Source organism: Streptomyces sp. PA03-6a (genome assembly GCF_033792765.1).
Taxonomy (GTDB): Bacteria; Actinomycetota; Actinomycetes; order Streptomycetales; family Streptomycetaceae; genus Actinacidiphila.
In genome coordinates this window covers 1-43,957 of sequence record NZ_JARAVK010000056.1, presented here as the reverse complement: position 1 = coordinate 43,957, position 43,957 = coordinate 1, and the positions used below count along the sequence as shown (strand labels likewise).

Here is a 43,957-nt window from a genome sequence, read left to right as displayed (position 1 = left end):
TAGCCGGTGAGGACCTGCTTGGGCAGCGAGCCGACGCCCACCGGCGGCGGCTCGCTGCCCAAGCACGTCCTCACCGGCTACTGGCAGAACTTCAACAACGGCGCGACCGTCCAGACCATCGCCCAGGTCCCGGGCCAGTACGACATCATCGCGGTGTCGTTCGCCGACGCCACGACCACGCCCGGCGCGGTCTCCTTCACCCTCGACCCGGCACTGAACTACTCCGTCGGCCAGTTCAAGACCGACATCGCGGCGAAGAAGGCGGCCGGCAAGAAGGTCATCGTCTCCGTCGGCGGCCAGAACGGCACGATCAGCGTCACCGACTCCGCCTCGGCGAACAACTTCGCCAACAGCGTCTTCTCGCTGATGCAGACCTACGGTTTCGACGGCGTCGACATCGACCTGGAGAACGGGATCAACGCGACCTACATGACGCAGGCGCTGCGCTCCCTGTCGGCCAAGGCCGGCTCCGGGCTGGTCATCACGATGGCCCCGCAGACCATCGACATGCAGTCGACGTCCTTCGGCTACTTCCAGACCGCCCTGAACATCAAGGACATCCTGACCGTCGTCAACACCCAGTACTACAACAGCGGTTCAATGAACGGCTGCGACGGCAAGGTGTACTCGCAGGGCACGGTCGACTTCATCACCGCCCTGGCCTGCATCCAGCTGCAGAGCGGTCTGGCGCCCTCGCAGGTGGGTCTCGGCCTGCCGGCGTCGACCCGGGCGGCGGGCAGCGGCTACGTCTCGCCGACCGTGGTGAACAACGCCCTGGACTGCCTGACCAAGGGCACCAACTGCGGTTCCTTCAAACCCTCCACCACCTGGCCGGGGCTGCGCGGCGCGATGACCTGGTCCACCAACTGGGACGCGACCAACGGCAACGCCTTCTCGGGCACCGTCGGCCCGCACGTGCACGGGCTGCCGTAACCGGCGGGACCGTCACCGACGCACCGCGCCCCCGGGAGAGGTCCCGTCCCCCGGGGGCGCGGTGTCACATCGGACCACCGGACCCACCGCGCCGAAGACGCCGCCCGGTCAGTCCAGGACCGCGAGGGCGTCGATCTCGACGAGCAGTCCGGCGGGCAGGCCGACGTAGACCGTCGTACGGGCGGCGGGGGCGCCCTTCAGGCCCGCGAAGAACTCGTCGAAAAGGGCGTTGAACTCGGGGAAGTGCGCGGTGTCGGTGAGGTAGACCCGGATCATGACGACGTCCTCCCAGGACGAGCCGCCCTCCTCCAGCACCGCCTGCACGTTGGCGAGGGTCTGCAGGGTCTGCTCCCGCAGCCCCGGGCCCACGGGCGCGGGCGCCTGACCCGGCACGGCGGGGCCGAAGCCGACCTGACCGGCCACCTGCAGGACGTTGCCCTTGCGGACACCGTGGGAGAACCTGGCCGGCGGGGTGGTGTGGCCGGCCGGGGTGATCGCGGTCTTCTCGCTCATCTGGTTCCTTCGCTCGGTCTTCCGGAGTACTCGCGGCTGATCGCCTCCGCGGTGCGCCGGACCTGCGGGCGCAGCTTCAGCAATTCCTCCGCGCTGACGACCACATTGGGGGCGGAGAGGGAGCAGGCGGCCATGACGCGCCCGTCGGCGCCGCGGATCGGCGCGGCCACGCAGTTGATGGACTCCTCGTGACCGCCCAGGTCGCTCGCCCAGCCCTGCTCGCGGACCCGGGCGAGTTCGGCGAGGTAGGCGGCGGCGTCGGTGGTCGAACGCGCGGTGTAACGCGGGTACTCCAGGCCCTGCGCGACCGCGCGCCGCTCCGCCTCGGGCAGGTCGGCCAGGAGCAGCTTCGCCACGGCGGCCACGGTGATGGCGACGGGCTTGCCGATCCGCGAGTACATGCGGACCGGGTAGCGGCTCTCCACCTTGTCGATGTAGACGACCTCGCCCTCCTCGTACACCGCGAGGTGGACGGTGTGCCCGGTCAGTTCGCCCAGGGCGGCGAGGTGGGGGTGGGCGATGCCGCGGACGTCCAGGTTCTCCATCGCCTCCTGGGCGAGGGCGAACAGCCGGGTGCCGAGGCGGTAGCGCTGGTCGTCCTGGCGGTAGACCATGCCGTGCTCGTGCAGGGTGCGCAGCAGCCGCAGTGCGGTGGACTTGTGCACGTCCAGGCGGGTGGCGACCTGTTCGAGGTTGGCGGGCCCCTCCGCGAGCAGGGGCAGGATGCGCAGCGCGCGGTCCACGGTCTGGCTCATGCGCGCAGTCTCCCCCATGCCCCGTCACCGAGGGTGGCGAGGGAGTCGCCCCGTACCCCGATCACCGCGGCGGCCAGGGCGTGGCCCCGGGCGAGCCGCTCCCGCAGCGGGAGCGTGCGCAGCGTCGCCGACAGGAACCCCGCGGCGAAGGCGTCTCCGGCCCCGACGAGGTCGACGACGGGCGTGTCCGGCGCGGGCACGAAGACCCCGTCGGCGCCGTCCTCGTACGCGGTGGCACCGTGCGCGCCCTGCTTGACGACGAGGACGGCGGGACCGGGCAGGGCCTCGCGCACGGCGTCGGCGTCCGGCAGGCCCCAGGCGGCCTCGGCCTCGTCCTCGCCGACCAGGACGAGGTCGCAGCGGGCGGCGAGCCGGGCCAGCCGTACCGGGTCGGCCGAACGCCACAGGGCGGGGCGGTGGTTGACGTCGAAGGAGACCAGCGGACGGCCCGGAGCGGTAGCGGTGAGCTCGTGGACGAGGTCCGCGCACCCCTCGGAGAGCGCGGGCGTGATGCCGGACAGGTGCAGGACCCGGCCGGCCCAGGCCTCGTGGCGGGCCACGTTGCCCGGGCCCATGGCGGAGGCGGCGGAACCCGCCCGGTAGTAGGCGACCTCGCCGTCGCCGGTGCGGAAGTAGACCCCGGTGGGGCGGTCCCGGTCGCGGCGCACCCCCGAGACGTCCACGCCGGCCGCGGCGATCGTCGCCACCAGGTGGTCACCGAACGGGTCGGCGCCCACCCGGCTGATCCAGCGCACGGCATGGCCGAGACGGGCCAGCGCGCAGGCCACGTTGGACTCCGCGCCACCCGTCCCCCGGTCGAAGGCGGCCGCGTCGGCGAGGCGCTGCCCGGGCACGGAGGGGACGAAGGTGACCATGGACTCGCCCACGCACACGACGTCCACGGTCCCGGTCACTTCCGCTCCTCTCCGCGCACCGTTGACCCGGTGCTGGCCGGGATGTTAGACAGCGGGAAACACGGTACGCAACGGTCGTTGCACATATTGCAACGGCGGTGGACGGAGGCGGGATGGACCAGGTCACGGGCATCGGCGAGCTGCACCGGGAGCGGGTGGACCACCGCTTCAAGGGACTGCCGCCGGACGCCGACGGCCTGACCGTCGGCGAACTCGCCGCCGAGCGCCGCACCGTCTTCGACGGCGGCTTCACGACCCCGCTGCTCACGCTCTCCGAGCCCGCCCTGGAGCACAACCTCGCCCAGCTCGCCGACTGGACCGGCAAGCACGGCCTCGCCTTCGCGCCGCACGGCAAGACCTCCATGGCGCCGCAGCTCTTCGCCCGCCAGCTCGCCCACGGCGCGTGGGGCATCACCGCCGCCACCCCGCACCAGGTGCGGGTCTACCGGGCGTTCGGCGTGCGGCGCGTCTTCCTCGCCAACGAGCTCGTCGACGCGGCCGCGCTGCGCTGGCTGTCCCGCGAGCTCGCCGGCGACCCGGAGTTCCGCTTCGTCTGCTACGTGGACTCCGTGCGCGGGGTGGAGCTGATGGACGCGGCCCTGACGGCGGTCGTGGACGTCGTCGTCGAGCTCGGCGCGGAGGGAGGACGCACCGGCGTGCGCGGCCCGGAGGAGGCGGCGCGCGTCGCCGACGCGGTCGCCGCGGCGCGGCACCTGCGGCTCGTCGGCATCGCGGGTCCGGGGCCGGGGAGATCGTGGTGAGCGCGGGCGGCAGCGAGTGGTTCGACGCCGTGGCGGACGCGTTCGGCACGCTCGGGGACCTGTCCCTGCCGGTGCTCGGGCTCCTGCGGTCCGGGGCGTACGTCACGCACGACGACGTCCACTACCGCGATCTGACGCCGTTCCACGACCGCATCCCCGCGGAGGGGTCGCTCGAACCCGCCTTCCGCCTCTGGACGCAGGTGCTCTCCCGGCCCGAGCCCGGCCTCGCCCTCCTCAACGCGGGCAAGCGCGACGCGCCGTACGACCTCGACCTCCCGGTGCCGCAGCTCGTGCGCCGCGCCGACGGTTCCGCCGTCCCGGCGGCCGGGCTCACGGTCACGAAGCTCGCCGACCAGCACGCGTTCGTGGACGTCGCCCCCGGGGCGCGGGACCTGGCGGTCGGCGACTGGGTGGGGCTGGGGGTGTCGCATCCGTGCACGGCGTTCGACAAGTGGCAGCTCATCCCTGTCGTGGACGCGGGTGGGGTCGTCACGGATTTCGTCCGCACGTTCTTCTGACGGCCCGGTTGTTTGTGTGCGGGTTGTTTGCGCCTGCGGCGGGCATCCCCCACCCTGCCGCGCCGGCGCACGCCCCCAGCCTTCGGCCGGGGGGACCCCCATGGGGGCACCCCGCCACACCCCCTCCTGCCGTTGGGGCGACTAGCGGCCAGTGGGGGGTAAGAAGGCGGTCCGGGGCTGCCGCAAGTGCCTTACACCCCCCACCGGCCGTCATGCGCCCATACGACGGGAGGGGGTGTGGCGGGGTGCGCCCGGAAACGACGAGCGGCGAACCCGGTACGCAACGATGTGGGGGTAAACCGCGAGCGTTGAGGACGTGCGCCGGCGCGGCACCGACCCAGGCACACGGTGCGAGGCCCGCACTGACCGCGCCGGGCAATCGGGCGGGCGGCGGGGAAACCGTCAACCCCGACCACAACGGTGCCGCAGACGAAGAACCCGCACAAAGGAGACGCACGGATGGAGTTGGCGATTCGCGGCGCGACCGTCGTGGACGGGTCCGGGGGGACCCCGGCGTACCGGGCGGACGTGCGCGTCGTGAACGGCCGGATCACGGAGATCGGGACGGTGCGCGGCGCACGCCACACGCTGGACGCCCGCGGGCTCGTGCTCGCCCCCGGGTTCATCGACATGCACGCGCACAGCGACCTGGCCCTGCTCACGGACCCCGCGCACGAGGCGAAGGCGGCGCAGGGCGTGACCCTGGAGGTGCTGGGCCAGGACGGGTTGTCGTACGCCCCCGTGGACGACCGCACCCTGGCCGGGCTGCGCCGCCAGCTCGCGGGGTGGAACGGCGACCCCGAGGGCCTGGAGTACGACTGGCGCAGCGTCGGCGAGTACCTGGACCGCCTGGACCGGGGCATCGCCGTGAACGCCGCGTACCTGGTCCCGCAGGGCACCGTGCGGATGCTGGCCGTCGGGTGGGAGGACCGTCCGGCGACCACGGCGGAGCTGGACCGGATGAAGGAACTGGTCGCCGAGGGGCTGGCGCAGGGGGCCGTGGGGATGTCGTCCGGGCTGACGTACACCCCGGGGATGTACGCCTCGGGCGCCGAGCTGACCGAGCTGTGCCGGGTCGTGGCCGCCCACGGCGGCTACTACTGCCCGCACCAGCGCAGTTACGGCGCCGGCGCGCTCGAGGCCTACGCCGAGATGATCGCCGTGACCCGGGAGGCGGGCTGCGCCCTGCACCTGGCGCACGCCACGATGAACTTCGGCGTGAACGCGGGCCGTGCGCCGGAGCTGCTCGCGCTGCTGGACGAGGCGCTCGCCGCGGGGGCGGACGTCACCCTGGACACGTACCCCTACCTGCCGGGCTGCACGACGCTCGCGGCGACCCTGCCGAGCTGGGCGACGGAGGGTGGTCCCGAGGCGACCCTCGCCCGGCTCCGGGACGACGCGCAGGCGGAACGCATCCGGCACGCGATGGAGGTGGAGGGGTCGGACGGCTGCCACGGCGTGCCCGTGGAGTGGCGGACGCTGGAGGTCTCCGGGGTGCGCGAGCCTGCCCTGGCGGGCCATGTGGGGCGCCGGCTGCCGGACTTCGCTACGGCGCGCCGGCTGCTGCTGGAGGACCGGCTGGGCACGACGGTCCTCCAGCACGTGGGCCACGAGGAGAACGTCCGGGCGATCATGCGCCACCGCGTCCACACCGGCGGCAGCGACGGCCTGCTCGTCGGCGACAAACCGCATCCCCGCGCGTACGGCACGTTCCCGCACTACCTCGGCCACTACGTGCGCGAGCTCGGGGTGCTCGGCCTGGAGGAGTGCGTCGCGCACCTCACCGGACGCCCCGCGGCCCGGCTGGGGCTGCCGGACCGCGGCCTGGTCCGCGAGGGCCACCGTGCGGACCTGGTGCTGTTCGACCCGGGGACGGTCGCCGCGGGCGCGACGTACGAGGCGCCGCGCACGCTGCCCACCGGCATCCCGTACGTGCTCGTCGACGGGCGGTTCGTCATCGAGGACGGCCGCCGTACGGACGTCCTGGCGGGACGCTCGGTGCGGAGTCGGGCTGCCGCAGGACGTGGTCGATGAGGTCGCGCAGCGCGGCGGGTTCGCAGACGAGGCCGAGGGCGCCGGCCCGGCGGGCGCGCTCCTCGCGCTCCGGGGCGACCCAGCCCGCGTAGAAGAGCGCGGGGCCGGTGTAGCGGCCGGTGCCGCGCAGGTGCTCCAGGTCGGTGAAGCCCGCCTCCGGGTCGCCGTGGCGCTCGATGTCGGAGATCAGCAGGTCCGGGACGGCGAGCGGCAACCGCTCCTCCGCACCGGCGCGGTCCTCCACGACCTCGACCTCGGCGCCCTTGTGCCGCAGGGCCCGGACCTCGGTGGCGACGGTCCCGGGGTTGTCGTCGATCCACAGCACGCGCAACCCGGTGTACGGGCCGTCCTCCGGGGCCCGGGGAGGCTCGGGTGCGGCCTGCGGGACGGCCTGGTCCAGGTCGACCGTCGTGATCACGGCGGCCAGGGGGGAGCGTCGCAGGCGGTGGACCAGGTCGGCGGCCTCGGGCATGCGGACGAGGTCGTCGACGAGGGAGGTGAACGCGCGGTCCGCGACCAGCGCCGGGAAGGACGGGGGGAGCTGCCGTTCCAGTTCGGCCAGGGCCCGGGCGCGCTCCTCCGGTCCGGGGTCGGCGGCGAGCGGCACCTCGTGCTCGGCGAGGAGGCGGCGCACCAGTGCGTCGCCCTGGCCGGTGGGGACCGCGGGCGAGCGCAGCAGGCGCCGCACCGCCCGGTAGTCCAGGAACTCCTGGATCGCGTCGTTGCCGCGTCCGCCGACCAGCACGCCGTGGAAGTCGCCGTACAGGTACTGCAGCAGGAGCATGCGGAGCATGACCTCGGGGCCGAAGTCCTGCCAGACGGGGTTGAGTCCGGCCTCCAGGACGAATCCGTTGAGCAGCCTCTTGACGCGGCGTGGATTGCCCCCGGTGCGTTCGGCGAGCAGGTTGACGTGGGTGTCGTCGAGGAGCGCGCCGATGCCGGCCCGTTCGGCGCATCCGCGCACGTATCCCTCGATGTCCTCGGGGGGCGGTACGCGGTAGTTGGTCTGGAAGACCTTCTCCATGAAGGCGGAGCCCGCCGGGGACAGGTCGCCGAGCAGGCCGCCCGGGGACAGCGCGGAGCGGTCGCAGCCGATGACGAAGGCCACCCCGGGAACGTCGAGGTAGACCTTGACGGCCTCGCAGACGGCGAGCACGGTCTCCTCGGCGCAGCGGTCGAGGTCGTCGATGAAGACGACGAGCAGCCGGCGCGGCGCGTGCTCGCCGGTGTCGGCCCACTGCGTCGCCAGGTCCCGCAGGGCGTCGCGCATCTCGTTGCGGGCCTGGGCGTTGACGGAGAGGCTGCGCCACAGCTCGTCGACCAGGCCCGCCGCACCGAGCGGTCCGGCGAGCAGCGTGGCCGCGGCCCGCAGGGTCCGCAGCAGGGCACGGTGCTCGGTCGCGCGGTGCAGGGCGCGGCGCAGCAGCCGGCGGTCGAACTGCGTCAGGACGGACTTGATCAGGCCTTCCAGGGCGTCGGCACCGCGTGAGGTCCAGGCGTTGTACCAGACGGTGTGGACGTCGGCGGTGTCCCGGAGCTCGGCGTCGAGCAGGCGCATCAGGCTGCTCTTGCCCGTCCCCCATCCGGCGTCGACGGCGAGGGTGAACGGGGTGGATCCGCGCGAGTCGAGGAGCAGCCGGGCGAGTTGCCGCGCGGCGCGCCCCGCTCCGAGGAGGTCGTCGTCGGCACTGGCGACAGGTTCGTCGTTGAGTAACGAGAACATGCGGCGAGAGTAGCGGCATGTCACCATTCGGCGCATACGTGGCCAAGAACACGGGGCGGTCCCCGGTACCTGCCCGTAAGCTCACGGACATGCAGGTGATCCAGTCCACGAAGCTCTCCAACGTCTGCTACGACATCCGCGGCCCGGTGCTGGAGGAGGCCATGCGGCTGGAGGCGGCGGGTCATCGCATCCTGAAGCTGAACACCGGCAATCCCGCCGCCTTCGGTTTCGCGTGCCCCCCGGAGATCCTCGAGGACATGCTGCGCAGCCTGGGCGGCGCGCACGGCTACGGCGACTCCAAGGGCATCCTGCCGGCGCGGCGGGCGGTCATGCAGCACTACCAGACCAAGGGCGTCGAGCTGGACGTCGAGGACATCTACCTCGGCAACGGCGTCTCCGAGCTGATCCAGATGTCGATGCAGGCGTTGCTGGACGACGGCGACGAGGTGCTGATCCCGGCCCCCGACTACCCGCTGTGGACGGCCGCGGTCTCGCTGTCGGGCGGCACCCCGGTGCACTACCGCTGCGACGAGCAGGCGGACTGGTTCCCCGACCTCGCCGACATCGAGCGCAAGATCACCGACCGCACCAAGGCGCTGGTGATCATCAACCCGAACAACCCGACGGGCGCGGTCTACGACGACGAGCTGCTGCGGCAGCTCACCGACATCGCCCGCCGCCACAACCTGATCGTCTGCTCGGACGAGATCTACGACAAGATCCTCTACGACGGGGTGACCCACACCCCGACCGCGGTGGTCGCCCCCGACCTGCTGACGCTGACCTTCAACGGCCTGTCGAAGGCCTACCGGGTGGCCGGCTACCGCAGCGGCTGGCTCGCGGTGTGCGGCCCGAAGGAGCACGCGACCAGCTACCTCGAGGGCCTGACCATCCTGGCGAACATGCGCCTGTGCGCGAACGTCCCCGCCCAGCACGCGGTGGCCACCGCCCTCGGCGGCCGCCAGTCGATCAAGGACCTGGTGCTGCCGGGCGGCCGGCTGGCCGAGCAGCGGGACGTGGCGTACGAGCTGCTGACGCAGATCCCCGGGGTGACCTGCGTGCGGCCGAAGGGGGCGCTGTACGCGTTCCCGCGGCTCGACCCGAAGGTCTACAAGGTCAAGGACGACCAGCAGATGGTGCTGGACCTGCTGCGGGCCGAGCGGATCCTGGTGGTGCAGGGCACCGGCTTCAACTGGCCGGAGCCGGACCACTTCCGCCTGGTCACGCTGCCGGCGAAGGAGGACCTGGCGGACGCGGTGGGCCGGATCGCGCGCTTCCTGGACGGCTACGGGCAGCCGTAGCCCGGGCCGATACCTCGAAAAGCTCCCTCCTTGGACTGAGTCCAAGGTAGGATGTACTCCTGATTGCAGGAGGAGTGCACCCATGTACGAACCGATCCGCACCAAATCGGTCCATACGACGGCGGCGCCCACCTCTCCGCGACGCAGTCGTGACGAGGAGCTGGACCTCCAGCTCGCCGGACACCTCGCCGCCCTGCTCACCGTCACCGACGAGCTGCGGGCGCTGGAGTGCAGCCCGGACCTCGACCGTGCCGCGGAGCAGCTCGCCGAGGCCGTGGCGGGCCTGCACCACGGACGTCCGCCGCTGCGGCTCTCCCCGGCTCCGGCCGGACGGGGGCGGGCGGAAGCGGCCCGTGTGGCGGCCCTGCACCGGAGAGCCCGCGCGCTCGCCGGCCGGGCCCTGGTGGTCGCCGAGTCACGCCAGAACGCGGAGGCCGCGGCGCTCGCCGAGCGCCACATCGCGGTCCACACCGCAGCCGCCTAGGAACCGCCCGAGGGCCGGGACCGGAGTTCGCGCTTCCGGTCCCGGCCCCCGGTGTGAGGGTCGGCGCGGCCCGCCCGTGGGGCGATGGTCAGGGTCGGGGATCCCACGACCGGGCCATGCCCACCACCGGGCCGCCCGCCCGCGCCGCACGCACGGGGAGGGTCGGGCCGCCCGGATTCCGGTGGGGCCTAGTCCAGACGCTTGACCAGGGCCCGGTACTCGTCCCACAGCTCCTTCGGCGTGTGGTCGCCGAAGGTCTCCAGGTGGGACGGGATGAGGGAGGCCTCGTGCCGCCAGGTGTCGACGTCGACCGAGAGCAGCAGGTCGAGGTCCGCCTGGGAGATGTCCAGACCGCTGGTGTCGAGGGAGCCCTCGGCCGGCAGGACGCCGATCGGGGTCTCGACGCCCTCGGCCTGGCCGTTGAGGCGCTCGACGATCCACTTCAGCACGCGGCTGTTCTCGCCGAAGCCCGGCCACACGAACCGGCCGTCCGCGTCCTTGCGGAACCAGTTCACGTAGTAGATCTTCGGGAGCTTGCCGGCCTCGTGCTTCTGGCCGAGCTTGACCCAGTGACCGAAGTAGTCGCCCATGTTGTAACCGCAGAACGGGAGCATCGCGAACGGGTCGCGGCGCAGCTCGCCGACCTTGCCCTCGGCGGCGGCGGTCTTCTCGGAGGCGACGTTGGCACCGAGGAAGACACCGTGCTGCCAGTCGAAGGACTCGGTGACCAGCGGTACGGCCGAGGCACGGCGGCCGCCGAAGAGGATCGCCGAGATCGGCACGCCCTTGGGGTCCTCCCACTCGGGCGCGATGGTCGGGCACTGGCTGGCCGGGACGGTGAAGCGGGCGTTGGGGTGGGCGGCCGGGGTCCCGGACTCCGGCGTCCAGGAGTTGCCCTTCCAGTCCGTGAGGTGGGCCGGGAGCTCCTCGGTCATGCCCTCCCACCAGACGTCGTTGTCGTCGGTGAGGGCGACGTTGGTGAAGACCGAGTTGCCCCACAGGGTCTTCATCGCGTTGGCGTTGGTGTGCTCGCCGGTGCCCGGCGCGACGCCGAAGAAGCCCGCCTCGGGGTTGATCGCGTAGAGGCGGCCGTCCTCGCCGAAGCGCATCCAGGCGATGTCGTCGCCGATGGTCTCCACGGTCCAGCCGGGGATGGTCGGCTCCAGCATGGCGAGGTTGGTCTTGCCGCAGGCGCTCGGGAAGGCGGCGGCCACGTACTTGGCCTCGCCCCGCGGCGGCGTGAGCTTGAGGACGAGCATGTGCTCGGCCAGCCAACCCTCGTCCCGGGCCATGACCGAGGCTATGCGCAGGGCGTAGCACTTCTTGCCGAGCAGGGCGTTGCCGCCGTAGCCGGAGCCGTAGGACCAGATCTCACGGCTCTCGGGGAAGTGCGAGATGTACTTGGTGGAGTTGCACGGCCACGGGACGTCGTCCTGGCCGGGCTCCAGCGGGGCACCGACGGAGTGCACGGCCTTGACGAAGAAGCCGTCCTCGCCGAGCGCGTCCAGCACGTCCTGGCCCATGCGCGTCATGGTCCGCATGGCGGTGGCGACGTACGCGGAGTCGGTGATCTCCACGCCGATCGCGGACAGCTCAGAGCCGAGCGGGCCCATGCAGAACGGGACGACGTACATGGTGCGGCCGCGCATGGCACCGCGGAAAAGACCCTGCTCCCCCGTGAAGATCTCCCGCATCTCGGCGGGGGCCTTCCAGTGGTTGGTCGGGCCGGCGTCCTGCTCCCGCTCGGAGCAGATGAAGGTGCGGTCCTCCACACGAGCGACGTCGGTCGGGTCGGAGGCGGCGTAGTACGAGTTGGGGCGCTTGATCGGGTCGAGCTTCTTGAAGGTGCCCTTCGAGACGAGCTCGTCCGCGAGGCGCTGGTACTCCTCCTCGGAGCCGTCGCACCACACGATCTCGTCCGGCTGGGCCAGCTCGGCTATCTCGCCGACCCATGCGATCAGGTCCTGGTGATTGGTGGGAGCCGCATTGACGCGCGCCACGATCGCTCCGTTCCGCCCGGTGTGCACTCACCTGGCGTCAGATTCCGAGGGTGTGTTGTCGGCCCCTTGGGGGCTGCGACCCGGATGCTGCTGTCGTGGGATGCTCATCCGGTGCCGTCCGCACTCATATGAGTATCAGGACAGGAAACGCGATCTGTCCAGGGCGCGTGGGGTGAGCATCGCCACTCCCAACGTCCGGCGACACCCCCGTACTACGGATCGGTAACCTACGCAACCGTAGCTAGCATTGCTTTCATGAGCTCCGTGGACGAGACTCCCGTTGTGCCCGCCGCCCTTGAAGAACTCGCATCCGCTGCCGCCCCCTTGAAGCCCAAGCTGAGGGGGTGGCTCCATGCCGGGATGTTCCCCGCCGCCCTTGTCGCCGGGGTCGCCCTGACCGCCTTCGCCGAGAGCACCCGCGGGCGGATCGCCTGCGCCGTCTTCACGCTCACCGCCTGCGCGCTGTTCGGCGTGAGCGCCCTCTACCACCGCGGCGACTGGGGTCCCCGGGCCTCGGCAGTGCTGCGCCGGCTGGACCACGCGAACATCTTCCTGATCATCGCGGGGACCTACACGCCGTTCACGCTCCTGCTGCTGCCGGACGGCAAGCAGGAGGTCCTGCTCTGGCTCGTCTGGGCCGGGGCCCTGGCGGGCATCGCGTTCCGGGTCTTCTGGGTGGGCGCGCCGCGCTGGCTCTACACGCCCTGCTACATCGCCCTCGGCTGGGCGGCGGTCTTCTTCCTGCCCGACTTCATGCGGAAGGGCGGCATCGCGGTGCTCGTCCTGATCGTCGTGGGCGGCCTGCTGTACAGCGTCGGAGCGGTGATCTACGGGACCAAGCGGCCCAACCCCTCGCCCCGCTTCTTCGGCTTCCACGAGGTCTTCCACTCGTTCACGCTGGCCGCGTTCATCGTGCACTACGTCGGCATCTCGCTGGTGGCCTACAACCACGCCTAGGCCGTGTCGTCAAAGGAGCGCCGGCCGCCCGGAGGGCGGGCCCAGCGGCGTCTGGTGCGGTGCATCGTAAGGCGGAGAGTCGTCCTCGTAGTGGGCTACTCGGACGATTCGACAACGCAGCGAGGTGCCGTGCCAGGCACCGCTGGGCAGGCGGGACTTTGACGACACGGCCTAGCTCCCCCGCCCGCCGAACGCCGGGGCCCCGACGCGAACGCCCCCCACCCGACTGCGGGTGGGGGGCGTCCGGCATCCCGGGGCGGCCGTCAGACCCTGCGGCGCCAGCGCTCGGGGATCCAGCGGGTCAGCAGGCGGTTGGCGGGCTCCTCGACGAAACGGTGGAGGGCCCAGGACATCGCGAACACGACGACGGCCATGCCGATCATGCTGAAGAGCGCCGAGTTCTCGTCCGGGATCCTGCCCCACCTGTAGGTGGAGAACCGGCTCACCGCGTGGTGCAGGAGGTAGAAGCTGTACGACCACATGCCCAGCGAGATCAGCAGCGGGTTGTGGAGCACGCTGCGGTGCCCCGCGATGTCCCGCTGGACGAACGCGACCATGATCAGGACGGCGAGAACGGCGATGACCGGGCGCAGCGTGTAGTCCAGCTGCGCGTCGTACCCGCTCGACAGGTGCGCACGCAGCTGCACGTAGGCGTAGACGTAGGCGAGCAGCAGCGCCACGGGCACGAAGGGCCGCAACGGGATCCGCCACCCGCGGCGGATCAGCAGGGCCATCGTCATGCCCAGCAGGAACTCGGGCAGGTACACCGCCGGGTGCCGCATAATCCAGCGCGCCATGGGCCCGTCCAGCGTCGCGGAGGCCCACCAGTCCACCGCCCACATCCCGACGAGGCCGGCGACCGTCACGGCGACCAGCAGGGGCGTGCGCAGCCGGACGACGACGCGGGCGAGCAGCGGGAACAGGGCGTAGAAGAGGACCTCGACGCCCAGGGTCCAGGTCACCGGGTTGCCGGGCAGCGTGGGCGTGGCGTGCGGGAACCAGTTCTGGACGAAGAACAGCGAGGCGATGACGTACTTCCAGTCGATGGGCACGTGTGCCTTGACGTAGAAGACGTAGATGGCCGGCACGGCGGCGACCAGGGCCGCCGGCCAGATGCGCGCCACACGCCGCCAGTAGAACGCGACCGGATGCTCCTGCGGCTTGAACACCCAGGTCAGCAGGAAGCCCGAGAGGACGAAGAAGAAGGTCACGCCGTGGGCGCCCATCTCCGAGTACGGGAAGATCGCGGGGGCGCGTCCGTAGCCCGTCGCTCCGCCCAGCCCCGTGAAGTGGTGCGCGAACACGGCGAAGGCGGCGAAGAACCGCAGACTCGTCAGCGAGTCGAGCCGTGACGGAAGTACGGATGCGCGCGGCGCGGACGACGTGGGCTTGGCTTCCCGGTCGCTCCGGGAGGCATCTACGACTGGCACTTGATCTTCTCTGATTCTTCCGAAGGACACCCTGGCGTCACCGGGCACAAGGGTCGCATTTTCCTATCACCCCAGCGGGCCGTGTCAAGGCGACGCCGGGCTTCCGCACGCCTGAGGGTGACAGTTACTCTTTTTTGAGAGTCACTGTCATTTGACGGTGACTTTCCGATGCTGCCCCGGTACCCGGTCAGCCGGTACCCCTGCCCGCAGGAGGAGATCCCCATGACGACGACGGCCGATCCACGGCGCTGGTGGGCCCTGGGGGCCCTGGTGGCGAGCATGCTGGTGCTCGGCTTCGACATGACGATCCTCAACGTCGCACTGCCGACCATGGCCGCGGAGCTGGGTGCGGACACCGGCGACCAGCAGTGGATCGTCGACGGCTACACGGTGGTCTTCGCCGCCGCCATGCTCCCCGCGGGCCTGCTGGGCGACCGCTGGGGACGGCGGCGGATGCTCGTCGCCGGACTCGGGATCTTCCTCGCCGGTTCGGTGCTCGGCGCCCTGGTGGACAGCCCGGGACCGGTCGTCGCCGCCCGCACGGTGATGGGCCTGGGCGCAGCACTCGTCATGCCGCTGGCCCTGTCCGTCCTGCCCTCGCTGTTCGGGCCCGAGGAGCGCTCCAGGGCGGTCGGCGCGGTCACCGCCGCCATGGCGCTGGGGTTGCCGCTCGGGCCGGTCATCGGCGGCACCCTGCTCGACCACTTCTGGTGGGGCTCGATCTTCGTGGTCAACATCCCGCTCGTCGTCCTCGGCATCGCCGCCTGCCTGTTCCTGCTGCCCGAGACCAGCGACCCCGCCACGCCCCGCGTCGACCCGCCCGGCACCGTCCTCGCGGTGGCCGGGCTCGGCGCGCTGGTCTTCGGCATCATCGAGGGGCCGCGCCGGGGATGGGGCGACCCGCTGGTGCTGCTGACGCTGTTCTCGTCCGTCGCGCTGCTGACCGGGCTGGTGCTCCGCGGACGCCGGCTGGAGCGGCCCGTGCTCGACCTCGGTCTCCTGCGGCAGCGGGGCTTCCTGTGGAACGCGGTCGCCGCGACGCTGGTGACCTTCATCCTCACCGGCCTGCTCTTCGTCCTGCCCCAGTACCTGCAGGCCGTGCTCGGCAACGACGCCCTCGGCACCGGCGTACGGCTGCTGCCGATGATGGGCGGCCTGCTCGTCGCCGCCCGGGGCAGCGCGCCGCTGGTCGCGCGGTTCGGGCCGCGGCCGGTCGTCACGGCGGGGCTGCTCCTGCTCACCGCGGCCGCGGCGCTCGGCAGCCGCACGGACGTCCACGACGGCTACGGGGCGACCGCGCTGTGGCTGTCCGTCACCGGTTTCGCCTTCGGCTTCGCGATGATCCCCGCCATGGACGCGGCGCTGGGCGCGCTGCCCGGCGACCGCGCGGGCAGCGGCTCCGGACTGCTGATGACCCTGCGCCAGACCGGCGGCGCCATCGGTGTCGCCCTCCTGGGCAGCCTGCTGGCGGGCGCCTACACCGACCGTCTCGCCACCACGGGCCTGCCCGCGGCGGCCGCCGACGCCGCCTCGGGTTCCGTGGGGGCCGCGCACGCGGTCGCGGCCGCCCTCGGCGACCCGGCGCTCGCCGCCTCGGCGGACGCGGCGTACGTGCACGGGATGGACCTCGCCCTGCTGGCCTGCGCCGCCGCCTCGCTCGTGGCGGCCGTGCTGACCGCGCTCTTCCTCCCCGACGCCCGCACCGGCCAGGAGGTGCCCGGCACCGCGCGGATGGCCCCGCCCGCCGTCGATGCACGACAATGACGAGCGTGACCGTACCGACCAGACCGAGCCTGCGCGAACGCAAGAAGATCCGGACCCGGCGGGCCATCCGCCGCGCGGCCTACCGGCTCTTCGAGGCGCAGGGGTACGACGGCACCACCGTCGAGCAGATCGCGGCCACGGCCGAGGTCTCGGCCAGCACGGTCTTCCGGTACTTCCCCACCAAGGAGGACATCGTCCTCTCCGACGAGTACGACCCCGTCATGGTGGCCGAACTGCGCGCCCGCCCGGCGCAGGAGCCCATCGTCGCCTCGCTGCGGCACGCCCTGCTGGGCCCGCTGCGCGAGATGCTCGCCGACGAGGGCGAGTTCGAGGAGATGCGGCAGCGGCTGCGGCTGGTGCGCTCGGTGCCCGCCATCCGCGCCCGCATGGGCGAGAACATCCAGGAGTCCAGCCGCCTGCTGGCCTCCGTCACCGCCGAGCGCCTCGGGCGCCCCGCGGACGACTTCGAGATCCGGGTCGTCGTCGCAGCGCTGATCGGGGCCTGGTCCGAGGCCGTCTTCCACTGGCTCGACTCGGACGGCACCGCCGACCTCGCCGCCGTCCTCGACCGCTCGCTGGACCTCCTCGCGGCCAACCTCTGCCGCTGACGATCGGGATGCCGCTCAACGACGTTCCGCGCAAGGCCGGTTCACCGACCGGCCTTGCGCGCGCGGGAGGTGCCGGCGAACTCCGCGCGGCCGCACGACGCGACGCGCCTCAGCGGGCGCCCAGTTGCTCCGCCAGGGCCTGCGGGTCCGCGGTCGGCGCCGCGCACACGAAGTGCCGGCAGACGTAGGCCGCGGGGCGGCCGTCGAGCAGCGGGCGGTCGGCCAGGAGGACGTACTCGTCCGTGGCGGGCTCCCCCACCGCGACCACCGCGCCCGGGGCGGTGCCCAGCAGCGCGGTGCGGTGCAGCGCCGCCGTGCCGGCGTCGCCCGCGGGGCCGACCACGGCGACCTCGCGCGGGCCGTCGAGCGCCGCCTCGGCGACCGCCAGCCCCCAGCCGATGAACCGCGGCACCCGTCCGGCGAGGGCGCCCACGACGCCCAGCGCCCGTTCGGCGGCCTCGCGGTGGCGGGACGAGCCGGTGTACGCGGCGTACGACAGCAGCGCACCGGCCGCGGCCGTCCAGCCCGAGGGGGCGGCGTTGTCGGTCGGGTCCTGCGGGCGGCGGATCAGCGTCTCGGCGTCGTCGGCGGTGTCGTAGAGCGTGCCGTCCTCCCCGGTGAAGTGCCTCAGCACGGAGTCGAGAAGGAGGCCGGCGAGGTCCAGCCACACGCCCTCGCCGGTCACCGCGGCGAGCGCGAGGAAGCCCTCCGCGACGTCGGCGTAGTCCTCCAGCACGCCGGCGTTGCCGCCCACCGTGCCGTCCCGCGAGGTCCGGGCGAGCCGGCCGCGGGCGTCCATGTGGACCCGCACCAGCAGGTCCGCGGCCTCGACGGCGGCCGCGACCAGGTCCGGGCGCTCGAAGTACGCGCCGGTCTCGGCGAGCGCGGCGACCGCCAGCCCGTTCCAGGCGGCGACGACCTTGTCGTCGCGGCCGGGGCGGGGCCGTCCCTCCCGGGCGGTGAACAGCCGCCGGCGCACCGATGCGATCCGCCCGGCGTCCACGAAGCCGCCGTCGGCGGGGAGTTGGAGCACGGACGCGCCCTCCTCGAAGGTGCCGTCCTCCGTGACGCCGAAGTACTCGGCGGCCAGCGCCGCGTCCTCCTTGCCGAGGACCTCCTCCAGCTCCGCCGGCGTCCAGACGTAGAAGGCGCCCTCGCCGTGGCCGCCGCCCGGCTTGTCGCTGTCCGCGTCGAGCGCGGAGGCGAAGCCGCCCTCGTGGGTGCGCAGCTCCCGGACGAGGAAGTCGGCGGTCTCCAGGGCGACCCGGCGGGCCAGGTCGGAGCCGGTGGCGCGCCACAGGTGGGCGTAGAGCCGGCAGAGCAGGGCGTTGTCGTAGAGCATCTTCTCGAAGTGCGGCACGACCCACTTGCGGTCCACGGAGTAGCGCGCGAAGCCGCCGCCGAGCTGGTCGTAGATGCCGCCGCGGGCCATCGCCTCGCAGGTGTCCCGCGCCATCTGCAGGGCGCCCTCGGAGCCGGTGCGGGCGTGGTGCCGCAACAGGAACTCCAGGGCCATCGACGGCGGGAACTTCGGCGCGCCGCCGAACCCGCCGTACGAGGGGTCGTAGTCCCGGGTGAGCCCCAGCAGTGCCGCCGCGAGCTGCTCCTCCCCAGGGGCGGCCGTCCCGCCGAGGGTCAGCGAACGTCCGCCCAGGTCCTTCACGATGCTCGCCGCGACCGCCCCGACCTCCTCGCGCCGCTCGCGCCAGGCGGCCTCGACGCCCTCCAGCACCTGCCGGAAGGAGGGCGAGCCGTGCCGCGGGGCGGGCGGGAAGTAGGTGCCGAAGTAGAACGGCTCGCCCTCCGGCGTCAGGAAGACCGTCATCGGCCAGCCGCCGTGCCCGGTCGCCGCCTGCACGGCCTCCATGTAGACGGCGTCGACGTCGGGGCGTTCCTCGCGGTCGACCTTCACCGACACGAAGTGCTCGTTGAGGTACGCGGCGGTCGCCTCGTCCTCGAACGACTCCCTGGCCATGACGTGGCACCAGTGGCAGCTGCTGTACCCCACGCTGAGCAGCACCGGCACCCCGCGGTCCCGGGCCTCCGCGAAGGCCCCCTCGCCCCACGGCCACCAGTGCACCGGGTTGTCGGCGTGCTGCAGCAGGTACGGGGACGTGGAACCGCTCAGTCGATTGACCATGCCCCCAGCCTCACACATCGCGCCGTCCGGCGTCCCGTCCCCGCGCGGCGAGCCCGGTTGCCCGCGGCAACGGACGTTGTCCGCAGCCGTTCGTGCTGATGGAATCGACCGGCGGACGGTGCTGCGAGAGGGGCCGACATGCTGGAGACGGTGGGCCTCACGGCCGCCGAGGCCGAGGTGTACCGGCTGCTGCTCGTCACCGAGTCGGCGTCCGCCGAGGAGATCTGCGGACGTACCGACCTCGGCCCCCCGGCGGTCGGGCGGCTGCTGCTCGCGCTGGAGGCCAAGGGACTGGCGTACGCGCTGGAGGAGAGCCCCGGCGCGTACGCGGTGATCCCGCCGGAGGTCGCCCTCGTACCCCGGCTGCAGCGCCACGCGGAGGCACTGGAGCAGGACCGGGCGGTCGTGCTCGGGCTGGTGGAGACCTACCGCCGCAGCGCGCGCTCCTGGGGGGCGGGGGAGGCGATCGAGGTCATCAGCGGCGCGGCGGCGCTGCGGCAGCGTCTGCGGCAGCTCCAGGACGGCGTCCGCCACGAGATGCTGTGGTTCTGCAAGGCCCGCCACGTGGCGATGCCCGCGGGGAGCAACCGCGAGGAGTACGACGCGCTGGGCCGGGGCGTGCTGTACCGGGTCCTGTACGAGCAGGCCTACTTCGACGACCCCGGTGCGGTGGACAACGTCGTCAAGGGGGTGCGCGCCGGCGAGGTCGCCCGGGCGGTGCCCAGGCTGCCCCTGCGGATGGCGGTGGCCGACCGGTCGCTGGCCGTCCTCCCGCTGTCCTCCGCCGGTACGCCGGCCGGTCCGCGGGAGCTCAAGACGGCGCTGGTGCGCGAGAGCAGCCTGCTGGAGGCGCTGATCGACCTGTTCCAGCACTACTGGGAGGTCGGCGCGCCGCTGCGGGTGACCGAGGAGGGGCAGATCGGCGGTGCGGGCCCGGAGGATCCGGCGGCGCCGGTCGCGGAGGACCGGCACCTGCTCTCCCTGATGGTCGCCGGCATGACCGACGAGGCGATCGCCGGGCAGTTGCGCGTGAGCAAGCGCACCGTCCAGCGGCGCATCCAGGGGCTGATGAGCCTCGCGGGCGTCGCCACCCGCATGCAACTGGGCTGGCACGCGGCCCGCCGCAACTGGCTCTGAGCGGAAGGCGGTGCGGGCCCGCCGGAGGGGTCCGGCGGGCCCTGCCGTGCCGTTCGGCGGCTACTTCAGCAGGTAGGCCTTGATCACGGTCTGCTTGAAGGAGTTGCCCGCGGCGTCCTCGACGTAGGTGCGGAGGCTGACCGAACCGCCCGAGGAGCGGCGCGGGTGGTCCACGGTCACGGTGCGCTTCGTCCCGGAGCCCTTGACCTTGGCGGTGTGCCAGGTCCTGCCCTCGTCGTAGGAGACCTCGACGGTGAAGGTGCGGACCGGGGACTCGGGTGCGCCGACCGCACGCTGGACCAGGGCCGGGATCTCGAACCGGCGGCCGGCCCCGGCGCGGTTCCACTCGTCCAGCCGGGGCGACATGAGCACGGCCATCATCGGCAGTGCCTGCCGGGTCGCCGTCGTCTGCGACCGGAACCGCCACTCGGACTTCAGACGCGTGGAGATGGTGCTGGGGACGAGGTCGCGCTCCTGCTCGAACGTCGCGACGTAGTCGGCGGGGGTGACGTCGGCCGGCACCGTGGCGAACCCGCGGTTCGTCGAGACGACTTCACCGTTGCGTCGCAGCTCCCACTCGGGCCGGCTGCTGGACGTCGTCCCGGCCACCACGTCGAGGTTGCCGTTGGCGGCGTCCTGGATCGCGAACGTCATGGCGTCGCCCTCGCGGGAGGTGATCATCACCTCGGGCGAGAAGCCCGAGCCCTGGACGCCCTGGTTCCAGCGCTCCTCGAAGGTTCCGGCCTTGTAGCTGTGCAGGCGGCTGAGGAAGCTCTGCCCGTGGGCGTCCGGCCTGGTGAAGAAGTTCTGCTCGAAGACGCTCTGCCAACGCAGGTCCCCGGACGGCGAGAAGTAGTCCACCCGCCGGTTCGGGAGCGGGAGTCCGTCCATCCCGTGGACCCAGCGGAGCTTGCCGAGGGACAGCCAGACACTGCGGTACGCGGTGGTGTCCGGCGCGGTGGCGGCGAGGGTGCTGTTGACCGTGGCCAGCTGCGACGTGCGGGGGCGGTAGCCGGGATCGGCCGGGATCGCCCCGCGCACCGGACGGGTGAGGTAGTAGACCGAGGAGGGGTTACCGTCGGCGCCCGCGGGATCGACCCAGATGGTGCTGACCAGGTAGGTGAACGCCGAATCCTTGGACGTCGCCGTCGGGACGGCGTACACGTTCGTGATGCGGTCGCCGCCGATCGCGTCGTTCACGGGGACGGAGAACAGGTTGCCGTCCAGGGCTATGGTGCCGACCTCGGCGTACTTGATGCGGGCCGAGCGGCTCGGGGCCGAGACCGTGACGGGCTTCGCCTTCCGGGCGTCGATGGCAACGTCCCGGTCGGCGCTCATCACGACCTTCGGCGCGCCCACCACGGTGGCCTCGGTGTACTCCGCGTCGAAGAGGAAGCCGTTCACGGAGTAGGTCCTGCCGTCGCGCGGCACCCTCAGCTCGGTGCCGGACGTGCCGTGCAGCTCCACCTCGCGGACCTCGCCGTCGGCCGCGGTGACGAGCAGGTAGGCGTGGGCGGGGGCCTTGCCCGCGCGGTCCTTGACGGTGAGGCGGAGGCTGTGCGAGGGCTGCTCGACGTCCATGCCGACCGGGACGCGCACCGAGACGGCCTGGTCGGCGGTGGCCGCGATGACCACGCCGCTGTACGCCGCGTAGGTCGTGGCGGTCTCCGGGGTCGCGGTGACGGTGACGTCGGCGGTGCCGTGGGCGGGCACGGTGACCTGGTCGGCGCCGAGCCGGAACAGGCCCTGCGGCGCGGGCTTGCCCGCGTCGTGGGAGACGTTGAGCGACAGGCCGAGGGTGACGGGCGCGCTGCCCGGGTTGCGGTAGGTGATCGTCTTCGTCACCGGCGGCCGCGGGCCGTCGGTCCAGCGGATCTGCCCGAAGTCCACCGCGGTGGTCCCGGCGGTGACCTGCTGGCCGACCGCGCGGGCGACGTCGACCCGGCCCGCGCCCTGGAAGTAGGCGCCGCGCTCCTTGCCGGCCGCCGTCGACTGCATCAGCTGGCGCTTGACCTGCTCGGGCGTCCAGTCGGGGTGCTGCTGGAAGAGGATGGCCGCGGCACCGGCGACGTGCGGGGTCGCCATCGAGGTGCCGTCCATCGCGGTGTAGCCGTCCTCGGCGGTCGTACCGCCCGCCCGTGCGGCGACGACGCCGACGCCGGGGGCGACGAGGTCGGGCTTGAGGCCGAAGTCGCCCACCCGCGGGCCGACCGAGCTGAAGTGGGCGAGCTCGTCGTCGAGGTCGGTGGCGCCGACGGCGAGCGCGCGGTCGGCGGAGGCGGGGGAACCGACCTTGCCGGGACCGCTGTTGCCGGCCGCGGCCACGACCAGGACGCCGTGGTCACGGGTGACGCTCTCGACCATGGCCTCGAGGGCGTCGGTCTCCGGGGTGTCGGTGTCGCCCAGGCTGAGGCTGATCACCTTGGCGCCGCGCTCGGCGGCCCAGGCCATGCCTTCGAGGACGTCGGAGTCGTCGCAGGAGCCGCCCGCGTTGCAGACCTTGCCCGACAGGATCCGCGCGCCGGGCGCGACGCCCTTGTACAGGCCGTCGGAGGCCGCGCCGGAACCGGCGACGGTCGAGGTGACGTGGGTGCCGTGGCCGTTCAGGTCGTCGGTGCCGGCCTCGGCGGTGAAGTTGGCGGACTCCTCGATGAGGCCACCCAGGTCCGGGTGGTTCGGGTCGTACCCGGTGTCGAGCACCGCGACCTTGACGCCGTCGCCCCGGTAACCCTTCGCCCAGGCCTGGGGTGCCCCGATGTGCGGCACCGTCCGGTCGAGCTGGACCTTGGAGCGGCCGTCGAGCCAGACCCGGCGGATGCCCGCGCCGAAGGACGTGGCGGCCGCCTTGGCGGGGGCGATGTCCTTCCAGAACTCCGCGGCACCCGCCCGGTCCTGGCCGAGGGTCGCGAAGGAGGTCCCGGCGATGGTGCGGACCCCGTCGGCACCGGCCGCGGTGAGCCGGCGTCCGGCGGTGCCCGCGTCACCCGCGTACTCGACGATGAGCGGCAGCCTCGACCGCTCGGCGTACTTCCCCCTGGCCAGGGCCGAGACGTTGAACAGCGCCTTGTCGAGGCGGTCCGCCGCGAGCAGGGGCAGCGCGTCGGCGGGTATGACCGACCAGTCGCCGCCGTTCTGGCGCTTGACGAAGGTGATGTGCTCCCGGCCCGCGGCCGGTTGGACCGAGACGCTCTGCCCGCCCGACGGGGCCGTCTCCAGCGTGACGCGGTCGCCGGTGATCAGGGTGATCTGGTGCCGGGCGGATCCGGTGGACCCGGCCGCCTCGCCCTGCACTGCCGCATCGGCCCGCTCGGTGCCCTGGGCCGCGCCGGGGGTGGCGGTCAGACCCGCCAGCAGCGCGGCGAGGGCAGCGGCCGCCACATACTGCGGCCGAGGGGTTCCGACCCTGGGCCGCCACCTGTAGTTCATCTGTCTCATGGGGCGACAGCGTGGCCCCGCCACCGGCGGCGGTCAGCACTTTCACCTGTCGGTCAGAGGACAAGTCACCTTTGCGCCACGGCGCATGAGCCGCAAAGGCGCCCAAAAGGCGTTCCTGCCGCCGCCCGGGCCGGGCCGTCCGGGCACGTCCGGGCGTGTTCGCCCGCGTACGCGGTGTCGCGATGTGACGTGTTCGGCAGGACACTTGGGGACGGGCGGCTACCGAGGGGGCCATGGGTGACGAAGCAGACGCCGCGACGGCAGACGCAACTGAGCACGTCCGACCGGGCCGAGGTGTTACGGCTGCTGGAACGCGCCGTCGCCGGTGAGCCGCAGGGCGGGCGCTCCGGCGAGGCGGAGGAGGCGCTGCGGCAGGCCCGGGCGGCGGCCGACGAGATAGCGGCCGCGGCGGCGGACGAGTACGGGGTGTACACCGCCGCGCTGGCCGCGGAACGCTCGGGCCGCCGGTCGTCGCTGGTCACCCCCGCGCTGGTGACCGCGGTCGCCGCCGTCGCGGCATGCGTGGCGGACCTCGGCTGGGGCACGCCGACCTCCACCGCGCTGGGCGTCGGCGGCGTGGTGGCGGTCGCCGGCGCTGCGGTGACGGCCGCGCTGGCGACGGGCGGTGGCGGCACCCGGCCGCAGGACCTGCGGCAGGCCTGGCTGGAGGCCGTCGAACAGCGCGGTGTACGGCCGTTCCTGGAACGCCGGCGCGCCGCGCCGGCCCCCGCGAAGGTGCCGGCGCAGCGCCGCACCGACCGCAGCGCCGCCGCGCGGGGACGCAGCGTCCTGGAGCAGTCCTTCGCCCAGCTTCCCGCCACCGAGGGGCCGTTCGCCGGCCGCCGGGACCCGCTGCGGCAGATCGCCCAGTGGGTGCACCAGGCGCGGGTCTCCCCGGCCTCGGAGCCCGTCGTGGTCGTCCTGCACGGACAGGCCGGTTCCGGGCGCACCACGCTCGCCGTGCGCGCCGCCCAGCAGCTCAAGGACCAGTTCCGCGGCGCCTGCGTCGTCGACCTGCGCGGCGCCGCGCCCGGGGAGCGCCCGCTGCCCGTACGGGACGCGCTGCTGCACCTGCTCAACCGGCTCGGGGCGCCCCGCGAACAGCTGCTGTTCCGCGAGCGCACCTCCCAGGAGCAGCATCTGCGGCGCCTGGCCGACCAGTACCAGAAGCACCTCACCGACGTGCCCGTCGTCATCGTCCTCGACGACGCCGCCGGACCCGAGCAGATCCGCGCCCTGGTACCGGAGCGCTCCGACAGCCTCGTCCTGGTCACGTCGGCCGAACCGCTCTCCCTCGACGTACCGGCGGCCCGCGTCTACGCCCTGCCGGTCGAACCGCTCGGGGCGGAGGCGTCACGGGAGCTGCTGGCCGGCCTGTCGTCCGGCGCCCTCACGGCGGCGGACGGCGCCGGTGCCACCGACGCCGTACGGCGGCTGTGCGGCGGGCTGCCGCTGGCGCTGCGCATCGCGGGCAGTTCGCTGCCCGACCGGGGCGCGGAGCGGCTGGCGGCCGACCTGGCGGCGTACGGCCCGGTGGGCCCGGTCGACCGGGCGCTGGCCCTGCGCTACCACGACCAGCCCGAGCCGGCCCGCCGGCTGCTGCGGCGGCTGGCGCTCGCCGGGCGGACGAGCCTCGGCGCGGCGGCCGCCGCGGCCCTGCTGGGGGCGGAGGAGCAGGAGGCGGCCCGGCGGCTGGGCGAACTGGCTTCGGCCGGTCTCATCGAGCACGTGCGCGGCAGCCGCTACCGGCTGCACGACCTCGTACGGCGCTTCGCGCACGCGCGCCTGCTGGACGAGGAGGACCCGGCCGAGCGGGCGGCCGCCCAGGAGCGCCTGATCCGCAGCTACGCCGAGCTGGCGGACGCGGTCATCCGGCTCGTGGACGGCCGCACCTCGACCCGCGCCGACCGCTTCGGGCCGCAGGGCTTCCCCTCGCTGGACCAGGCGCTGCGCTGGCTGGACGAGGAGTCGAGTTTCATCACCGCGGCGCTGCGGCACTCCGACGGCGTCGACCAGCGGGTGGTGCAGCACCTGCTCGGCGCGCTGTGCGACTACTGCCTGCTCCGCGGCGACCTGTACCGGCTGGGCGAGATCAGCGAGCTGGCCCAGGCGCACCAGCGGGAGGCCGACCAGTCGGTGCTGGTCCGCTCGGTGCAGTGGCGCACCGGCATCGCCGCGCGGCAGCTCGGCGAGCTGGACAAGGCCCGCTCCACGCTGTCGTCGGTGGTCGACCTGTACTTCGAGGCGCAGCACCCGGCGGGCGCCGCCCGCGCCTTGTGCAGCCTCGGCATCACGCTGCACCAGCAGGGCGGCCTGCGGGAGGCGGAGGCCAAGTTGCGGGAGGCCCTGGAACTGCAGGCCGGCGACGAGCTGCGGGCCGACCGGGCCTGGACGCAGCACGCGCTGGCGGCGGTGCTGCGCGACGCCGGCCGGCTGGCGGAGGCGCACGGGCTGCTGGCCGAGTCGCTGGCCCTGCACCGGGAGAGCGAGAGCGTGCACGGCGAGGCCTGGGCCCACCTGCAGCTGGGGCAGCTGCTGCTGCGGCTCGGCGACGCCGGGCGCGGCGAGAGCGAGCTGCGTGCGGCAGGCGAGTGCTACGCCGCGACCCGCGACCCCCGCGGTGAGGCCTGGACCGTCACCCAGCTCGGCCGTGCGCGCCTGCTGCGCGGGGACGCCGGCGCCGCCCAGCACCTGCTGGGCGACGCCCTGGCCCGCCACCGCGCGAACGAGGACGCCCGCGGCGAGGCGTGGTCGCTGTACTACCTCGGCCAGGCGCTGGAGGAGGGCGGCGAACTGGACGCGGCCCTGCGGGCCCTGGAGCGCGCCCGCACCATGTTCAGCCGGATGCGGGACGTCTACGGGCTGGCCTGCGCCCGCCACCACTCCGGCCGGGTCACCCGTGACCAGCGGGCGGCGCTCACCGGCAACCTGCGCAACAGCGGTTTCGCCCGCCAGCTCCTGCAGGACGCCCGCGCCGACTTCCACCGCGTGGGGGTGCCGCACGGCGAGGGCTGGTCCTGTGTGGAGCTCGCCGTCGTCGACGCAGGCAACGGGCGGGTCCCGGCGGCCCTGGAGCTGGTGCGGGAGGCGGAGCGGCTCTTCGCCGGCATGGACGACAGGCGCGGCCTGGCGTGGGCGCGCTTCCTGCAGTGCACGCTGCTGCCGCTGCTCTCGCGCGAGGGCGCCGCCGAGGCCCGCGGACGGCTCGCCCGGCTGACGGACGACCCGGACGAGGGCCGTGACCTGGACCTGCAGGAGTACGCGGAGGCCTACGCCCTGCTGCTGGAGCGCGGCGTGGAGCCGGGCACGCCGTGGGAGGCCTGGCGGCTGGGCATGGTGCCGTCGCGCGGCGCCCGCATGGTGATGGCCGTGCCGGTGGACCGGGCGGTGGAGGGCTGAGGGCCCGGCCCAGCGTGTCACCCGCTCCGGGACGTCCCACGGGCGACAATCGCGACGGGGACCGACCGCGAGAGGACAAACCATGGACCGGCTGCCCGCTGCGCTCCAGCCCATCCGCGACCGGGAGCAGGCGCTGCCGCGCGAGGCCAGCATCTACCACGAGAGTCCGGTGCGGCACACGATCACCTTCGCCTGGGAGGCGCCGGAGGGCGTCGACGACGGCCTCGCCGTGATCGTCTCCAGCGGCGCCCTCCCCGTACCGGCCGTCGGCGGGCACGCCGCCGTGCACGATCACGACGTGCGGGTGGTCGCGGTGCGGACCTCGTACACCCGCTCCGACGACGAGGGCGTCCCGCTGCTCTTCACACGGGTCACGGTCGCCGCGCCGGAGTGAGCGCGCCGCCGCACCCCCTCCCGTGCCGGGAGGGGGTGTCCGGCGTGGCTCAGCCCTTGCGGCCGGGGCCTTCGGCGCCGGAGGCGGCGGAGGCCTTGGCCGGCTCCGAGGGCTGCCCGGCCTGCTCCGGCTGCTCCTCGAAGTCGATCTTCTTGAACTGCTTGTTCATGTTCTTCATCAGCCACCACAAGGAGAGGCCGATGAGGGCGAAGATGACGAAGCCGATGAGGCCGGGCGTCACCTTGTTCTCGTCCAGGTCCTTGACGGCGAGGGGGACGAGCTGGGCTGCGGCCGTGCCGAATGTCGCGTTCACGCGCTCAATTCTCCCGGATGCCCGCGAAGAGGTCGTCCTCGGGGAGGGAGGTGTCCACCCGGGACTTCGCGAGCTCGTAGTCCTCGGTGGGCCAGACCTCCTTCTGGAGCTCCATCGGGACGTGGAACCAGGCGCCGTCGGGGTCGATCTGGGTGGCGTGGGCGAGCAGCGCCTTGTCCCGGATCTCGAAGAAGTCCGCGCACGGCACGTGCGTGGTGATGTTGCGTTCCGGCCGGTCGGCGGTCTGCCAGCGCTCCAGCCACTCCCCGTACGGGGACTCCAGGCCGCGGGCGAGCAGGGCCTCGTGCAGGGCGACGGTGCGCTGCCGGTTGAAGCCCTGGTTGTAGTAGAGCTTCAGCGGCGTCCACGGCTCGCCGGCCTCGGGGTAGCGCTCGGGGTCGCCCGCGGCATCGAAGGCGACCATCGAGATCTTGTGGGTCATGATGTGGTCGGGGTGCGGGTAGCCGCCGTTCTCGTCGTACGTGGTGATCACGTGCGGGCGGAACTCGCGGATGAGCTTCACCAGGGTGCCCGCGGCCTCGTCCACGTCCTGGAGGGCGAAGCACCCCTCGGGCAGCGGGGGCAGCGGATCGCCCTCGGGGAGCCCGGAGTCGACGTAGCCGAGCCAGGACTGCTGGACGCCGAGGATCTCGCGCGCCTCGTCCATCTCCTTGGCGCGGACCTCGTGGATGTGCTCCTCGATGTAGGTGTCGCCCTGCAGTTTGGGGTTGAGCACGGAACCGCGCTCGCCACCGGTGCAGGTGGCGACCAGGACGTCGACGCCCTCGGAGACGTACCTGGCCATGGTGGCCGCGCCCTTGCTGGACTCGTCGTCGGGGTGTGCGTGCACGGCCATCAGTCGCAGCTGCTCGGTCAAGGTCGGATCCTCAGTCATGGGTCGTAAGTAGCGGCTTCTATAGTGACCGAAGCGAGGGGCTGTTTGATTCCAAGGCGGGATTCCCCGGGCCCCGGGAGGACTGAACGATGAGCGCGGTGCGCGACGGACTGCCCCAGGGACGGTACGGGCGGGAGGCCGGGGCCGACGCGCGTGCGGACCGCAGGCTGCGGCTCGTCGGCTCGGTGCTCGGTGTGGTGCTGCTGCTGTTCGTCGGCTGGATCGGCTGGGACAAGCTCACCGGTACCGAGGTCAGCGCCGAACTGATCAAGTTCCAGGTCGTCTCCGACCAGGAGGTCCAGGTCCACATCGAGGTGCGCAAGGACACAGGGGTCACCGCGGTGTGCACCCTGCGTTCGCTCGCCGAGGACCACGGCGAAGTCGGCCGCAAGGACGTTCGCCTCAATCAGCACACCGGTCGCATCGACACCGTCGTCACCATTCGCACCACCAGTCGCGGCACTACCGCGGAACTGGTCGGCTGCGAGCCCGCCCGATGATCCGACCTGCCCGGTCATTCGCCCCCTGACCTGCGTTTATCGCTTCTTGATGATTTCCCTCTCGCCGATTGTCGGGGGGAATTGTTACGCTCGTGGTTTCGCCCTCCCGCGAAGACGCATCTTTTTGGGTAGGGCGTTCATTTGTAAGCAAGCGAGTTCGAGTACGACGAGGAGCACCTGTGACCCAGACCAGCGAGAACGTCACCTGGCTGACCCAGGAGGCGTACGACCAGCTCAAGGCAGAGCTGGAGCACCTGTCGGGTCCCGCACGCACCGAGATCGTCGCCAAGATCGAGGAAGCCCGTCAGGAAGGCGATCTCAAGGAGAACGCCGGTTACCACGCGGCGCGTGAGGACCAGGGCAAGCTGGAGCTCCGGATCCGCCAGCTGACGCAGCTCCTGCAGCACGCCAAGGTGGGCGAGGCACCGGCGGACAACGGCGTGGTCGCGCCCGGCATGGTCGTGACGATCGCCTTCGACGGCGACCCCGACGACACCCTGACGTTCCTGCTCGGCTCGCGTGAGTACGTCTCCTCCGACCTGGAGACCTACTCGCCGCAGTCCCCGCTCGGCTCGGGCGTGAACGGCAAGAAGATCGGCGAGGACGCGACGTACGAGCTCCCGAACGGCAAGAAGGCCTCGGTGAGGATCATCGAGGCCAAGCCGCACAGCGGCTGACGCCGCGGACGAGCCCCCGGCCGGAAGGCCGGGGGCTCGTCGTGTGCCGCGGGCGTGCGCCTGCGGGCCGGGGTCAGGCGGTCGCCGAGCGGTACTTGCGCACCGCGAGGGTGCGGAAGACCAGGATGATGACGATCGACCACAGCACCGAGGCGAGCGCCGGGTGCTGCATCGGCCAGACGTCCGGGGTCTGGTAGTTCGGCGGCAGGTTGCCGAACAGCTCCCGGCAGGCCAGCACGGTGGCGCTGAACGGGTTCCACTCGGCGATGTGCCGCAGCCAGGGGGTCATCTGGTTGGAGTCCACGAAGGCGTTCGAGATGAACGTCAGCGGGAACAGCCAGATCAGACCGCCGGAGGTGGCCGCCTCCGGGGTACGGACGGACAGGCCGATCAGGGCGCCGATCCACGAGAAGGCGTAGCCGAGCAGGAGCAGCAGGCCGAACGCCGCGAGCGCCTTGGGCAGGCCCTCGTGGACGCGCCAGCCGACGAGCACGGCGACGATGGCGAGCACCACGACGGTCAGGGCGGTCTGCACCAGGTCCGCCAGGGTGCGGCCGGTGAGCACCGCGCCGCGGGCCATGGGCAGCGACCGGAAGCGGTCGATGAGGCCCTTGTGCATGTCGTCGGCGATGCCCGCGCCGGCGCCCGCCGTGGCGAAGGTCACGGTCTGGGCGAAGATGCCGGCCATCAGGAACTCGCGGTAGAGCGCGGGGCTGGTGGAGCCGCCGACGTTCATGGAGCCGCCGAAGACGTAGCTGAACAGCACCACGAACATGATCGGCTGCACGAGGCCGAAGATCACGACCTCGGGGATGCGCAGCATGCGGATCAGGTTGCGCCGGGCGACCACCAGCGAGTCGCGGACGGACTGCACGATCGGGTTGGAGGTGCGCGGCGCGCTGGTGGGGACCGCGTCGGTCACCGTGGTCACTGGGACTCCTCTTCCTTCTCCTCGGCGGCGTGGCCGGTGAGGGACATGAACACGTCGTCGAGCGTGGGCCGGCGCAGACCGATGTCGTCGATCTCGATGCCGCGGGTGTCGAGCTCGCGGATGACCTCGGCGAGCAGCTTGGCGCCGCCCGTGACCGGCACGGTGATCCGCCGGGTGTGGTTGTCCACGGCGGTCTCGCCCTTGCCGAAGCCGTTCAGCACCTCGGTGGCGGTCACCAGGTGCTCGCGGTCGTGGACGACGACCTCGACGCGCTCGCCGCCGGTCCGCGCCTTGAGCTCGTCGGAGGTGCCGCGGGCGATGACCTTGCCGTGGTCGATCACGCAGATGTCGTGGGCGAGGTGGTCGGCCTCCTCCAGGTACTGCGTGGTGAGCAGCAGCGTGGTGCCGCCGGCGACCAGGTCCTGGATGACCTCCCACAGCGCGAGGCGGTTGCGGGGGTCGAGGCCGGTGGTCGGCTCGTCCATGAACATCACCGGCGGCCTGACGACCAGCGCGGCCGCCAGGTCGAGCCGGCGCCGCATGCCGCCGGAGTAGGTCTTGGCCGTACGGTCGGCCGCCTCGGCGAGGTTGAAGCGCTCGAGCAGCTCCGCCGCACGTGCCTTCGCGTCCCGGGCGCTCATCTGGTAGAGCTGGCCGACCATCTGCAGGTTCTCGCGGCCGGTGAGGTACTCGTCGACCGCCGCGAACTGACCGGACAGGCCGATCTGCCGGCGCACCTCGTTGGGGTGCTTCAGCACGTCTATGCCGGCCACGACGGCCTTGCCGCTGTCGGGCTGCAGCAGGGTGGTCAGGACGCGTACGGCGGTCGTCTTCCCGGCCCCGTTGGGGCCGAGGAGGCCCAGGACGGTCCCCTCAGGGACGTCGAGGTCCACTCCGTCCAGTGCCCGTACGTCACCGAAGGTCTTCACCAGACCTTCGGCATGGATGGCGCCTGGCATGCGATGTCTCCGATTCGGGGCTTGGGGTGCATGGGGACTGTGGAGGCACGCGGCCGCACGGCAGCGCACCACGATGTGTCGCGAGCATCCCAGACGCGATATATCGCGTCAAGCGGATTTATCCGTGCTCCGCCCGCACGCGCCGTCCCGCGTCCACGACACCCTGACTCCACCATGCCCCACGCCACTGACAATCCGGACCGAACGGCTTCAGAGCAGCACGTACCCGGCCGTCCGCAGGGCCGCCGCCACGGCGGCCCGGTGCTCGGGGCCGCGGGTCTCCAGCTGCAGCTCGACCTCCGCCTCGGTCAGCCCCAACCGAGGATCCGTGCGCACGTGCGCGATGTCCAGCACGTTTGCGTCACTCGCCGAAAGGATCTCCAGCAGCGCCGCCAGCGCTCCCGGCCGGTCCGTGAGCCGCAGCCGGAAGGACATGTAGCGCCCCGCGGCCGCCATGCCGTGCCGCAGGGTGCGCTCCATCAGCAGCGGGTCGACGTTGCCGCCGGACAGCACGGCGACGACCGGCCCGTCGAAGGCCTCCGGCCGCGACAGCAGGGCCGCCACCGGGCTCGCCCCGGCCGGCTCGACCACCAGCTTCGCCCGCTCCAGGCACAGCAGCAGCGCACTGGACAGCTCGTCCTCGGTGACCGTGCACACCTCGTCCACCAGGTCCCGGACGATGGCGAACGGCACCTCTCCCGGGCAGCCCACCTTGATCCCGTCCGCCATGGTCGCCACCGCGTCCAGCGCCACCGGCCGCCCCGCCGCCAGCGACGGCGGATAGGCGGCCGCGCCCGCCGCCTGCACGCCGACGACCCGCACCTCGGGACGCACCGCCTTCACCGCCACCGCCACACCGGCCGCGAGCCCGCCGCCGCCCATCCCCACGACGATCGTGCGCACCTCCGGGCACTGGTCGAGGATCTCCAGGCCCACCGTGCCCTGCCCGGCGACGATGTCCGGGTGGTCGAAGGGATGGATGAAGACCGCGCCCGTCTCCTGCGCGTACTCCTGGGCGGCGCGCAGCGTCTCGTCCACCACGTGCCCGTGCAACCGCACCTCCGCCCCGTAGTCGCGGGTCGCCGCGACCTTCGGCAGCGGGGCGCCGGACGGCATGAAGACGGTGGAGCGCACCCCGAGCAGCGACGCGGCCAGCGCCACGCCCTGCGCGTGGTTGCCGGCGCTCGCCGCGACCACGCCCGCCGCACGCTCCTCCGGCCGCAGACCGGCGATCCTCACATAGGCGCCGCGCACCTTGAAGGAGCCCGTGCGCTGCAGGTTCTCGCACTTCAGGTGCACCGGGGCGGCCACCAGACGGGACAGGTACCGGCTGCCCTCCATGGGGGTCACGCGGGCCACGCCCGACAGCATCTTGTGCGCGCCGCGCACATCGTCGATGGTGACCGGAGACGGCCGCGCGGCCACCACCGCGCGACTGGTGCGACGTGCCGGACGTGCGGGGCTTTCCATGGTCCCCAGTCTTGCAGCAGCGGCCACCGCCCGGACGGACCGAGCAGTTTTCCGCGGCGGGGTCCCGGGGTGACGCTCTCCGCGTACTCTTCTCCCAACCTTCGCAGGACCGACAGAACGCGAGCTTCCGGCCATGCCCATTCCCCCCTCGGAGATCACGACCGACCTCCTGGAGCGCCTGCAGCACGAGGTGGCGCTCTTCGCCCGCCGCGCGGAACAGACGCGCCTCGGTGGCGTCGGCAAGGCCCGCAACTCCATGGACCGGGCCGCGTACCTGCTGCTCCACCGCCTCGACAACGAGGGCCCGATGGGCGTGAAGGCGCTCGCGGAGGGCATGGGCATCGACTCCTCCACCGTCACGCGCCAGGTCGCCCCGCTCGTGGACAGCGGACTGGTCAAGCGCACCTCCCACCCCGAGGACGGACGGGCGGTCGTGCTCGCGCTCTCCCCCCGCGGACGTTCCCGCCTGGAGGAGGTCCGCAGCTCGCGGCAGCAGCTCATGGCGGTCGTGACGGAGGACTGGACGCCGCAGGAGCGCGAGTCCTTCACCGACCTCCTCGGCCGGTTCAACGGCGCGCTCGCGCAGTACCACTCCTCCGTCACGCAAGGGGACGAGCAGAACTCTTGACCTGAGGTCGTCGTCTGCCGTCCCATGTCGCTGTGGGAGAGCGCCGGGAGGCAGCGGAGCGCCTGCGCGAGGCCGAGTTCGAGGCGTTCGCGGCGGGCGCGGCAGGGCGGTTGCTGCACGTCGCCGTCCTGCTCACGGGGGACCGGGCGGAAGGGACCGAGCTGCTGTGCGCCGCCCTGGCGCGCAGCTACGCCGACTGGTTCCGGATGCGCGGCGAGGACCCGTACGCCTGCACCCGCGCCGAGATCGTCCGCCGCTTCGCCCACCGGCCCTGGTGGCGCCGTCCGCGCGGCGGGGTGCTCGGGCCGCTCGACGTGCGGGAGCGGCTGGTGATCGTGCTGCGGCTGTACGAGGGCATCGCCGAGGAACAGGCCGCCGCGCAGCTCGGCATGCCGTCGGAACGGGTGCGGGCGATCACCCTGCGGGCCAGCGCGGCCCTGCGCAGCCGGCCCGCCCGCGGCGGGGCGGCGGCCCGGGTGCGGGAGGTCGCGTCGTGAGCCCGTACGACCGCAAGCAGGAAGAGGTCCGCCGGCTGCTCGACGGGCCTCACCCCCCGGTGCCGGTGGACCTCGCCCCGCGCGCCGCCGAGCGCGGCCGCCGCGTCCTGGCCCGCCGCCGCGTGCTGCACGCCGTCCTGTGGACGCTGCTCGTCGTGGCGGTCGTCGTCGCGCTCGTCCTCGCGGTGCTGTGGTGGCCGGCGGCGGAGCCGCTCGACACGACGCCCGGCGACTGGTGACCGGCTCCGCCGGATGGCCGGGGGTGCCCCGTGCGGCCCGTCGTCGTGTGCGCCTCCGTTGCGCCGGCGGCGGGCGTCCCCCACCCTCCCGCGGGGGGAGAAACCCCAACCGCAACCACAACCGCGCCGCACCCGGCAACGGGGCGCTACGCGCCCAGGGCCTGGCGGAGGTCTTCGAGGAGGTCGTCGACGGACTCGATGCCCACCGAGAGCCGCACCAGGTCCGCCGGGACCTCCAGCGCGGAGCCCGCGACCGAGGCGTGCGTCATCCGGCCCGGGTGCTCGATGAGGGACTCGACGCCGCCCAGGGACTCGCCCAGCGTGAACAACCGCGCCCGGTTGCACACCTCGACGGCCGCCTCCTCGCCGCCCGCGACGCGGAAGGAGACCATCCCGCCGAACCGCTTCATCTGCTTGGCCGCGACGTCGTGCCCCGCGTGCTCGGGCAGCCCGGGGTAGAAGACCTGGGTGACCTTCGGGTGCAGCGAGAGCAGTTCCGCGACCCGGGCCGCGTTCTCGCTGTGCCGGTCCATGCGCACCGCGAGCGTCTTGATGCCCCGCATCACCAGCCACGCGTCGAAGGGGCCGGCGACGGCGCCCATCGCGTTCTGGTGGTAGGCCAGTTCCTCGCCGAGCCCCGCGTCGGCCGCGACCAGCGCGCCGCCGACCACGTCCGAGTGCCCGCCCATGTACTTGGTGGTGGAGTGCACGACCACGTCGGCGCCGAGCGCCAGCGGCTGCTGCAGGTAGGGGCTGGCGAAGGTGTTGTCGACGACGAGCCGGGCGTCCGCGCCGCGCGCGATGTCCGCCAGCGCCGCGATGTCGGTGATCCCGAGCAGCGGATTGCTGGGCGTCTCCACCCAGATCACCTTGGTCTCCGGCCGGAGCGCGGCCCGGACCGCCGCCGGGTCGGAGGTGTCGGCGACCGACCACTGCACGCCCCAGCGCTCGACGACCTTGGCGAAGAGCCGGAAGGTGCCGCCGTACGCGTCGTTGGGGATGACCACGTGGTCGCCGGGCTTCAGGACCGTGCGCAGCAGGCAGTCCTCGGCGGCCAGGCCGGACGCGAACGCCAGGCCGCGGCGGCCGCCCTCGAGCGCCGCGAGGTTCTCCTCCAGCGCGGTGCGCGTGGGGTTGGCGGACCGGCTGTACTCGTAGCCGCCGCGCAGGCCCCCGACCCCGTCCTGCTTGTACGTGGAGACCTGGTAGATCGGCGTGACCACGGCCCCGGTCTGGGCGTCGGCCGGCTGACCCGCGTGGATCGCGAGGGTCTCGAAGTTCTGGTGCTGCTGCTCGCTCATACCGCCGAGCGTAGTGCGAGCCGCGGGCCGGGACGTGCCGGCCGGGCCCGCGTAGGCTTGCTCATCATGGAATTCCTGTGGGTGCTGTACGGCGTTCTGCTGATCTCGGCGATCGTGCTGGTGCCCCGCATGCTGCGCGGCCGCGGCGTGCGGGCCGTGGCCGCGGTCGATCCCGCCCGGTACGGCTTCGTGCCCCGGGAGGAGATCGACATCCGGCTGCCGGGTCCGGACGACGAGCTGACGCAGGCGCTGACCGTGACCCAGCGCACCCAGGACTGGCGCGCGGTCGCCGCCCTCCTCAAGGGCACCCCGGCCGCGGGCGAGCTGCGCTGGCAGCGGGTCCAGACCCTGGCCGGCGCCGCGGCGGTCGAGCTGACGCAGTCCCCCGGCACGGGCGCGGCGTGGCTGCGCACCTGGCGGGTCGAGGACCCTAAGGACGCCGGCGGGGCGGCCGTCCACGCGGCGTTCCTGGTGCAGCGGGCCCGGCGTGAGCCGGCCGGGTCCCCGGACGTGCCGATGATCCTGGAGGAGGCCCGCACGGTCGCCGACGAGGCCGCGCTGCTCGCGCCGGGCGACCCCGTCCCGTACGTCGTCGCGCTCGCCGCGGACGCGGACTTCGCCACGGTCTGGGAGAAGGTCGCCTCCCGCGCCCCGCACCACATGGGCGCCCACCTGGCCGCCCTCGCCCGCCTCCCGGAGGACGCCGCACGCGACTTCGCCGAGCGGGCCGCCTCCTCCGCGCCCGAGGGCAGCCTGCTGCCGGCCCTGCCCCTCTTCGAGGTCTTCGCGCACCTGCCGGACGTCATCCTCGTCCGCAGCTTCTACGAGAGCGAGGTCGTCTCCCGTGCCATCGGCGGCGCGCTCTACGCCACCGAGCACGCCTCCCCCTCCGACCCGGTGCTGCCCGTGGTGCGGCACCTGCTGGCGGCCTTCCTGCTGCGCGCGGAGCGCTTCGCCGAGGCGGTCGAGCAGTTCCGCGCCGTCGACGGCTACGCGGGCGCGGCCCCCTGGGCCTACGAGGCCGACCCGGCCGCGGCGTACGCCGCCGGCCGGGCGCAGGCGCTCGCGGGGCTGGAGTGGAACTCCGAGCGCGGGCGCACCCGTTGACGCCGCGCCTGCCCTCCCGTGAGGAGGCGATACCGGGCCGTCCCGCCCCGCTCCACACGGTGCCCGACCGCCACACCGTGCTCGGCAAGCCCCTCACCGGCCCCTACCCGGCCGACCTGGAGGTCGCCGACTTCGCGCTGGGCTGCTTCTGGGGCGCCGAGCGCGTCTTCTGGCGGACACCCGGCGTGTGGACGACGCTCGTCGGCTACGCGGGCGGGTACACGGAGAACCCGACGTACGAGGAGGTCTGCAGCGGCCTCACCGGCCACGCCGAGGTCGTGCGGGTCGTCTTCGACCCGGCGCTGCTCACGTACGGGGAGCTGCTGAAGGTGTTCTGGGAGGCCCACGACCCCACCCAGGGCCACCGCCAGGGCAACGACGTCGGCACCCAGTACCGCTCCGCGGTGTACACCCACTCCCCCGGGCAGCTCGCGACGGCCCTCGCCTCCCGCGAGGCCTACCAGTCCGCCCTGCGCGCCAAGGGGCACGGCACCATCACTACGGCGGTCGTCCCCGCGGGCCCCTTCCACGCCGCCGAGCCGTACCACCAGCAGTACCTGGACAAGAACCCCGGCGGCTACTGCGGCATCGAGGGGACGGGGGTCTCCTGCCCGGTCGGCATCGCGAAGGCCGGTGGCTGAGCCCCTCCCGCCGGTCCCGGCCGGGAAATTCGATTGCCTGCGCCCGGCCGGTACGCGCTAATACGGCGCATGGCCGATATCCAGGGCACGTACGACGACCTGTTCACCGCGGTGCCGGGCGCGCTGGCCGGATTGCTGGACGACGGGGACGCGGGGGGCTCCGTCGCGGTCTTCGTGGACGGCGAGCCGGTGGTGGACGTCTGGGGCGGGTTCGCCGACGCGGGCCGCACGGTCCCGTGGCAGCGGGACACGATCACCAACGTCTGGTCCGTCACCAAGACGATGACGGCACTGTGCGCGCTGGTCCTGGCCGACCGCGGCGCGCTCGATCCGGACGCGCCGGTCGCCCGGTACTGGCCGGAGTTCGCCGCGGCGGGCAAGGAGAAGGTGCTGGTGCGGCACCTGCTCGCGCACACCGCGGGCCTGCCCGACTGGGACGGGCCGATCGACGGGCTCTACGACTGGCCGTCCGCCACCGCGCGACTGGCGGCGCTGGCGCCGCAGTGGGAACCGGGCAGCGCGGCCGGGTACCACTCGCTCACCCAGGGGTACCTGGTGGGCGAGGTCGTACGCCGGATCACCGGCCGGAGCGTGGGCGGCTTCTTCGCACAGGAGGTGGCCGGACCGCTGGGCGCCGACTTCCACATCGGACTGCCCGCCGAGCACGACCCCCGCGTGGCGCCCGCCGTCCCGCCGCCGTCCCGGGACGAGGACTACGCCGCGAGCGCGCCCGGCGGCAGCGCGTCGCCCGGCTCCGGCACCGCGGTGCGGCTCCGTGACGGGAACGGCGTGGCGTGGCGTCGCGCGCAGATCCCGGCGGCGAGCGGCTTCGGCAACGCCCGCTCGGTCGCCCTCGTGCAGTCGGTGCTGGCCTGCGGCGGAACGGTGCGCGGGGTGCGGCTGCTGTCGCCGGCGGGCTGCGACCGTGCGCGGGAGGAGCAGTTCAGCGGAGAGGACCGCCGCCTGGGCATGCCGGTCCGCTGGGGGCTGGGCTACGGGCTGTTCGGCAACAGCTTCGGGTGGGGCGGTTGGGGTGGCTCGCTCGTGATGATCGACCCCGAGGCCCGTATGACGGTGGCGTACGTGCCCAACCAGATGCGCGAACCCGCGGACGACACCCGCGGGATGGAACTCGTCATGGCCGCCTACGACGGGCTCCAGGGGCTGCGGGCCTGAGCGCCCGCCCCGCGGTCGTCAGGCGGACGGCGCCGGGCCGCTGCTCGCGCGCACGGTGAGTTCGGGGCCGAGCAGGCGGACCTCCTCCGTCGGGCTGCCGCCCAGCTTGGCGATGACGAGTTCGACCGCGTGCCGGCCCATCTGCTGCGCGGGGATGGCGACCGAGGTGAGCTGGGGGGCGGCCTGCGTGGCCACCTGGTCGGGGCAGACGGCGACGACGGAGACGTCCTCGGGCACGGCGCGGCCCTGCTGGCGCAGGAGCGCGAGGAGGGGGGCGATGGCGGACTCGTTCTGGACGACGAGCGCGGTGGTGTCCGGCCGTTCCTCGAAGATGCGGGAGAGGGTGCCCGCGGTGGACTCGTAACTGCCTTCGCAGGGGCGGTGGATGAGCCGGAGCCCGCGTGCGGCGGCGCGGGAGCGCAGGCCCTGCAGGGTGCGCTCGGCGAAGCCCGTGTGGCGCCGGTAGACCGCCGCGGCCTCGCCGACGACGGCGACCGAGCGGTGGCCGAGGTCGGCGAGGTGGTCGGCGCAGAGCGCGCCGGTGGCGGCGAAGTCGAGGTCGACGCAGGTGAGTCCGGCGGTGTCGGCGGGCAGGCCGATGAGCACGCCGGGACGGTTCCCGGCCCGCAGCAGCGGGATGCGCTCGTCCTCCAGCTCGACGTCCATGAGGATCATCGCGTCCGCGAGTCCGCTGGCCGCGACCCGCCGGACCGCGGTGGGGCCCTCCTCGCCGGTGAGCAGGAGTACGTCGTGGCCGTGCTGACGGGCCGTCGTGGCGACGGCTATCGCGATCTCCATCATGACGGGGACGTACATGTCTGTACGGAGCGGCACCATCAGGGCGATGATGTTCGAGCGGCTGCTGGCCAGCGCCCGCGCGCCCGCGTGCGGGTGGTAGCCGAGTTCCTGGATGCTCCGCTCGACCCGGCGGCGCGTGCCCTCGGAGATCGACCGCTTGCCGCTCAGGACGTACGAGACGGTGCTGGCGGAGACTCCGGCGTGGCGGGCTACCTCAGCGAGTGTGGCCATGTCGTTCTCCGTCCCCCCGGGAAGTGTCGAAACCTTTCGAAGCGCTTCGACTCAGACGCTACCGGGGACCCGACATCCCTGTCCAGACAGGTGTCGAAGCGCTTCGACAACACTGAGGCCGGATCCGGCAATCCGTTCACGAAGTGACTCTTGAGATGTCCGCGACAGACGGTACATACTGCGTCGGCAAGGCGGGGGCTTCGCCGGGGGGAACGCCGTGGGGGAACATCGCGTGCGCGCGCCCGGGGACGAGCGCTCCCGCGTGTCATGACGCAGACACAAGGGGATACGTTGCACCGACGATGGAAAAAGGCGCGCGCGGCAGCGCTCGCAACGGGGGTCGCGGCGGCACTGACCGCCGGCACCGTCGCACCGGCCTCGGCGGCCGGGCCGGCGGCCACGGGGCCGGCCGGCTCCGCGTCCGCCACGGCGGTCAAGGACCGCGTGTGGATCACGCTGATCACCGGCGACCGGGTCGCCGTGGACTCGCAGGGCAGGCCCGTCGCCCTGAAACGCGCCAAGGGGCGCGAGGACGTACCGGTGCAGATACGCCGGCAGCACGGGCACGTCTACGTCGTCCCGCAGGACGCGGTGCAGCTGATCGCGAAGGGCCGGGTCGACCGCCGGCTCTTCGACGTGACCACGCTGAGCCGGGCCGAGTACCGCAAGGCGGCCCAGCGCCGCGGCATCGGACTGATCGTCACCTACCGGGGCAGCCGCCCCGAGGCGCGGGCCGAACTGCACCGGGCCGAGGGCGCCGAGGTGACCCACACCTTCACGGCGCTGGGCGGCGAGTCCGTCACCGCGCCCGAGGACGCCGCGGCCGGAGTCTGGACGGCGCTGACCGACGCCGCGCCGGGCTCCCCGTACGCCACCGCCGAGTCCGGCCTGCGCACGGTCTGGCTGAACGCGATCCAGAAGGCCGCGGCCGAACCGAGCTGGAACACCCGGCAGATCCACGCGCCGGAGGCCTGGAACGCGGGATACGACGGAACCGGCGTCACGATCGCGGTGCTGGACACCGGCGTCGACAAGAGCCACCCGGACCTGACCAGCCGGGTCGTCGCCGAGAAGAACTTCTCCACCGCCGACAACCTGCTCGACCACTTCGGCCACGGCACCCACGTCGCCTCCATCGCCGCCGGCACCGGCGAGAAGTCGGCCGGTGCCTACAAGGGCGTGGCGTCGGGCGCGCGGATCATCAGCGGCAAGGTGCTGGACGACGACGGCTTCGGGGACGACGCCGGGATCATCGCGGGCCTGGAGTGGGCCGCCGCCTCCGGGGCCAAGGTGGCCAACCTGAGCCTCGGCGGGGGCGACACCCCGGGGGTCGACCCGATCGAGGAGACGGTCAACCGCCTGTCCGCGGACACCGGCACGCTGTTCGTCATCGCCGCGGGCAACGAGGGCGACGGCGCCTCGACCGTCGGCTCCCCCGGCAGCGCGGACGCCGCGCTGACCGTCGGCGCGGTCGACCAGGACTCCAAGCTCGCCGGCTTCTCCTCGCGCGGCCCGCGCGTGGGCGACGGCGCGGTCAAGCCCGACGTCACCGCCCCCGGCGTGGACATCACCGCGGCCGCGGCCAAGGGCAGTGTCATCGACACCGACCCCGAGGTCCCGCACACCGAGGACCGGAGCTACCTGACCATCTCCGGTACCTCGATGGCCACCCCGCACGTGGCGGGCGCCGCGGCGATCCTCGCGCAGGAGCACCCGGACTGGACGGGCCGGCAGATCAAGGCCGCGCTCACCGGCTCCACGACGGACGGCGGCTACACCGCCTTCCAGCAGGGTTCCGGCCAGATCGACCTGGCCCGGGCGATCCACCAGGAGGTGGTCGCCGACCCGGTCTCGCTGAGCTTCGGCGTCGCCCGCTGGCCGCACGCCGACGACGTGCAGCAGTCCAGGACGATCACCTACCGCAACTCCGGTGGCACCAGCGTCACCTTGGACCTGTCGGTCACCGGCAAGGACCCCGACGGCGCCGCGGCGCCGGCCGGGTTCTTCACCCTCGACAAGCAGCAGGTGACCGTGCCGGCCGGCGGCACCGCGGAGGCGACGCTGACCGCCGACACCACCCTCGGCACCGCCGACGGCGCCTACAGCGCGGCCGTGGTGGCGGGCGACGGCACGCGGTCGGTGCGCACCGCCGCGGGCGTGGTGCGCGAGGCCGAGTCGTACGACCTGCGGATCACCAACCTGGACCGCGACGGACGGCCGGCGGTGGCCTACGACACGCTCGTCGTAGGACTGGACGGCGACGCGTTCGAGGAGGTCACCAACGACAGCGGCAGCACGGCGCTGCGCCTGCCCAAGGGCAGCTACGCCGTGGACAGCCTCATCGTGAAGCTCGCGGCCGACGGCCGGACGTTCAAGAGCGCGAACTGGGTGAGCCGCCCGCTGGTCGAGCTCACCGGGGACACCGAGGTGACGCTCGACGCGAGCAAGGCCAAGCCGTTCGCGTTCACGCTGCCGGACCGGGCCGTACGGCAGTCGGACCTGATGGTCGGCTACAACCTGAACCACGGCGCCGCCGGCACCGGCCTCAGCTTCAACACCGGCACGCTGCGGGACTTCCGCACCGCGCACTCCGGTCCCGCGCTGACCGCCGCCGAGTACCAGGCGACCGTCGCCGGCCTGTTCGAGCACGGCTCGAAGGTCTACACGGTGGCGTACGGCCGCACGAAGTCGTTCTACACGGGCTACACCAAGACCGTGCGGAGCACCGACCTGGCGAAGATCACCACCACCGGCGGCTCCTCGGTGAAGCGCAAGCTCGGCGCGGTCTTCACCACCCCGTTCGTGAACGCGGCCATGGTGACGCCGAGCGGCTTCCTCACCGGGCTGCCGTTCACCAGGACCGTGTACGTCAACGGCTCCGGCGTCAGGTGGGCCCAGGACTTCCTGCAGACCGACTCCTCCGGCGAGGTCCCCGAGGGCTACTACGAGGCCCCGGCCCGGTCCTTCACCAAGGGCAGGAGCTACAGCCGCAGCTTCAACGTCGGCGTCTTCGGGCCGAAGCTGGACAAGTACTCCGGCATCGTGCGCTCCGGTGACGAGATCTGGGGCACCGTCGGCCTGTTCACCGACGGCCAGGGCCACAGCGGCTTCGCGTCGTACGACAAGGCCACCACGACCCTCTACCGCAACGGGACGAAGGTCGGGAGCCACGACGTCGCGCTCGACGACGGCGCCTCCTTCACCGTCGACGGCCGCAAGGCCGGTTACCGGCTGACCACCTCGGTGACCCGCGCCACGACCGCGGCGGTCAGCACCCGCGTCACCGCGTCCTGGACGTTCTCCTCCCAGCACGTCGGCGGCGACGTCCCGGCCACGCTGCCGGTCTCCGTGGTGCGCTTCACCCCGTCCCTGTCCGCCACGAGCACCTCCAAGGCGAAGGCCACGGTCAAGGTGCCGGTGACGGTCCAGGGTGCGGCCGCGGGCCGCAACCTGAAGTCGCTGAAGGTGTACGTCTCCACCGACGGCGGGGCGCACTGGTCGAAGCTGACGGTCAAGGGCGGCAAGGTGACGCTGAAGAACCCCAAGGCGGGCAAGGGCGTCTCCTTCAAGGCCCTGGTCAGCGACAAGAAGGGCAACACCCTGTCCCAGGTGATCTACAACGCGTACCTCGCGAAGTAGCAGGACCAGGCGGGTATCAGGGCGGCCCGCGCGGAACGGAGCTCCGTTCCGCGCGGGTCGCCCGCCTGCGCACGCTGCCGGCCGGCGCTCGGCGCGACCGGCCGGCTCCCCACGCCCGGGAGGGCGGGATAGGAAGCGGACCATGAATGCCACGCTCGGTGCGATGATCACCGCCGTCGTCGGGGTGCTCGGCACCCTGTTCGCGCCCGTGCTCGCCCAGCGGGGCACCGACCGGCGCCGCCTGGCGGAGGCAGCCGAGGCGGAACGGCTGCGCCGGTTCGAGGAACGGCGGGCGGCGTACACGGCGGTGAACCGGGCCTCGCGGCAGTTCCACACGCTGCTGAAGGACGCCCTGCACCGGATCAGGGACGGCGTCTACGCCGCCGAGGAGCGGGACCAGGTCGAGGAGTCCCGGCGGGAGTACCGGGACCGGTACGCCGAGGCGCAGATGATCGTCCCGGAGCGCGTCCTGGAGGCCTCGCGGGACGTCAACCGCGTCCTGGCGGCGGCGGACGCCGCGGCCAAGCGGCTCGACCGCGGCCTCGCCCGGGACGGCGAGAGCCCGCAGGGCGCGCTGGAGGACCTGAAGGACGCCGAACCGCTGCTGCGGACGCTGCAGCGGTTGATGCGCGAGGACCTGGGCGTCACGGACTGACACGCCGCTCGGCCCCCGGCGACGGGCGCCGGGGGCCGAGCGGCGTGTCAGTCCGTGACGCCCCATTCCTTCCCCCACAACCTTTCTCCTACTCCCATTC

General features: G+C 72.9%; 34 protein-coding genes and 2 pseudogenes. 21 read left to right on the top strand and 15 right to left on the bottom strand.

Going from position 1 to position 43,957, the window contains the following annotated elements:
• Positions 1 to 36: 36 nt before the first annotated feature.
• Positions 37 to 933 (top strand): annotated as a pseudogene (locus PV350_RS16105) (chitinase); the annotation flags it as partial.
• A 108-nt stretch (positions 934 to 1,041) separates the two neighbouring features.
• On the opposite strand, the gene PV350_RS16100 reads toward PV350_RS16105, so the two are convergent.
• From PV350_RS16100 to PV350_RS16090, 3 genes are read right to left on the bottom strand one after another with little or no spacing between them, the layout of a single operon-like run.
• Positions 1,042 to 1,446 (bottom strand): RidA family protein, encoded by a 405-nt coding sequence (locus tag PV350_RS16100; RefSeq protein WP_499513687.1) that lies wholly within the window; start codon positions 1,444 to 1,446, stop codon positions 1,042 to 1,044.
• Positions 1,443 to 2,201 (bottom strand): IclR family transcriptional regulator, encoded by a 759-nt coding sequence (locus tag PV350_RS16095; RefSeq protein ID WP_499513686.1) that lies wholly within the window; start codon positions 2,199 to 2,201, stop codon positions 1,443 to 1,445. Before PV350_RS16095 ends, PV350_RS16100 begins: the two co-directional genes overlap by 4 nt.
• Positions 2,198 to 3,115, bottom strand: coding sequence for a sugar kinase (locus PV350_RS16090; protein WP_499513685.1), 918 nt, complete (start codon positions 3,113 to 3,115; stop codon positions 2,198 to 2,200). The genes PV350_RS16095 and PV350_RS16090 overlap by 4 nt, the downstream gene beginning before the upstream one ends.
• 113 nt (positions 3,116 to 3,228) lie before the next feature.
• On the opposite strand from PV350_RS16090, the pseudogene PV350_RS16085 reads away from it, so the two are divergent.
• Positions 3,229 to 4,394, top strand: a pseudogene (locus tag PV350_RS16085) (alanine racemase).
• A gap of 459 nt (positions 4,395 to 4,853) precedes the next feature.
• Positions 4,854 to 6,428, top strand: a complete 1,575-nt coding sequence (locus PV350_RS16080; protein WP_500334445.1) for an N-acyl-D-amino-acid deacylase family protein — start codon at positions 4,854 to 4,856, stop codon at positions 6,426 to 6,428.
• Here the strand turns inward: PV350_RS16080 and PV350_RS16075 are convergent.
• Entirely contained in the window at positions 6,349 to 8,151 is a 1,803-nt protein-coding gene (locus tag PV350_RS16075; protein ID WP_500334443.1) for a P-loop NTPase fold protein, read from the bottom strand. The genes PV350_RS16080 and PV350_RS16075 overlap by 80 nt on opposite strands.
• Positions 8,152 to 8,240: 89 nt before the next feature.
• Between PV350_RS16075 and PV350_RS16070 the strand changes: the two genes are divergently transcribed.
• Positions 8,241 to 9,452, top strand: a complete 1,212-nt coding sequence (locus PV350_RS16070) for a pyridoxal phosphate-dependent aminotransferase (RefSeq protein ID WP_500334441.1) — start codon at positions 8,241 to 8,243, stop codon at positions 9,450 to 9,452.
• A gap of 82 nt (positions 9,453 to 9,534) precedes the next feature.
• Positions 9,535 to 9,936 carry an SCO4983 family protein gene (locus tag PV350_RS16065; protein WP_499513680.1) on the top strand — a complete coding sequence of 134 codons (402 nt, stop codon included), beginning with the start codon at positions 9,535 to 9,537 and terminating at the stop codon, positions 9,934 to 9,936.
• A gap of 188 nt (positions 9,937 to 10,124) precedes the next feature.
• Here the strand turns inward: PV350_RS16065 and PV350_RS16060 are convergent, their stop codons facing one another.
• On the bottom strand, positions 10,125 to 11,936 hold the full coding sequence (locus PV350_RS16060; RefSeq protein WP_500334439.1) for a phosphoenolpyruvate carboxykinase (GTP): 1,812 nt from the start codon (positions 11,934 to 11,936) through the stop codon (positions 10,125 to 10,127).
• A gap of 255 nt (positions 11,937 to 12,191) precedes the next feature.
• On the opposite strand from PV350_RS16060, the gene trhA reads away from it, so the two are divergent.
• Entirely contained in the window at positions 12,192 to 12,893 is a 702-nt protein-coding gene (gene trhA, locus PV350_RS16055; RefSeq protein WP_499513678.1) for a PAQR family membrane homeostasis protein TrhA, read from the top strand.
• Positions 12,894 to 13,156: 263 nt separating this feature from the next.
• On the opposite strand, the gene PV350_RS16050 is transcribed toward trhA, so the two are convergent.
• Positions 13,157 to 14,323 carry an acyltransferase family protein gene (locus PV350_RS16050; RefSeq protein WP_500334437.1) on the bottom strand — a complete coding sequence of 389 codons (1,167 nt, stop codon included), beginning with the start codon at positions 14,321 to 14,323 and terminating at the stop codon, positions 13,157 to 13,159.
• Positions 14,324 to 14,545: 222 nt separating this feature from the next.
• On the opposite strand from PV350_RS16050, the gene PV350_RS16045 reads away from it, so the two are divergent.
• Positions 14,546 to 16,087, top strand: coding sequence for an MFS transporter (locus PV350_RS16045; RefSeq protein ID WP_499513677.1), 1,542 nt, complete (start codon positions 14,546 to 14,548; stop codon positions 16,085 to 16,087).
• Complete coding sequence (locus tag PV350_RS16040; RefSeq protein ID WP_500334435.1) at positions 16,084 to 16,695, top strand: acyl-CoA-like ligand-binding transcription factor; 612 nt, start codon at positions 16,084 to 16,086, stop codon at positions 16,693 to 16,695. Before PV350_RS16045 ends, PV350_RS16040 begins: the two co-directional genes overlap by 4 nt.
• Positions 16,696 to 16,804: 109 nt before the next feature.
• On the opposite strand, the gene PV350_RS16035 is transcribed toward PV350_RS16040, so the two are convergent.
• Positions 16,805 to 18,835, bottom strand: coding sequence for a thioredoxin domain-containing protein (locus tag PV350_RS16035; protein WP_499513675.1), 2,031 nt, complete (start codon positions 18,833 to 18,835; stop codon positions 16,805 to 16,807).
• A 138-nt stretch (positions 18,836 to 18,973) separates the two neighbouring features.
• On the opposite strand from PV350_RS16035, the gene PV350_RS16030 reads away from it, so the two are divergent.
• The gene (locus PV350_RS16030; RefSeq protein ID WP_499513674.1) at positions 18,974 to 19,972 is read left to right on the top strand and encodes a helix-turn-helix domain-containing protein; all 999 of its coding nucleotides are present in this window, start codon (positions 18,974 to 18,976) and stop codon (positions 19,970 to 19,972) included.
• Positions 19,973 to 20,032: 60 nt separating this feature from the next.
• On the opposite strand, the gene PV350_RS16025 is transcribed toward PV350_RS16030, so the two are convergent.
• The gene (locus PV350_RS16025) at positions 20,033 to 23,350 is read right to left on the bottom strand and encodes a S8 family serine peptidase (RefSeq protein ID WP_500334433.1); all 3,318 of its coding nucleotides are present in this window, start codon (positions 23,348 to 23,350) and stop codon (positions 20,033 to 20,035) included.
• Positions 23,351 to 23,644: 294 nt separating this feature from the next.
• Here PV350_RS16025 and PV350_RS16020 point away from each other — a divergent pair, with 294 nt between their 5' ends.
• On the top strand, positions 23,645 to 26,806 hold the full coding sequence (locus tag PV350_RS16020) for an AAA family ATPase (RefSeq protein ID WP_500334431.1): 3,162 nt from the start codon (positions 23,645 to 23,647) through the stop codon (positions 26,804 to 26,806).
• Positions 26,807 to 26,888: 82 nt separating this feature from the next.
• Complete coding sequence (locus PV350_RS16015) at positions 26,889 to 27,200, top strand: hypothetical protein (RefSeq protein ID WP_499513671.1); 312 nt, start codon at positions 26,889 to 26,891, stop codon at positions 27,198 to 27,200.
• Between the two features lie 49 nt (positions 27,201 to 27,249).
• On the opposite strand, the gene PV350_RS16010 is transcribed toward PV350_RS16015, so the two are convergent.
• Together PV350_RS16010 and mca are read right to left on the bottom strand one after the other, a co-directional pair.
• Positions 27,250 to 27,513, bottom strand: coding sequence for a hypothetical protein (locus tag PV350_RS16010; RefSeq protein ID WP_499513670.1), 264 nt, complete (start codon positions 27,511 to 27,513; stop codon positions 27,250 to 27,252).
• A gap of 4 nt (positions 27,514 to 27,517) precedes the next feature.
• On the bottom strand, positions 27,518 to 28,390 hold the full coding sequence (gene mca, locus PV350_RS16005) for a mycothiol conjugate amidase Mca (RefSeq protein WP_499513669.1): 873 nt from the start codon (positions 28,388 to 28,390) through the stop codon (positions 27,518 to 27,520).
• A 107-nt stretch (positions 28,391 to 28,497) separates the two neighbouring features.
• On the opposite strand from mca, the gene PV350_RS16000 reads away from it, so the two are divergent.
• The gene (locus tag PV350_RS16000) at positions 28,498 to 28,908 is read left to right on the top strand and encodes a DUF4307 domain-containing protein (protein WP_499513668.1); all 411 of its coding nucleotides are present in this window, start codon (positions 28,498 to 28,500) and stop codon (positions 28,906 to 28,908) included.
• A gap of 179 nt (positions 28,909 to 29,087) precedes the next feature.
• Positions 29,088 to 29,585, top strand: coding sequence for a transcription elongation factor GreA (gene greA, locus PV350_RS15995; protein ID WP_499513667.1), 498 nt, complete (start codon positions 29,088 to 29,090; stop codon positions 29,583 to 29,585).
• Positions 29,586 to 29,658: 73 nt separating this feature from the next.
• On the opposite strand, the gene PV350_RS15990 is transcribed toward greA, so the two are convergent.
• The 3 genes from PV350_RS15990 to ilvA form a co-directional block, all read right to left on the bottom strand.
• On the bottom strand, positions 29,659 to 30,516 hold the full coding sequence (locus PV350_RS15990) for an ABC transporter permease (RefSeq protein ID WP_499513666.1): 858 nt from the start codon (positions 30,514 to 30,516) through the stop codon (positions 29,659 to 29,661).
• On the bottom strand, positions 30,513 to 31,475 hold the full coding sequence (locus PV350_RS15985; RefSeq protein WP_499513665.1) for a DrrA family ABC transporter ATP-binding protein: 963 nt from the start codon (positions 31,473 to 31,475) through the stop codon (positions 30,513 to 30,515). The genes PV350_RS15990 and PV350_RS15985 overlap by 4 nt, the downstream gene beginning before the upstream one ends.
• 210 nt (positions 31,476 to 31,685) lie before the next feature.
• Positions 31,686 to 32,846 carry a threonine ammonia-lyase gene (ilvA, locus tag PV350_RS15980; protein ID WP_499516927.1) on the bottom strand — a complete coding sequence of 387 codons (1,161 nt, stop codon included), beginning with the start codon at positions 32,844 to 32,846 and terminating at the stop codon, positions 31,686 to 31,688.
• Between the two features lie 232 nt (positions 32,847 to 33,078).
• Between ilvA and PV350_RS15975 the strand changes: the two genes are divergently transcribed.
• The 3 genes from PV350_RS15975 to PV350_RS15965 are packed head-to-tail and all read left to right on the top strand — an operon-like array spanning position 33,079 to position 34,309.
• Positions 33,079 to 33,573, top strand: coding sequence for a MarR family winged helix-turn-helix transcriptional regulator (locus tag PV350_RS15975; RefSeq protein ID WP_500326745.1), 495 nt, complete (start codon positions 33,079 to 33,081; stop codon positions 33,571 to 33,573).
• A gap of 32 nt (positions 33,574 to 33,605) precedes the next feature.
• A complete protein-coding gene (locus PV350_RS15970) occupies positions 33,606 to 34,070 on the top strand; it encodes a sigma factor-like helix-turn-helix DNA-binding protein (RefSeq protein ID WP_499513663.1) in 465 nt (154 codons plus the stop codon).
• Positions 34,067 to 34,309 carry a hypothetical protein gene (locus PV350_RS15965; protein ID WP_500334427.1) on the top strand — a complete coding sequence of 81 codons (243 nt, stop codon included), beginning with the start codon at positions 34,067 to 34,069 and terminating at the stop codon, positions 34,307 to 34,309. Before PV350_RS15970 ends, PV350_RS15965 begins: the two co-directional genes overlap by 4 nt.
• 146 nt (positions 34,310 to 34,455) lie before the next feature.
• Here PV350_RS15965 and PV350_RS15960 read toward each other — a convergent pair whose 3' ends face one another.
• Positions 34,456 to 35,610 (bottom strand): cystathionine gamma-synthase, encoded by a 1,155-nt coding sequence (locus PV350_RS15960; RefSeq protein ID WP_450388435.1) that lies wholly within the window; start codon positions 35,608 to 35,610, stop codon positions 34,456 to 34,458.
• Positions 35,611 to 35,676: 66 nt separating this feature from the next.
• Between PV350_RS15960 and PV350_RS15955 the strand changes: the two genes are divergently transcribed.
• The 3 genes from PV350_RS15955 (at position 35,677) to PV350_RS15945 (ending at position 38,534) form a co-directional block, all read left to right on the top strand.
• Positions 35,677 to 36,717, top strand: coding sequence for a hypothetical protein (locus tag PV350_RS15955; RefSeq protein ID WP_499513661.1), 1,041 nt, complete (start codon positions 35,677 to 35,679; stop codon positions 36,715 to 36,717).
• Complete coding sequence (gene msrA / locus PV350_RS15950) at positions 36,714 to 37,358, top strand: peptide-methionine (S)-S-oxide reductase MsrA (protein WP_500334425.1); 645 nt, start codon at positions 36,714 to 36,716, stop codon at positions 37,356 to 37,358. The genes PV350_RS15955 and msrA overlap by 4 nt, the downstream gene beginning before the upstream one ends.
• A gap of 69 nt (positions 37,359 to 37,427) precedes the next feature.
• On the top strand, positions 37,428 to 38,534 hold the full coding sequence (locus tag PV350_RS15945) for a serine hydrolase domain-containing protein (RefSeq protein ID WP_499513659.1): 1,107 nt from the start codon (positions 37,428 to 37,430) through the stop codon (positions 38,532 to 38,534).
• A gap of 18 nt (positions 38,535 to 38,552) precedes the next feature.
• Here PV350_RS15945 and PV350_RS15940 read toward each other — a convergent pair whose 3' ends face one another.
• Positions 38,553 to 39,563, bottom strand: coding sequence for a LacI family DNA-binding transcriptional regulator (locus PV350_RS15940; RefSeq protein WP_499513658.1), 1,011 nt, complete (start codon positions 39,561 to 39,563; stop codon positions 38,553 to 38,555).
• A 291-nt stretch (positions 39,564 to 39,854) separates the two neighbouring features.
• On the opposite strand from PV350_RS15940, the gene PV350_RS15935 reads away from it, so the two are divergent.
• Both PV350_RS15935 and PV350_RS15930 read left to right on the top strand, forming a co-directional pair.
• Complete coding sequence (locus PV350_RS15935; RefSeq protein ID WP_500334424.1) at positions 39,855 to 43,202, top strand: S8 family peptidase; 3,348 nt, start codon at positions 39,855 to 39,857, stop codon at positions 43,200 to 43,202.
• 142 nt (positions 43,203 to 43,344) lie between these two features.
• Entirely contained in the window at positions 43,345 to 43,857 is a 513-nt protein-coding gene (locus tag PV350_RS15930) for a hypothetical protein (protein WP_499513656.1), read from the top strand.
• Positions 43,858 to 43,957 lie beyond the last annotated feature (100 nt).

Bases quoted from the DNA above. Each gene is read 5' to 3' on its own strand.
- PV350_RS15975 (WP_500326745.1), top strand. From the start codon at position 33,079: ATGCCCATTCCCCCCTCGGAGATCACGACCGACCTCCTGGAGCGCCTG.
- PV350_RS16075 (WP_500334443.1), bottom strand. From the start codon at position 8,151: ATGTTCTCGTTACTCAACGACGAACCTGTCGCCAGTGCCGACGACGAC.
- PV350_RS15930 (WP_499513656.1), top strand. From the start codon at position 43,345: ATGAATGCCACGCTCGGTGCGATGATCACCGCCGTCGTCGGGGTGCTC.
- PV350_RS15940 (WP_499513658.1), bottom strand. From the start codon at position 39,563: ATGGCCACACTCGCTGAGGTAGCCCGCCACGCCGGAGTCTCCGCCAGC.
- PV350_RS16015 (WP_499513671.1), top strand. From the start codon at position 26,889: ATGGACCGGCTGCCCGCTGCGCTCCAGCCCATCCGCGACCGGGAGCAG.
- PV350_RS15960 (WP_450388435.1), bottom strand. From the start codon at position 35,610: ATGAGCGAGCAGCAGCACCAGAACTTCGAGACCCTCGCGATCCACGCG.
- PV350_RS16035 (WP_499513675.1), bottom strand. From the start codon at position 18,835: ATGGTCAATCGACTGAGCGGTTCCACGTCCCCGTACCTGCTGCAGCAC.
- PV350_RS16095 (WP_499513686.1), bottom strand. From the start codon at position 2,201: ATGAGCCAGACCGTGGACCGCGCGCTGCGCATCCTGCCCCTGCTCGCG.
- PV350_RS15955 (WP_499513661.1), top strand. From the start codon at position 35,677: ATGGAATTCCTGTGGGTGCTGTACGGCGTTCTGCTGATCTCGGCGATC.
- ilvA (WP_499516927.1), bottom strand. From the start codon at position 32,846: ATGCTGTCGGGCGTGGCCCGCGTGACCCCCATGGAGGGCAGCCGGTAC.
- PV350_RS16030 (WP_499513674.1), top strand. From the start codon at position 18,974: ATGCTGGAGACGGTGGGCCTCACGGCCGCCGAGGCCGAGGTGTACCGG.
- PV350_RS16100 (WP_499513687.1), bottom strand. From the start codon at position 1,446: ATGAGCGAGAAGACCGCGATCACCCCGGCCGGCCACACCACCCCGCCG.
- trhA (WP_499513678.1), top strand. From the start codon at position 12,192: ATGAGCTCCGTGGACGAGACTCCCGTTGTGCCCGCCGCCCTTGAAGAA.
- PV350_RS16070 (WP_500334441.1), top strand. From the start codon at position 8,241: ATGCAGGTGATCCAGTCCACGAAGCTCTCCAACGTCTGCTACGACATC.
- PV350_RS16040 (WP_500334435.1), top strand. From the start codon at position 16,084: ATGACGAGCGTGACCGTACCGACCAGACCGAGCCTGCGCGAACGCAAG.
- PV350_RS15945 (WP_499513659.1), top strand. From the start codon at position 37,428: ATGGCCGATATCCAGGGCACGTACGACGACCTGTTCACCGCGGTGCCG.
- PV350_RS16065 (WP_499513680.1), top strand. From the start codon at position 9,535: ATGTACGAACCGATCCGCACCAAATCGGTCCATACGACGGCGGCGCCC.
- PV350_RS16080 (WP_500334445.1), top strand. From the start codon at position 4,854: ATGGAGTTGGCGATTCGCGGCGCGACCGTCGTGGACGGGTCCGGGGGG.
- PV350_RS15985 (WP_499513665.1), bottom strand. From the start codon at position 31,475: ATGCCAGGCGCCATCCATGCCGAAGGTCTGGTGAAGACCTTCGGTGAC.
- PV350_RS16045 (WP_499513677.1), top strand. From the start codon at position 14,546: ATGACGACGACGGCCGATCCACGGCGCTGGTGGGCCCTGGGGGCCCTG.
- PV350_RS16000 (WP_499513668.1), top strand. From the start codon at position 28,498: ATGAGCGCGGTGCGCGACGGACTGCCCCAGGGACGGTACGGGCGGGAG.